We start from the raw sequence: 57,621 nt of genomic DNA on the forward strand, positions 1-57,621 counted from the left end.
CTGAAGTATTCAATTCGATTATTACTTCATTACTTGAAGTACGGGAAAATACCCGTGTTAACCTGATTCATCCCGCACTTATGCAACGCCGGAAATTTAAGTTAACCACTATTGGTAGAGCCTTCCACTGGATGGAACGCGAATTAGTACTTGAACGCCTTGATGAATTGCTTACTGATGATGGTGGACTAGCACTGCTTCAGACTGGTGATAATCCTTGGGAAAGCAATTTACCTTGGAAACAAGCTGCTGTTGGAGTAGTAAAGAAATGGTTAGGTGAAGAACGCCGAACTGGACAACGAGGACAAGGGACTCGTAAGCCAGTCGATCCTCCCCATGAAGTTGTAATTGCCAATTCGGCTTTTGCTCGTCAAGAAACCTATGAAGTACCATTTGAAAAATCTTGGACTGTCGATAGCTATCTTGGCTACTTATACACTACAGCCTTCTCTCTGAAAATTTTCTATGGCGATAACGCCCCAGCATTTGAAAAGGATCTTAGAGAAGCTCTACTAGCAGTTGAGCCGTCTGGACATTTTACAGAAGAACTCAAATCTACAATCCTAGTCGCTTGGAAGCACTAGCAAAATTGAACACGAACAAGACAGAGTTTTACTCCCAAGTTTTGATCTTCCACTAGCACAACATTGGAGTGGGTCTTTCTCACTCCACTTCCTACATTTTTGCCTCCTAACTATTAAATTCTCACTTCCTCGAGTCGTTTCAGGGTGGGTTCTACCCACTCTCTTTCTTAATTTCATAGATAAAGTTTAAAAATTACAAATAAAAAAATAGTTATTTTAATTTGTAAATAACTTAATAAAAAAGATTTTTTGTTTTTTGATATTGCAATTAATCATCACTGTTTTAACCACTTAGAGGAAAATCAATAAAACAACCCATGCCAGCTTTAAAAGGAAAGTTTGAATTCAGAAAAAGCCCGACGATAACAACACGTCGTTCTTTATTATTTGCTCTGGGCTACTGCTTAATGCTATCGACGACTCTATCGAGTTGTAGTGAAGCCAAAAATAATGCTCAACAGTCAACAGTTTCTCCTGAATCTGTAGTTTCATCTAGCACTACAGAGAAATCAACTGAGAAACAAGTAGTGCGGATTGTACGTTCAAAACAACTTACCGCTTTAGCAGCTTTAGAAAAACAGGGTTCCTTAGAAAAGCGATTAGAGCCTCTAGGTTTTAAAGTGCAGTGGGCTGAGTTTGCGGCTGGCCCACAACAGCTAGAAGTCGTAAATGCAAATGGACTGGATATCGCATCTACAGCCGAATCGCCTCCTGTATTTTCCCAAGCAGCAGGAGCACCTCTTGTTTATCTAGCTACTACACGTCCTAGTGGTAAATCTATTTCACTTTTAGTTCCTGTAAACTCTCCGATTAAAACTGTTAGGGATTTGAAGGGTAAAAAAGTGGCTTTTCAGAAAGCTTCTATTGGTCACTACCTATTAGTTAAAGCATTAGAAGATGCAGGATTGAAACTGAGCGATGTCAAATCAGTTTTTTTACCTCCAGCAGATGCAAATGCGGCATTCAGTCAGAATAAAGTGGATGCTTGGTATATTTGGGAGCCATTTGCTACTAGAAATGTACAAAATAAAATCGCTCGTGTTTTAGCAGATGGCGGGAAGTTGAGGGATACAGGCAACTTTTACTCAACCTCACGCCAATTTTATCAGGCTCATCCTGATGTAATCAAAGTGTTTTTAGAGGAGCTAGAAAAAACAGAAATCTGGACTAAGGATCATCCCAAAGAAGTAGCACAACTGCTTGCTCCTGTAACTCAGCTAGATCCGCCGACTTTAGAAATAATGCATAAGAAATATGATTATGGGCTAGTACCAATAACCGAGAAAACTATTATTAAGCAACAGCAAGTTGCAGATAAGTGGTACAACCTCGGACTTATCCCCAAAAAGGTAAATGTTAGAGATGGCTTTTTAACGCCTGAAGAATACACCAAAATTACTCCCTCTGACGTTCTAGCGAATAAGTAATTATCTGAAGAAGAAATTAAAGCATAGGAGAGTATTATGGCTACCTCGACTTTGACAAAGGTTAAAATTAGTGCTGTAGATGCCCCTTTGGGAGCTATAGTTACCGATTTTGATGCCAGTCAAGCGATCGCACCTGAAGTTATATTACAACTTAAGCAAGCACTGCGCGATCGCCACATCTTGATTTTCAAAGACCAAAAGCTCTCTGATGAACAGCTTTTGAACTTCGCTCTATACTTTGGTGCACTGTTTGTACCATCTGATGAAACTCCAGTCTTAGCTTCTAAACCCGGAGAAACCCCAGTGGTGATTCCGATTTCCAACGTCGATGGCGGCTATACCGGTACTGGAGAACTGACTTTCCATTCTGACCACAAATGGACTCCTACCCCATCTAGCGGTTCACTTCTTTATGCCTTAGAAATACCTTCTCAAGGTGGAGATACTTATTGGTTAAATACCAATTTAGCCTATGAGGCATTAGATGAAGCCACAAAAGAACGGATTGCAGATTTACAGTTAATTACTTACAACCCATTCTTACAAGACCGGAATGCACCGCGCCCTTTATATCGTTTGGATAAGAGTATTCCTTTAATCAGTCCTGTTTTTCCCCATCCTTTAGTTAGAACCCATCCAGAGAGTGGTAAAAAGCATCTTTACTTAGATGCTGCTACAGAAGTGGAAATTGTCGGGTTAGAGCCAGAAGAAGGATCTAAACTGATTGAACAGTTGAGGCAACATCTAAATCAACCAAAATTCTACTACCAACACAAATGGTCTGTAGGCGATATTGTCTACTGGGATAATCAAGCTACCTTACATTACCGCCAAGCATTTAATCCGAATGAGCGACGAGTATTAAAGCGGGTTAGCCTCGCAGGTAGTCGTCCCTTTTAGGATTTATAACTCAGAAGATTAAGCTAATGGGCGTTTAAATATACATTTTATTGGTCAATAGTCAAAAGTTATTCTGGACTATTGACCAATAAAACTTGTCTGAAAATAGTACTCTATGTTTGTAAATAAAAAATAGTAAAAAAATATTTTTTTCTTCAAAACAAGTGTTAATGAATACTTTATTTTCAGACTAAACTTGATACACTCTAAACTGAAATTGATAGTTGTTAGTACTCATTAAAAACGCTACCACAAAAATCATTAAATTTAACTATATTAAATATGTATTATGGAGCTTTTAAAATCTTTGCAAAGGCTAAATTTGTATAGCAATAAAACTCCGCAATCAAAAACTATAAATACCAAAATGGTAAATGAGTACAGCTTAAATATTAAACCTATAGAAGCCAAATATAAAATTGAGCCTAAACATATATCTTTATTAATGTTTGTGGTATGCACAAGGACTTCTACCAAAAAAAGTTAATGTCAAAGATGGAGTACTTACTCCAAAAGAATATACAGCATTCACACCTGATTCAATTAAATCTAATAAGTAAATTATTGTAATTAACTTTAAAAAATTGGATATTTTCATTTATTCAACGATGGTTTTATACCAGTATTCCATCAAAAATTGAGGTGCAAAAATGTTTAAAAGCTTCGTGAAATCTAAGACAACAGTCATCAGTAAACTTGCCTTGTTTACAATATCTGGTTTTCTAGTATCTACTACTTTAATCAGTTGTACGTCAACTATATCTAACACAAATACAGGAACTGAGCCGAAAGCAGAACCAGTAGGGGCTAAAACTATAACTTTTAAAACAAAGTTACTGCGAATAGGGTATCAAAGCTCTGGTGATTTAGTTAGAGTCAGAGGAGTTTTAGAAAAACGTTTGGAGCCTTTGGGCTTAAAAGTAGAGTGGTCACAATTTGCTCAAGGACCACAACTTATGGAAGCGATGAATGTGGGCAAAATTGATATTGGCTCAGTTGGAGAAACGCCTCCCATATTTGCTCAAGCTGCGGGTGCAAAAATTATCTATTTGGCTGGTAGAAGACTTGGTCCTAATTCTGGTAAAGGTAGTGCGATCGCAGTTCCAAAAGGTTCTCCAATTAAAACTTTAGCTCAAATTAAAGGTCAAAAAGTAGTCTTTCAAAAAGGTTCGGCTTCTCACTATTTTATTATCAAAGCTTTAGAAGAGGTGAATCTAAAATATAGTGATATCAAAGTTCTGAGTATGCCCAATGTTGAAGCACGTGGTGCATTTATTCAGGGAACTATTCCAGTTTGGGTAACTGGCGATCCTCATTTAGCTTTGGTAGAAAAACTCTATGGTGCGCGTGTACTGCGAGATGCTACAAATATTGGCACTCCAGGCGGGTATTACATAGGAACACGTGAGTTTACTAAAGAAAATCCCGAATTAGTTCGGATCATCCTAGAAGAAATTGATAAAAATGGTCAATGGGCAGAAGTGAATCGTAAAGAAGTAGCCAAACTCATAGCACCTGTACTTAAAATTGATTTACCTATTCAGGAAGTAATTTCTAGCCGTGCTAATTATCGACTCAGAGGAATCACTCCAGAACTAATGCAAGTTCAACAAAGAGTTGCTGATTTGTTTTATAACGAAAAAATATTACCTAAAAAGATTGATGTTCAGGAAGCATTGCTCACGCCTCAAGAATATGCAGCTATTACTCCACCAACACTGATAAGTGAAAAGTAGAGAATATTAGATATAAAGTTTGTTTTTTTAAACAAACTAGAATACCAATTTACTAAATGAAAAAGGAGATTTGTTAAATTAGCATAATCTCAAATTTTCATCATAACTTGGTGTTTTAGGAGGTTTAAATAGCAACTTCCTATTATCTTACTTGCTGAAATAAAGTAAGACTGACAACGTAAAAGTTAAAACTTACAAGGAAAATCACAACTGATGAACAAGTCATTTCAACCACAACGCCGTACAGTCTTAAAGCGTGTTGTCCAATATTCTGCATTGGGACTGTTTACTTTATTATCTCCCTTGGCTGGTAGTCTTATGCAAAGCACTCAAGCGGTGCCTGCCAAAGTAATTAATTTGGCGTATCAAAGTTCTGGTGATATTGTCAAGTCCAAAAAAACTGTTGAGCCACGTTTCCAAGCATTGGGTGTAACCGTGAATTGGGTTGGGCCATTTGCAGCAGGGCCGCAATTGATAAAAGCGCTGAATGAAGGTAAGGTGGATATCGGTAATGTGGGAGAGACACCTCCAATATTTGACCAAGCTGCACGCCCAGGCCTCATCCCTGAAGTTGTTTATCTTACTGGACGCACGCCCACTGATGGTACAAACCAAGGTATTGTGGTAAAAGCTAATTCTCCCATTAAGAAAGTAGCGGATCTTAAAGGTAAGAAAATTGCTTTTCAGGTAGGTTCCAATGCACAGTATTTACTAACAAAAGCGTTGAAAGAGGTAGGGTTAAAAATTAGCGATATTCAAATCGTTGCTTTGACTCCAACTGAGGCCCGCGATGCCTTTATTCAAAACAAGGCTGACGCCTGGGTGGGTGGCGATCCCCTTTTAGCTGCTGTGGAAAGTACTACCCCGATTCGGAATCTGAGAAATGCAGCCGGAATTAACACTCTCAACGGGTTTTATATTGGCAGGCGTGCATTTGTCACCCAAAATCCGCAATTGGTGCGAGTGTTTTTAGAGGAAGCAGAGAAGGTAGGAGAAGCGGCTGAAAAAAACCCAAGCGATTATGCCAAAATTTTAGTTGATGAACAGAAATTAACTCCAGCAGTTGCACTAAAGGTGGCAAGCCGTCGTACTTATAAATTGAGAAAAATTACACCTGCGATCATTGCTGAACAGCAGCGCGTTGCTGATTTTTATTTTGATGAAAAAGTCATCTCGCGTAAGATTGATATCAAACAAGGGATTCTTTCTGATCTAGAATATAAAGCGATCATACCTAGTAATATCAATTAACGGTAAACAGGTAGCAGGTTTATTCAGCTATTAACTTGGCTAGCTATTACACTGTAGCGGAAGTTTGCCTAACTTTAACAAGGGGCTTAACAAGTTGCTCAACTAACTTGTTAAGCCTATTGTCTGGTTAAGTAAAAACCGAGGAAGGAACAAGCGATCGCGAATCTTTTTACAGATATGATTTGAGATTGACAATTAGTTTTAACTAAAATGTTCTACTCAACGTATCAAGTAACGGTGAACAGGTAGCAGGTTTATTCAGCGATTAAGGTAGCGATCGCATCTACTAACTCGCTTGGCTCTACTGGTTTGGCAATATGCTTGTTAAATCCGGCTCTTAGCACCTGTTGAGCGTTCATTTCTCCAGCATAGGCGGTAAGTGCGATCGCTCGAATTTGCCCTCCCTGCTCTGGTGGCAGTGTTCTCAACTGTCGCATGAACATACATCCATCCACTTCTGGCATCCCAATATCGCTTAAAAGTATATCTGGCAAGGATTGGGCTAAAGTCACTAAAGCTTCATTGGCTGATGTTACTGCTGTCACATTTGCCCCATATTGCTCTAGTAAGAAGACAATAAATTCTCGCGTATCTGTATCATCATCTACTACTAAAATTTTCACACCATTTAAATTTGAGGATGGCTCAGAGTGACTACTGTCTTGTTTAATCTCTAATTGATTTTGGATTAACGGTAATCTGACAGTAAAAGTTGCCCCCTGATCTTCGCCCTCACTTTCTACCTGGACTGTGCCGCCATGCAGTTCGACTAAGTGACGGACAATCGCTAATCCTAACCCCAATCCACCAAATTTTCTAGTGGTGCTGCTGTTCTCTTGGCGAAAATATTCAAACACGTAAGGCAGAAAATTGGGGTCGATGCCTTTACCTGTGTCGCTGACTTGAATGATTGCTGAGTTGGAATTTGACTTAGAACATGATGATAGTCGAATATCAACCCGTCCGCCCTCTGGTGTAAACTTAACTGCATTTGAGAGCAGGTTCCAAACGATTTGCTGCAATCGGCTGGAGTCTCCCAAAACTTGTCCCAAATTTGGTTCCAGGCTGATGTGCATCTCAATTGACTTAGCTTCTGCCGATAGCCGTACTGTCTCCATCGCTGCGGAAATCACAGATGTCAGATCGACTGGATAGATATTCAAGCTGATTTTACCTTGTAAAATCCGCGAGATATCGAGTAAGTCTTCAATCAGTTGAGCCTGTAACTTCGCATTTCGCTCAATAGTCTTCAGCGCTTGAGGAATTGTTTTTTCATCAAGTTTTTTGGTTTGGAGTAGCTTTGACCAACCTAAAATTGGGTTGAGTGGCGATCGCAATTCATGAGAAAGTACTGCCAGAAACTCGTCTTTTATCCGGTTGGCGTTTTCTGCTGCTTTCCGGGCAGTTTGCTCTGCCTCGTATAGGCGGGCACGTTCCATCGCTTGAGCGCACTGCTGTGCTAGTGCCAGCATAAAGGCTCGATCGTCTTGATTAAACTTCTGAATCTCGGTAAAAGCTAGAGACATTCCCCCGATAGCTCGTCCCTCGATGATCAATGGAATCGAAATCCAAGCGCTATAGTTGTACTGGGCGTATTCCTGAGCCAGATTTGAGTAACGAGCCACCCTTGTTTCGGTTGGCCTTTGCCAAATAGGTTGCTTAGTTCTTACTGCTTCTGCGAGTGGCGCGGGTGCATTAATCGAGAATCGACGCGATGAATCGATTATTTCTTGTTGATCGCCAACAGTTCGGACAATTTCTAATTCAGTGCCGCTTTGAGTCAGTAGTGCGACAAAAACAAAGCTAGCTCCCAAAGCCGCTATACCTTGCTCTACAATTACTTCAGCGACTTGTGTCGGAGTTAGAGATTCCGAAAGGGCAGCGGTAATCGCTTGCAGACGGGTAATGCGAGATGCTACGTGTAAAGCCGCCTGTTGAGATTGCTGTGCTTCTCTGTAGAGTCGGGCATTATCAACTGCGATCGCCGCCCGGCCGGCCAACTCCTCAGCTAACATCAAGCTTTTGGTGTCGTAGCAACGACCTGAGGAAGATATCAAAGTCATAACTCCCAACACCCGTCCCCGAAGGATTAGCGGTACACTCATACCAGATGTCGGATTTAATTCTTGCAATATTTTCAAGTGACTGGCGTTGTAGGTTAACCCTTGGATCTGTTGATCAGAAATAAAATGAGTAATTTGTGATTTGCCTGTTTGTATTACCTCAGCAACACCTGCTGTTTGGGTCAAATCAGGCGGATAATTTTGTAACTGTTCTACCAATTCTTGTTTCTCTGGATTGGCATGGGCTGCTGCAACCCGATGCAGTAATTGATTGTCACTAATGATATCAACTAAGCACCAATCAGCGATTTCCGGCACAGCCAAACGCGCTAAACCTGCTAAGGTTGTCTCGTAGTCCAATGATGCAGCCAAAATCCCACTAGCCTCAGCCAGAAAACGCTGCTCCTCTTCCACCTGCTTGCGCTTAGTAATATCTCGCGAAGACGCTTGCATCTCTAAAATTTGTTGAGTTTGGCGATTGCGGATAGCTCGAACAGTTGTTTCCAACCAGATATAATGTCCTTCTTGGTGACGTGCACGGTGAGTAATGGTATAAATATCTGGTAAATCGCCTTTTACTGGGTAGTTTCTCGCAATCTCTACCAAATCGTCAGGGTGGACTAACTCATGGCTAGGATGATCGACTAATTCCTCTGGTTGATATCCCAGCACTGTGTAGCAAGCTGGTGAAACGTAGAGAAGAATTCCATCGACTGTATGGCGGGAAATAATATCAGTTGAATTCTCAGCCAGCAACCGAAAACGCGCTTCACTCTCACGTAGTTTGCTCTCAGCCTGCTTGCGTTCGGTAATATCGACGCACATTCCTACCCATTCGCGGATTTCGCCTGTTTCGTCGAGTATGGGCACACCGCGTATATTCATATAACGGTATTCGCCGTCATGCCGTAGAACACGATACTCAGCAACTGCAACACTGCGTGTAGGAAATGCCTGTTTCCAAATTTCCGCTATCGAGGTACGATCTTCTGGGTGCAGTGCCTCAACCCAACCCCATCCTTTATATTGTTCGGGACTTTGCCCTGTGAACGCCTGCCAAGTTGGAATATCATCAATAACGTTGCCCCAAGGTGCTGCCCTCCAGACAATTGATGCGCTTGCCTCTGCCAGTGAACGGTAACGTGCTTCACTATCGCGCAGTGCAGCTTGCTGTTCGCTCAAATATTGCTGCAATTCAATAACCTCTTGAGCTTTCAGGTTCTCACTCATTTTAAAAGTATTTGGCTAAAAGCGACTCATCGGGTTCTGCCATCTGCTGTAATAGTTCTTTAATTTGTTTCATCGCCAGTAGTGAAGGTTGTATCGTCTATTTTTCCATCGATTCTAGTGTGGAGCGGAACCCCTAATATCGTTGCCAGTTTTACCTGTGTAAATTTGAGCCACTGCCAAGTCTCACAAACCAATTGTGCAATCCTTGGTTGTTCTATCGTTGGCATAAGCTCAATTTAAATATCTTTTTATTTTTCTAATGCAATATAGCAGATGCTATAGCTCTAACTGCACCCATCTAAGGTTATAGAGGTTATCAAGAAGAGGCAGGGAAGCAGAGGAGAAAGAAGATTGCCTACAAGAGGCGGGGCTTGTACCGAAAATCATTTTCTCCTTTGTCCCTCTGCTTTCTTGTAAGTTGGTGATTATGTATTACATCAACTCTCATGCAAGCTATTTAAGCTAGTAATAGAATTGTTTCAATTTAGGGGATAAGAATATGAAAGTTTGGCTTGCCTGCTTTTTGGTGCTGTTTGCCTTGGCGGAACTGTTTGACTGGTTGCAAGAATTTAATCTGCCATTACCTATCTATATTTTGGGTGGCGCTTTTTTAGCTGTTGCTTCTAACTATGATAAAATTGTTGGCTCCTATTTAGCTGATTCAAGCATTGAAGCATCGCTTGAACAACCCCAGTTAGATTCACTAACTCCATCTACTAATCCGATTTCTTTCCCAATTACCAGTCCTGTTGAAGATGTTCAAACATCTCAAACAGATGATTAGTGCTTGTCTGATTCTATAGTTGACACTGGGCGTTAAAAGTAGGAATACGTCAAAGTCTCTAATTAGCAAGTAAATTGCTACATTAATAAAAGCTTTAGGTTAACTAGCTTTTAACCTAGATTCCGAAAATTGACTTCTGCGCCTGCAACATCTACCCAATTCAGGCTACCGCCTCAATGCCGTGATTAGTAGACTATTAGAAAAACTCCGTGTACCTTTTGTCAAAGTTCAGGATTCCCGTGAAACTTCTAAGAGTAAAAGCTGGATAAAAGTAATTTGTGTTACCAGTGTAGGAGTCACCGCCTTTATCTGGGGAGTTCGGGAACTCAAATGGTTACAGCCTTGGGAGTTGAGAGTTTATGACCAGATGTTGCGATCGCGTCCCGCACAAGCACCCGATCGGCGGATTTTGCTAGTAACAATCACTGATAAGGATCTTAAACAAGAGAAATGGCCTCTATCAGATCGGACAATCAATCAGCTATTGAAGAAAATAGAGTCTTATCAACCGCGAATTGTTGGTTTATATCTTTTCCGACCAGAAGACAGTAATTTGGCGGCTAATCTCCAAAATCAAGATAACATTGTCAGCACCTGTTTGTTCAGCAGCTTGGGTAGAGATGAAATTCCCCCACCGCCGAATACTCCTATAGATAATGTTGGGTTTAGCGATGTGGTTGCTGATAATGAAAACGACCAAATTCTCCGCCGCAGTTTGTTATTTGCTAACTCTACAGACAAGAAATGTACAACATCATTTGCATTTGGTGCATTAATTGCAATTAATTATCTGGAAAAACAAGGTATTGAATACGATTTCACTAAAAAAGGAGATTTTCTGTTAGGTAAAACCCTGTTTTCGCGTTTACAACCTAATTCTGGTGGCTACCAACATTTGGATGCACAGGGCTATCAAATATTATTAAATTACCATCATCCCAATAGCCTCGCCGACAAAGTAACCCTTACAGATGTACTTAGCGGCCAAGTTAACCCCAGTTTATTCAAAGACCGTCTGGTAATTATTGGCACTACGGCAGCTAATATCCCTCCAGGTGGGTTTTATACGCCCTACAGCGTTTTGCCAGATCAACCAGCCAGAATGCCTGCTCTATTTATTCATGCACAGATAGCAAGTCAACTGATCAGCACAGTATTGGATAGGCGACCTTTGATTTGGTATTGGCCCGACTGGGCAGAACTTATTTGGGTGTGGGGCTGGTCGCTATTAGGTAGTTTTTTAGCATGGCGGTGGCAAAATCCGTTGCTATTGCTAGTAGTGGGAACGACAACTCTACTTGGCTTAGTAGTAATCTGCATTGCTTTGTTTTTGCAAGCCGGATGGGTACCATTAATCCCTTCTGCTCTTACTTTGGTGATTAGTAGTATTTGTATAATTGCTTATACTAGCTATCAAAATCAACGGCAAACTCAGGTGATTGTTCTGCAAGTTGAAAAACAACAAGAAGCGATCGCTCAATTAAATGTACTCTTAGAAGATAAAACAGCACTTCCCGACTCGTCTATTGACTTTCTTCCCCCAATTGATTCACCAGAAACAAAATCAGGTGATTTGCTTTTGAGTGGACGCTATAAAATCTCTCAAACTCTCGGTGCGGGTGGATTTGGTCGCACTTATTTAGCACAGGATACTCAACGACCGGGTAATCCTACTTGTGTAGTTAAAAAGTTAATGCCAGCCCGTCAAGATACACGATTTTTGCAAGTGGCTCGCAGGTTGTTTCATAGTGAAGCTGAAATTTTAGAAACTTTGGGTAAACATCATCAGATTCCTGAACTACTTGCTTATTTTGAAGATAACCAAGAATTTTATTTAATTCAACAATATATCGAGGGGCATACCCTAAGCGAAGAATTACCACCTGTACAAAATGTGCAAAACGAATCATTTGTGATGGAAATGCTCAAACAAGTTTTAGAAGTTCTAGAATTTATTCATCAACATCGAGTGATTCATCGCGACCTCAAACCGACTAATATTATTAGATGCGTTCAAAATAATCGGCTGGTATTGATTGACTTTGGTGCTGTCAAATTGATGCAACCGTCGAGTAGCGAGCAAACAGAATTAGCCACAGTAGCCATTGGGACACGGGGTTATACACCTCCAGAACAATTTGCCGGTCATCCCCGCTTATGCAGTGACATTTATGCTTTAGGAATGATTGCGATTCAAGCCATAACTGGGATACTACCGCAAGAACTCCACCCAGATCCAGAAACAGGAAATGTGATGTGGCGACAAACGGTACAAGTGAGTGAAGAATTAGCGGCAATTTTAGATAAAATGGTTTGCTATCATTTTAGCGATCGCTATCAATCAGCCACCGCAGTTTTACAAGATTTAAAACGTTTTTAAACTAATTGAACTAGGAATTGGGGATAGGGACATGCATCAATCCACTTCTAGCGCTTCTAAAGTTTTTAAAGTTACTACCTCTGCTTCAGTCAACCCTGTCACCCTAGTAATAATCATGCCTTCATAAGTGCAGGCTGGTCTCAACGTTTGTTGACAATCTGGAGTGCACTGCAACTGCCCAAACATGGTTTGAGTCTGCCTTGTTACCGCCCCCTCTTATCTCCTTATCCCATTCCCCATACCTAAAAACTTCATCCCCTTGTGGATAGGGTTTTTCATTTTGGAGCTTTCTAACTAGTCTGCCAAGTTTATCCTCAAGCTGACCAGCAGAGCCAAGAGTTATTCGTAGTTGATTTAGGATAGGTCTTACAATCAGATGAATTTGACTATTGTGGATGTAGTCTTTTGCTTGGGCTTGCATCGAAGCATAAGTCAGCAGATATTGCGGTGATTCTGTTACGATTTCCTCACAGACTTGCTCAATCAAGCACTTTGTCACATATTCCATCACCACAGGTTGCTGTGTGAATCCTCCAGTATTGCTTTCTATCAAGCTACGCCAGCGTAAAGATTCTAGGACTGACATTAACTTAGGCTTAGGCAATATTGGTGTGAAAGCTGTTTGCAATTCTGTCGAGGAAAGCTTGCCCCGATTAATTGCCAGCCAGTACATCACTAGCTGCTCAGATGTGGAGAGTCTTTTGAATTGTTGTTCTAGAAGATTGCCAATGCCCTGAAATACGGTTGTGCCTTCGGCAAAGAAGCAGGCAATGTTACCTTCATGTAAGTCCCGAATGGAAGTGGCGGCAATTTTCAAAGCTAGGGGATTACCACCGTAACACTCAACCAGTTGGCGGGTTTCTTCCTCGGAGCCTGATAGCCCTTTGAGTTTCAGAATTGTTTGCCCGGCTGCGACTTCTAATCCTGATAAAGCAAGGGTACGGACTGGCAAACCATCACCTTCCAAGGCAGCGACTTCAGTAGGTTTTTGCTGGCTGGTGAGCAGGACAGAGCTTTGATGCCCAGTTTCTCCTAATCGCCACAGAAGTTCGCCGTAGGGTTCGTAGCCTTCACGGTAACAGCCTGTCCCTTTTCCTTGCTCCAATAATGTATCGAAATTATCCAGAATCAGCAAGCATCGATATTTGCGGAGATACTCGATTAAACAAGTAATTTGCTCATAAGGAGAAGTAGGCAATATGGTAACTTGTTGATCAGAAAGGATTTTGATCCACTCCGTCACCTTGTCGTGAAAAAAAGGTGCGTGTCGGAGCGATCGCCAAATCACATATTCAAATTCTCCTTGCAATTGTTCTGCTAACTTCACTGAGAGCGCGGTTTTGCCCATACCACCCATACCTAATAGTGTGACTACACGAGCGCGATCTCTCACAATCCATTGGCTGAGGGTTTCTAATTCTGTAGTACGTCCATAGAACTGGGAAACGTCGATTGCTTCCCCCCAATTTGTATAGTTTGTAAAAGGTTGAAAGTTTAAGGTTGAGGAAGTGTTTATGTCCGATTGTCGCTGTGCAGTTCGCTTCAGCACTCCTTGCAGGTTATTTTTGGTAACTTTTTCGCCCAAAGCTTGAGAGAGCGATCGCCATAATTCCGAGCCAACGTCTTTGATGTGACCGGGGTCATAAGTGACTGTTCGCGCCATTTCTAGATAAGTTTTCCCTTCCCAAGCGTAGCGAAATACAATCTCTTGCGCTCTCGTTAAGCATCCTCGTTCCAATAATCGCTCGACTATTGCGATCGCTTCTTCAACCGTCATTTCTCTCAGTAGTAATACAGGCTCACTACAATATTCACACTATAAACTTGATTTTTTGTCAAAAGTTTACGTAAATCTACGAAAAAGAACCCGACCTTTTCCCGACCTTTTCCGACCGACAAACCTGATACTAGTCCTTTAGTATCTATCTAAGATCAGAGCGATCAAGAATGTAACCAAATTATTGAGGGCAGAGACATGGCTTATTATTTCGGCACAAGTGGAAATGATTATCAGAACTACACTGGTTCAGAGAGTTATTATGCTTATGCTTATGAGGGAAATGATACCATCTATGGCAATACTAACAACGATTACCTCTATGGATATAGTGGCAATGACTACCTATATGGTTACACAGGTAACGACGTCTTATACGGAGACTCTGGTAGTGACACCTTATATGGCGGAGCTGGTAGTGACACCTTATATGGCGGAGATGATGGCGATACCTTATACGGTTCTAGCTCAACTGTCTACAACAGTTATGAATATGATGTCTTAAATGGTGGCAGTGGCTACGATAGGTTCGTTTTAGGTACATCCTATGATGGAAACTTTTATCAGGGAGGTGGCTACGCTACTATACAAGACTACAATCCTGCGAATGACTATATCCAACTGAAAGGAAGTGCAAGTTCTTTTTATCTTGGTACTGCAAATTATGAGGGAACTAGTGACCTTGATACACTCATATATCAGAATGATGGTGACTTGTTAGCAGTAGTTCAAGATCAGACTGGTATACAGTTAACCAACTATTATTTTAGCTTTGTCTAGTCCTACTACAGTTGGGAAATAACTCTACAGTTACAAATCTTTGATGACTTTAGAGCAACGTAATTTTAGCTTGCTCCTCAGCTTTATTTATCTGATTTTACACTCTTGCATCTACAACTAAGGAAGTTAAAAATCCACTTGCGGGGGAGCATTCCAATTGGGGAAAAAAGTCTGATCACTCTCATTCTCTAACCTAGTCTCCTAAGAGGTTGTTTGAAAAGTATTATTGCTCACATCTGAACCTCAAAAACCTAACCACCCTAGCCCCCATTCCCTACTAGTGAATGGGGGTTTCAAATTCAAAGCCTTTTGACCTTTAAACTGATAAAAAATGAGCAATAAAAAATTTGCGGGCAAGCAAGCACACATTTTTCTGGTTTTCAGCATGAAAAAATCGCCCCCTGAATTCAGGAGGCGCATCACCAAGGTAGCGTAGAGACGCGAAATTTCGCGTCTCTATTTTTAGCTAGCAATGTATTCTTTGACATTGGCACGACGGCGACGCAGATGAGCTAAAGCTTGATGCTCTAACTGACGGACGCGTTCGCGGCTAAGATTTAATCTCTCACCCACTTTTGCCAATGACATTTCATTACCATCTTCTAAACCAAAGCGTAAACCTACAACTTCTCGCTGTTGCGGGGTTAGTTCTGCTAGCAGGTTGTTCAAGTCTTGGCGTAAGAATTCCTGGTTGGTGTAATACTCTGGTGATGGGCCATCATCTTCGAGCATTTCTTGCAACTCAGTATCCTGGTTTTCACCAACTCGCACATCCAAAGACACAGGTTGACGAGCCATATTCAGATACTCGCGAATCTGAGTCGGTTCTAGTTCTAGTTCTTTGGCAATTTCAGCTGGAGTTGGCGATCGCCCCAAGGTTTGAGCCAACTCGCGCTGCACTTTTTTGATTTTGTTCAGTTTCTCGGTAATGTGGATTGGTAAGCGAATAGTACGTCCTTGTTGAGCGATCGCCCGAGTAATTGCTTGGCGAATCCACCAGTAAGCGTAAGTCGAGAACTTATAACCCCTCGTCGGGTCAAATTTCTCCACACCCCGCTCTAATCCTAGTGTTCCTTCCTGGATTAAATCCAGAAACTCCATATTTCGCTTTTGGTATTTTTTGGCAATAGCGACGACCAAGCGCAAATTCGCTTCGATCATTTTTTGTTTTGCCCGCTTACCTTGCGCCACCGTTTGTTGCACATCGGTTTCCGATTGTTCAACGTAGTCAGCCCACTCTGACATATCCGGTTCGCGTTGCAACTTCTTCGCTAAAACTTCCTTGGCGTCGATGAGCGTCATCATTTGTTGCACTTGCTTCCCAAAGACAATTTCTTGTTCACGGGTTAGCAGTGGTACACGACCAATTTCTCGCAGATAGGTTCGCACCATATCAGCCGTGAATTTGGTGTTGAGGTTTTCGGTTTGTGTATTGACAGTAGGCATTGGTGCGATGTCCTCTACTTCGTAAAGATAATGTATGTTTTATTACTAAATTGGATGAGAAAAAGTAGTACATCTATCACGAAATATCGGGAGCTACCAAAAGTAATTAATCAATTGATACAGCCGTTGTTAAGACGGTAAGCCCCCAATGATAGGTTCCCCTACTTCCCTAAATTTTCAATTTTTTATAAGCACGCTGGTTATTTTTGAGAATTCTTCTCTTGGACAGTTACTAACACCGAGCGGTAAATCCGAAGTCGGTATGAGTTCTACTTAATTTATGATACGATAAATCAGGCAAAGAGTAAACTATCTTAAGATAAAACCTATCATTATAATTTAAAAGCAGCCGTTATATAAAAAATTTTTAAAGTTCCTCGAAATTGCTGACTACTTCTATAGTGACGCCAAAAACCCCTCTTCTGTTGCCAAAACTAGCGGGATAACCGAACTTAATTTGCTGTGATAATGGAGGGATGTCACGAATTGGACATTAGTCATTGGTCGTTTGCAAAGGACATAGAACCACTAGCGACTTCCCGCAGGATAGGACAATTGACAAATGACAATCTAAAATCCAAGGTCAGCTTTGGCTAATTCCGCAGCTGCAAATACTTCTGCGTCAGGTTTTTCTTCCCAAGCTGGCTCACCAATTTCTGCATAAAAAGTTGCGTCATAAGGACGTGTACGCACTACTACAGGCATAGGAACAGCATGACCCAATATTAAAGCTTGTTGTTTCGAGTCTAGCTTTGCCAATACCGATCGCAGTCCGCCACCACCAGATACACCTGTAAAAATCGCCTCAATGTCTTTTTCATCATTCAGCAAAGCAGTAATGCGAGTCCCAATTTGCGACATAACTTCATTATCAATTCCTGATGGACGTTGATCGACTACCAAAAGTGTGACAAAATACTTCCGCAGTTCGCGGGCAATAGTCCCAAAGATAGTACTTTGTACTACTGCGGGGTCAAGGAAACGGTGCGCCTCTTCAATGGTAATCATCAATGGCGTTGGGCGATCGCTAGGATTTTTGCTTTGTAGAAATTTGTCTGCTTTCTTGACGTAATGCTCGTGAATACGTCGGGTGATCATATTCGTCACCAACATATAAGAGAGCATATTAGACTGGGAACCAAATTCTATCACAACATTCTTCCCAGATTCCAGGCATTGCACAATTTTACTAATGTAATTCTGTGGACAAACTGCTCGCATATACTTCAAGCTATCCATCCGCAAGAGTTTGCGCTGTAATGCCATAATCGAGCCTTTGTGTCCCCGCTTCTCCTCGCAGAACATCTCGATTTCTTCGTTAGTCATATTCAGCAACTGGACAATCCAAGACTTGCCAAATTCGCTATACAAAATATTGGCGTTATCTAAGGCTGCGTCAGAGAGTCCTAAATCTCGGCTACATAACTTAATATCTTCAACTTCTATTTGCTCGTAACTCAAATAAAGTTCTTGAGCATCACGCACACCCCGACGCTTTGTCGATTCCGGGTCGAGGGTATAAACTTCCACTTTACTAGGAAAAAGTTGCTTTAATCCTTTAACCGTATTGACGTTCTTCCCTTCTGCAACAGCTTCCCAGCCATACTCAGAGTGCATATCAAAAATCAAGTTTACTGCCGCATTTTTACGGATAACACCAGCTAAAAGTAGCCGCGTGAGAAAAGATTTACCAGTACCAGATTTCCCAAAGACCCCATTACTCCGTTCCACGAAGCGATTCAAATCGATACAAACGGGCACATCCATATCTAATGGTTTGCCGATAGAAAAATTGCGCCTTTGGGGGTCATCTTCCCAGCCAAATACCCGGCGAAAATCGTCAACACTTGCTTCGTAAACTTGACTAAAGTGACTAGGAATAGTTTTAACCGGCAACAATTCTATCGTCGTGCTGGTTTGTGGCATAAATGAAGCTAAACCCGTCACCGATGGCAGGAAAGGATTTGCCGATTTACCATTTGTTGGGAAGAAAGATTCTTCAGTTTCGGGAGTGAACATCAACATCGGCGCGAGGTTGATAGTACCATAAGTACCACTTCCGGCTAAAACATCTCGTAAAAAAGTGTCTTCCCAGCTGGGGGGATTAGCAATAATTCGGGCATTAGCAGCTCCCAATGCTACATCTGTCAGCATACAAAAAAAACGCGATCGCATCCCTTGCACAACAAGAAATTTACCCACCCGCATATCTTCCACAGAAATGTCAGGATGCAATCGTACTTCTAAACCTTCAGTTAGAGAACCTTGAATGACCGAACCTAATGGCTGTGCCGAATTCATCTGATTAGTCATTTGTCATTTGTCACTTGTACTGAGCGTAGTCGAAGTATTGGTCATTGGTCATTTGTCTTGAGTTATTCTCTCCCAGTCCCCAATCCCCAATCCCCAGTACCTAATCAATCTGAATCGAAGTTGGCGCACTTCCCGTTACTGGAGTGGTACTAATTAACGGTGTGCGGAATTGGGCGTAAAGGCGATCGCGCCAAGTGAAGAATGGTTCATAATCTATATTCTCGGCAAAGATTGGCAATCCTTTACCTCTGATAGAAGCTGGTAAATCCAGATAGGGCCCAGGAGGAAACTTGAGTAATATCGATAAGCCAGCCACCGCTAAGTCAGCTAAAGTCGGCTCATCTCCTGTTAAATAGGGACTATCTGCCAATAATAATGTTAAGGCTTCCAAGTCTTGTTTTAAAGATGCGATCGCTGACTTTATCACATCTGGGCTGTAACCGACGCCAAAACCCAAGACTGTCAGTACGTCACTAGGTACTCCTTGAACCAGACTTTTAAATATATCTGGTGTTGAGGTGGGTAATAAAGACTTACGGAAATTTTGATCTTCGCTTATGGCAGCAAATAGTGCTTTGCGACCTTTAATACCTATCGACTCATCCGCCCATTCTTCTATTAATAAAGTTAAACCCCGTTGTTTAGGATCTTGCGGTATTATGGGGCGATGGGGATACTCTAAGTCTAAATACTTAGCTATTTCTGTAGAATCTGCAATATACTTATTACGATCCTTTAATACTGGCACTTGTTTTTGACCAGTCAGCCGGAACAGTTCTACCTGTCCAATCCCAGGTGTAACCTCGATTTTGCGGTAATCGAGTCCTTTAAAATTTAGAATTAGGCGCACTTTCTCTGAGTATTGAGAGAGTTCCCATTGGTATAATTCCAGCATGTGTTCTATCTCTTATAACTGGTCAACTTATTAACTTTACAATTGTATCTTTAGTTTAAGTAATTTTTATTAGTATTAGTTAGTTAGCTGTCTATTTAATTGACATTAGAGTTTAACTGATGCCTAATTTTTGGCAAAATTGTCGATTTAAAAAATATTGTTTTCTGATTGATTAAAATCTTAAATAACTAAGTAATTTAATTCAGTATATATATGAATAGACCTAACCCCTCATTAGTAGGTTTTCAACAGTTACTTCAATTTTTATCAGCGTTACCCTACGTTAAAATATTTCGGTAATTAATTCTGTGCTTTTGCTGAATAATCAATGGTTAATTATGAGATAAGTAAATCTACGGATAAAGAAATATAAATTTGAAGTAGAGTGGGTTATGCCTTAGGCTAACGTACCTTGAATGTGTTAACAGTGCGTTGCACGACACACCATACATTTAAATTTCTTAATATAGTAGACGGAAATATTAATGTCAACTTACTTATAGCCTTCTTTTCTATGTAATTTAGGATTTATGAATCAACTATTAATTTACGTACAAGTTTGTATATAAATTTGCTTTTAAATATAATCTTTCTTGAAAGTCATTGTAACTCTTAATTTGTAGATGTGAGATTTTTACACTTTCTTAAAGTTTGCGTTATCCAAGTGGAGCTTTTTAACTCATTTTAGTGTAATGGAGAAAATTTGTTTAACTTACATGAAATATATGGTAGATATATTTCATACTTATCAGCAGGAGTAGAGGTTAAACATTTTACTTCAATAGCACGAATTATTCTAGAGAAAAATCTTACTTCCCTCTTGAGTTAGATTTTGTGCATAGCAAAATGTTATAAATCTTTATGTCATCTGTGAACAAAAAGAAAAACAAAATTTATGAAGGCAAATTACAGCAAATTACTGACCACGTTGGCAGGCATAGCGGGATTTACTAGTTTCAGCGTCCTCATTACTTTGCCATCTGATGCCAAAGAGGTACTAAATCCTAACCCCAGTATTTTCAACGAAGCCCCCTATAACCGAGGTCAACGCCTTCAAGCAAACACTCAATACACAACTGCTGAGGCTGTTTCTTCAATAGAAAAGGGCAATACCAAACGCAAATCAGTAGCGCAGAATAGTGGTGGAACGCTAAATCCCAAACCAAGTATTTTCAACGAGCCTCCATATAACCGTGGTGGTGGTAGTGTGACACCTAGTGAACCTACACCTCCTAGCGAATCTACACCTCCTAGTGAACCTACATCCCCTAGTAAACCTACACCCCGCACCCCACGTTCTATCCCACAAACTCAACCTACCACACCACCGACTCAGACACCAACTACAACTCCACCAGGACCAGGGGCAAGTGATAATCAAGGCAAAAATTTGTTAGCCTTGGCAGAGTCAAACGCTTCCTTTACTACGTTGACCAAGGCTTTGAAAGCAGCAGGATTGACCGGAACTTTGCAAGGCAAAGATAACTTAACTCTTTTTGCACCCACAGATGCAGCTTTTGCGAAGTTACCAGCAGATGCTTTGCAAGAATTGTTAAAGCCAGATAACAAAGAAGTATTGCTCAAGATTTTAACTTACCATGTGGTGACTGGTAAGTTATTGTCTACTGATTTGAAGTCTGGCGAAGTTAAAAGCCTTGAAGGCGGAACAATCAACGTAAAAGTTGATCCTGCTACTGGTGTTACCGTTAATGATGCTAAAGTCACACAGGCAGATATCACAGGTAGTAACGGCGTAATCCACGCAATTGATCAAGTGATTTTACCTCCTGACTTGTAGTTTTACGGTATCAGCACAACTGGTAATATAACTAGATTTGCATAAAGTATTAATAGGTTAAAATTCCGTTCAGATGTTAATTTTGGACGGTTTTTTGTTTGCAGTCAGCTTTTGATCTTTATCTTGCATTTCTAAAAGTTCAGGAATAGTAACAAATTTATAGCCCTGTTTCCGAAAGTTGGCAATAATTTCTGGTAAAGCTTGCACAGTTTTAGAGCGATTACCACCACCATCATGCATTAGCACAATTCCACCTGGCTTGGCCCTTTTAAACACATTATTAATTAATTTTGGTACAGCAGGACGTGAGTAGTCTACAGAGTCAGATGACCAGCGAATGATGGCATATTTGCTATTTCTAGCGTAACTAGCCACCCCATTGTGCATGAGTCCCCCTGGTGGTCGAAATAAATTTGTTTTAATCCCTGTCACTTGATAAATCAAGTCTGCTGTGTGGTCAATTTCATAGGCAGCTGCTTGTGGATTTAAGAATTGATACCAATGATGCCAAGTGTGATTACCAATTACTTGACCCTCAGCAATCTCCCGCTTCACTAAGCCTGGATAATTCTTCACGTTTTGCCCAATGAGAAAAAATGTCCCTTTTATCTGATTTTTTTTGAGAATATCCAGTACTTGCCCGGTACTCCCAGGCCATGGCCCATCGTCAAAGGTGAGCGCAATTACTTTCTGTTCGGGAGTCAATTTTGCCGCATCAACTATTGCCCCTTGAAAACGTAGTGGCACAGTATATGAAAAACCTTTTGTTTGTACTTGTTGCTGCCAACTTCTAAGCATCGTCGCTTTTAGTTCTTCAATCTGCTGCTGAATTCCAACTTTGCTTGTATTCTCTGTACTTTGAGCATTAGAGGAACTTGACTTAATAAGTATGATCGTACTAGCACTCACACTGCCACTCAAGACAAGCAACGTAACTAATATTTTTTGCAGACCAAAAAATGACTTATTGTCGTCCACTTCATAGCTCCTTCAAGGTCAAACCATCTTTTTTTCACAATGATTATGGCAGCTTTTTATACTCTGTAAGCCTTGCCATACAAGCTACAGTTATGATTGGTATATTTTTTTTAGTTAGCTCCAATCCTAACTTTGAAAAAATACCTTACTCAATGGATAATCTAATATCTATAAGCAAAACCCTCACTATGAAGTGAGAACCTTCTTAGGTATTAATTTTTGTAATCTATAGGGCATGAGAGGAATTTCGATAACCGTAAAAGGCAATTAAAATAATTCGTAATTTAGTTTTGTAACGAAGATAAAGACAAGAGCCACAAAACTTGCCACTTCTTAGTTGCAAAGGACTTAACTCCCTATAATTTGTTAATCCTGCCTGATTAACTGTGAATTTCAATGTAGGCTAAATATTGCATATCCTATTGACGAAGCCATTGCAAAATTATGACAAAGATGTGACCTTCCTTGAGTAATGACGCTAGAAAGGAAACTTGTTAAAAAATTTCTTTGATCCCCAACCGCATAAGACGATTGAATACCATTAACTGCTAAAAATTCTGCAAATAATGCTTGAGAGTGAGTCGGAAAATTCTGCACGCTTGTTTCTATCTCAAAAAAGGGACTTCTTATAAATCATCCATTTTGTGGGGCAAGATGCTCACCCCACAAGAAGTAACAGGATACTTTTTATTTAGAAATCCCTTAACAAACAGGTTACAAGCTTGACATTACATCGCGTGCAACTGCTAAAGTCTGCTCAATGTCTTCTTCAGTGTGAGCAAAAGACGTAAACCCAGCTTCAAATTGAGAGGGTGCTAAGTAAACACCGCGCTCTAACATCCCGCGATGGAAGCGTCCGAATTTGGCTGTATCAGACTTTTTCGCATCTTCGTAGTTATGAACTGGGCCAGAGGTAAAGAATAAGCCAAACATAGCGCTGATTTGACCGCCGCAAGCTGCATGACCAGTTTCTTTAGCAATTTGCAGCAAACCATCTGCTAGCTTTTTAGTAATCTGCTCAAGAGACTCGTAAGTACCTGGCTTTTGCAGCAATTCTAAAGTCTTAATACCAGCAGTCATTGCCAAAGGATTACCAGAAAGAGTCCCAGCTTGATATACGGGGCCAGCGGGCGCAACCATTGACATAATATCTCGGCGACCGCCATAAGCCCCTACTGGCAAACCACCACCAATCACCTTACCCAAGGTTGTTAAATCGGGAGTGACGCCAAATTTTTCTTGAGCGCCACCGTAAGCAATGCGGAAGCCTGTCATCACTTCATCAAATACCAATAAAGCTCCATACTCCTGAGTGAGTTCCCGTAATCCTTCTAGGAAGCCAGCGTCAGGCGCAATAAATCCAGCATTACCGACGACTGGCTCAAGAATCACACCAGCAATCTCATCGCGGTTTTCTTCAAATAAAGCTTTGACTGCTTCTAGGTCATTGAAAGGTGCAGTTAAAGTGCTGCTAGTTGCTGCTTTAGGTACTCCTGGTGAGTCTGGCAAGCCAAGTGTGGCAACACCAGAACCCGCCTTTACTAAAAACGTATCGGCGTGTCCGTGGTAGCAACCTTCAAATTTAATGATTTTGTCTCGGTTGGTGAAAGCCCGCATCAGCCGCAAAACTCCCATACAGGCTTCAGTTCCTGAATTAACAAATCTGACCATTTCGATACTAGGAACGGCATCGATGACCATTTCTGCCAAAACATTTTCTAGAACTGAGGGAGCGCCAAAACTGGTGCCTTTTTCTAAAGCTTCATGCAACGCTGCAATTACTTCTGGATGAGCATGACCGCAAATAGCTGGGCCCCAAGTGCCTACATAGTCTATGTATTTATTGCCATCTACATCCCAAATATACGCGCCTTTAACACGATCAAAAACGATGGGTTGTCCACCCACAGATTTAAAGGCACGAACTGGAGAACTGACTCCTCCGGGCATGAGGTTTTGAGCAGCGGCGAAGACTTCTTGTGATTTTGTTGTTTTAATTGTGGTATTTACCAAAGTTCTCTCCTAACAGTGGGCAATAAAACGCTCTATCTTAGGATAGGGTCAAACACTGCTTAGAATTTCTATCCTATAAAATTAGCTGAACCAAAAAAATAACAATATGTTATGCAAGTCCAATGAAGACTTGACTTTAGATATTTAATTCCAAAAAATATACCGGCTAGCCTATTTTGAATGGTATCGTGAATCCATAAATTATTCTCATGAGAGCAAACTAGCTAGTATGTCTTCTAACGATTCGCGATCGCTGCATTACACTATCCCGGTTGAGAAAATTCGCTACGATGAACGGGGTCTGGTGCCTGCAATTGTCCAAGACTATCTAGATGGTACTGTCCTGATGATGGCGTGGATGAATCAGGAGTCGTTACAAAAGACTTTAGAAACTGAAGAAACTTGGTTTTGGAGCCGTTCCCGGCAAGAGTTGTGGCACAAGGGGGCGACTTCTGGGCATATCCAAAAAGTGCAAAGTATCCGTTATGACTGTGATAGTGATGCGCTCCTGATTGGGGTAGAACAATTAGGAGATATTGCCTGCCATACTGGAGAACGTAGTTGTTTTCACCAAATAGAAGAAAAAATTGCTCCACCACCAGGGGATACATTGTCGCAATTGTTTCAAATAATATGCGATCGCCGCGATAATCCTACTGAAAGTTCTTACACTTGTAAACTATTTGCAGGTGGCGATAACAAGATTTTGAAAAAAATCGGTGAGGAAACCGCTGAGGTGGTAATGGCTTTTAAGGATGATCAAGAAGATGCGATCGCAGGTGAAGTGGCTGATTTATTATATCATACTTTGGTTGCCTTAGCTCACCATCAAGTTGATTTAAAATCTGTATATCGCAAGCTGCAAGAACGTCGTCAATAGAGTAAAGATAAGCGCATATCTGTGCGCTCCTACTCAGCCAAAATTCGATTCAGGTACTGTAAAATTGCCACAGCGATCGCTACACTGAAGATGAAGCCTAACCAGTAAGTATTAGTAATAATTTGTGGTTGATCTAATGCCCATCCACCCAAAGGTTGACCAATAAAATAGCCAACACCCCAACACAAAGCGTTGATAGAGAAATACACACCGCGTTGATTTTCTGGGGCTAACTCAGTCACTAAAGAAGCAGCAGATGGGGTATAGGAAACAATCGCCACAGCAAGTACTCCCAATGCTAATGTTACCCAAAGCAGATGATGAGATGAGACTGTACCGCTTACCCAAATCAGTCCAAAGCCAATTGCCCAGAAAATGGCAGAAACAGTGAGTGCAAGTGTATGAGAACAGCGTTTTAAGATGCTGGTGACAGGCAACTGACAAATAATTGCGAACACCAGATGCCAAGCAAATAGTCCGCTAATGGTAGTTTCAGTAAATCCTTCAGTAGTACTTTCGACAAGGACAAAATTTTTGAAGTAAAGCGGTAGGGTGCTGTGGATTTGAGAAATATAAATTGTAAAGAATATATTAACTACTATGTAGACTAGGAAACGCCAATCTCTTAATACTGCCATCCAAGCAGCAATAAGTTCTGTCTTTTCAGATGACTCTATCTGCTGTTGTTCAGTTTCACTAATCCCAACATAGATAACTCCAAAAAATAGCATGAAAGAGATGGCATCAATGATAAATAGCCATCGATAATTCCCAATTATGGCGATCAAAAATCCAGCTAGCACAATTCCAATCGCTAACCCAAGATTATCAGCTAGTCGAGCGATCGCAAAAGTTTCCCGACGATTGTCAATTTCGCTAGCGTCAGCAACCACAGCTTCAGCCGCTGGCCAATAGAAACCTATTCCTAAACCGCTAATCAAGCTACCGATTACTAGAGAAGTGAAATTATTGGTTGCAGCTAAAACTAGAGAAGCAATTGCTAAAATCGCCGTCGCTAGCAACAAAGTGCGGCGGCGTCCCCAGTATTCAGAATCAGCCAAAGAACCACCTGCAATCCGCCCTACAATGCCGGAAATCGAGGCGCTACCCAAGGCTACCCCAACACTGGTTGCAGATAAACCAAGTTGATTAACAAAAAAGATGGGGGCGTAAAACACGGTAAAGCCAGTACCAACTTCCGAGAGAAATCTACCAGTTGCGAAAATCCAAACCTGGGGATGTATCGAAGGCAACCACGATGATAACTGAGATTGAGAAGCTAATTTCATCAGCTTAAATGTCATAATTTGATGACATTTTTGTAATTCTTATCATTGGCTACTATTTTCCTCACTAATTCCACAGGGTTTCCACAGGCATTTTAGCAGTTTTCCACAGGTGCTATACGAGCTAATAGGCTTCTTGCTGTCTTGCTGGGGATTGTTGATTACAACTAGCAAAGAAGTTTAAAGACTGAGTTTTTATGAAGTAAAGTAACAAAAAATTGGCTTAAAGTCTGATTATTTCGTTCGTATTTATTTTTTATACAATCGTTTTTAACATTTCGCAGCATTGACAAACCCACCCCCTCTTGGCGCACAATGATGCGGCTTGCTTTTGTAATCCGTTCAACTGTTGGCATCAAATATGTAAAATATATTACTATTAGATGTAAGTGTAGATTGTCGGGATAGCAAAAGAGCGTGTGAAGCCCTAAACCGCTTTAACGCAAGCAACTTGTCCCTCTTGATTATCCTCATAGGAGGAAAATCTTATGAAAGCAACGGTTAGCATCTTTACAGAAATTCCTGAAACACTCCACGAATCCTTAAAAAACTACTTAGAAACCCATCCCGATTGGGATGAAAACAGAGTATTGACGGCAGCGCTATCATTGTTTTTACTCCAAAATGGAGATAGCGATCGCCGTGCTGCGCGAGTCTATCTGGAAACTTTGTTTCACCACTCCACAGTAGAAATACCCTGTACTGACTCACCAGCAACAGCTAATTTACTAGACACCCTATAGGTACTGGTATAAAGGGTATTATTCCACGATGAATGGGGCACGGTATGCCGTGCCCCATTCACGGGATTTTAAGCTCATAGCGATCGGCAATATTAGAATAAAAAAGATCGGTAGATTCCGATCCTTAAAAAAGTTCTAATAGTTTTTCTTATTGCCAAAAGTAGTTGGTAACAGGGCAGAATTTACCTTTGTTCTCAGTCTCTGACTGGGAATACCTATGTTGAGGCTGCTGGTTCCCTGACTTATAGTGGCAGCCCTATGAGTAGCATTTCCAGACAGAGGCTAGAAACGGGGTTTTAAGGGGATTTATAGCTTAAGTTGACGCTAATGCACAGCTATGTACCCTACAAACTCCCATTTAAACACCGTTATATCTACCAAAACAGTCACATACAAAGAAATATTTTCCAGTGGATTCTCTCCCCTGTCCACTATCTGAGATAGATAAATAAATATCTCAAATAACTGTTTGGTCTGTATTTGAAAAATATCTACCTATTTTGATTGTCTCAATTTATCTTTTACTAAAATCAAAGAAATTCACTAATGGCTCTCCCAAGAGTTAACAGTCTAAGAGTTAAAAAACTCTAGACTATAAACTCAAGACTTGCCTTCCAACTGCTGGGGGTGAGCAGCAGATTCAAACTTATAGCCTACGCCACGTACAGTTTGAATTAATGCTGGCTGACTAGCATCAATTTCAATCTTCTTGCGAATTTGGCCAATATGAACATCTACAACCCGCTGGTCACCGACATATTCATAATCCCACACCTCTTGGATTAGTTCTGCTCGCCGCCAAACTCGACCTGGATGACTAGCTAAAAAATGCAACAAGTCAAATTCCAGAGCAGTTAAGGGTACTGGCTGGTTATTAAGTGCTACCTCCCGTCGCACTGGATCAATCATAAGTTTTTCAAATACCAAGCGTTTCTGCTCGGCTGTAGTTATCACTCGCTGACGCCTCAAAATAGCTCCGACTCTGACTTCTAGCTCACCTAGTCCAAAAGGCTTGGTGAGATAGTCGTCGGCACCTTTAGCAAAACCGCGAATTTTGTCAGCTTCGTCAGCACGGCTAGTCAACATCAAAACAAAAACACCATTACGACCTTGCATCTCTTGGCAGAGGTTAAACCCTGTGACATCTGGTAAATTCACATCTAGAATCACCAAATCAGGGTTAAATTGCTCAAATAGATTTAGGGCTGTCTTTCCATCTTCGGCAGCCTCCACCTGATAGTTCTGCTTAATCAAAAAGCGTTGGATTAAATTCCGAACCGCAGGGTCGTCGTCAACTACAAGAATCTTGGCAGGAGCCATGACCATTACTTTGCACAAAAATTCGTAAGATTAACAAGAGAGTTGCGTAAAAACGCAGTTGCCACTTGGGGACTAATTAAGAATCTACATGGCTACGGTATAAGAATCCTGATCGTTCAAAAATAAATACTTTAATCAGGATTGTGGGCAATGAGAAGGCAAAACTTCTGTTAGCCAACAGTATATAAGCGCTCTGACTTTAACTGCAACCGTTTTTGATAGCAAGACACCTTCTCGATCCCAGTTAGGTGGTAACTTAAAACGTTTCAATTTTAAATCGATATGTGGATATATACCACAAGCGATTATTCAGTATAATTAAAAAAACTGTTTTAGGGCACAGTAAGTTGCCAAATTTGAAACAGTAAATTTGATTTTTTCATAAAAACGATGAATTTTAGGTACTCTCCGTTCAAATTCTAGATTAAAGCTAGAATTAGACAACGACATGAGGGTATACACGGAGTTATAGCGATATGTTAAAGTGACTATAGTTGAAATTACAAAGTCGATCAAACTAACCCGTGCTACTATCCTGGTAGGGCATATAAATAGGTCGAGACTTTAGTTTCGATCAAAATAAAACCTAAAGCTGTTTTTTATTCGATAAAAGACTGCGGCTTGACTGAGGCTGAAGTAACAAACTCCCATGAGCGATCAAAATCCCTACGAAAAACTTGGGGTATCAGAAGAGGCTAGCTTCGATGAAATTCAGGATGCTCGTAATCACCTATTCGAGCAACATAATGGCGATGCCAAGCATTTAGAAGTGATTGAAGCGGCTTACGATGCGATTTTAATGGATCGCTTACGGATGCGCCAGGAAGGTAAAATCAAAGTCCCTGAGCGGATACGGTTTCCAGAGTTGCGAGTGCAATCGCCTCCGAAAGAAAGTCCAACCCCTCGCGAGCAGTCACCCGCATGGCTGCAACGGATGCTGGATCAGCCAACGCCTGCGGATATACTCTTACCAGGAGCTTGGTTTCTCGGTTTGAGTTCTATTAGCCTGTTCTATCCAGAGGGAGGCGATCAGGTTTTGCAGTTAGCATTGGTGGTTGGCGTAGGCACTAGTATTTACTTTCTTAATCGCAAGGAAGGCAAATTTGGCCGAGCAGTTTTGTTTACCCTGGTCAGTTTAATAATTGGCCTCATCGTTGGGGGACTAGTTGCTAGCTTGCTCTTACCACAAATATCATTTATTAGTCTGGAAACGAATCAGTTCTCTACTGTAGTGACGTTTATATTGTTGTGGTTAGTTAGTAGTTTTCTACGTTAAGCCACTGCTGTAAGCAGGTTTGTATAAAGAAGACATGGTTTATATATGTTCTTCTAAGATCGAAAAAGTCAGGAGTCAGAATACCTATTCTGACTCCTATTTTAATATTTGAATTTGCAACACGAATGCTGATTAATTGAATCTGTTGCAGCTACAAAACCTTTTAAACAAAGTGTTAAGCTCTTAGAACTAAATCTACAGCAGCGCTAAAATCCTTAACGATTAAGTCGGGGTGGTAAAGTTCTAGTTGGGTGCGATCGCGAATTCCAGATTCCACAGCCATCACCTTAATCCCATAATTTTTAGCTGCGGTAATATCGGCTTCCGTATCCCCCACCATCCAGGTATCAGCAGACGGGGGCAGTTCTTTTAATGCCCTAGCCATTAACAAGGGCTTATCTTCAATATCGCGAGTTTTAACATAGTCGTTAGTCAAGCAAAAACAACGATTTTCTGGAAAAAATCTCCCTAAATCGTGTTTTTGGAAGGCATAATCTAGTTCCCGAAATCGGCGCATCGTCATCACTGCCAAATCAATTCCAGCTTGTTGAATTTTTAACAGTGCATCCACAGCACCAGGCGCAAGAGTGTCATAGTGAAAGTAAGGTTCTGTATGCACAGTTTGCCGCCGCAACTGGGCGAATTCTTGGGCTTGGGCTTCGTCTAACCCGGAATTTAAGGCGATTTGTTTTTCAGGAACACGCGATCGCTTGAACTGCCAAAATTTTGCTTTCGGAAGTTCTTGCACTACTTGATCTGGGCGACGGGTTTTATCCAAGCAGAATTGATAAACGTGGTAGTACCGTTCGGAAACATCAATAATTGGGCCGTCGAAGTCAGTAATCAGTCTTAGCATCGGCGGAAAATGTTAATTTTTATTAAAATTATCTCAGATGTATGGGTATTTTTAGAGACTATTAAGTTCAACTAATTGTTTATTGATATTTTGTACTTAAGCATCATTGCAAAGTACCGCGTTTGATTTGTTCGCTTTCAATAGCTTCAAATAAGGCGCGAAAGTTACCTTCGCCAAAACCTTGAGCTTGGAAACGGCGTTCAATAAACTCAAAGAAAAATGTCGGCTGTTCAAATATTGGCTGGGTGAAAATTTGTAGTAATAAAGGTGCGGTATTTCCTCCTTCTGCAGGAGCATCTTCTTGCCAGTCCACCAGAATTTCCTGTTGAGCGATCGCTTCTAGTTCTAGAGGTGATAGTGTAATTCCTGGACGCTGTTTTAGCTGTGAGTAATAGGTTTGGGGAACTGAGAGTAAAGATAAACCACTGGCACGAAATTTAGCGATCGCACTCACAAGATTAGTCGTCCGCAAGGCAATATGTTGAATTCCTGGCCCCCGATTAACATTTAGAAATTCCTGAATTTGAGAATTGCTGGTAGCCGGCTCATTGATGGGCAATTGAACGCTACCATTGCGCGAAACCATTACCTGGCTGTGTAAAGCAGAGCGATTAGTTTTAATTTTAAATGCCTGCTGGGGTTGAAAATCTAAGATTTTTTCGTACCAAGCCACAGCACGATCTAATTCACCAACTGCTACATTTAGCACTATGTGATCTATGGCGATAAAAGTGTTGTCATTAGTTATTTGTCCTTTGTCATTAGTCATTTGTCCTTTGTTAAAAACCAATGACAAATGACCATTGACCAATGACCTTTCTATCAATGTATGAGTCAGTCCACCCCAAGCGGCAATTTTGCCACATTTGATGAATGCCTTACCCTCCTGGCGTTCCTGGATGGGTTGTAGGATTGTAGCACCATGTTTTTGAGCTAGGGCGATCGTGCCTTCGACATCTTCGACAGCAAAAGCGACATCTGCCACACCAGGTGGATATTGACGCAGAAACTCAGCTACTGGACTTGTAGGCAACAGTGGTGAAGACAGAAAAAAGCAGACATCACCATTTTTTACCACTTCTGTACAAGTGTGAAATGAACTGATGCGATCGGTTACTGCTTGAAAACCAAGATGGCGTACAAACCAATCCCGCCACACTTTGGCGTCTTCTACATAGAAATGAACGTGATCAATTTTCATATATATTGAAAATCAAGCATAACAGTTTATATATCTGTAAATTTTGCCTTTTTTGCTAGATTTTCACTTCTTTCCTAAGCAAGAATTATGTAAGCGTACTCCCACTCTAAAATAATAAATGACTATCAGGTTGAATGTTAATTTCCATTGGTACAGCTTGCGGTTCAGCAGAAAGGGCAAAGAAAATTGCATTGGCAGCAATTTCAGAACTAAGCATTTTTTTCCGGTCTACTTTTAGGTTGACGTTATCCCAAAAAGAGAATCTACCCTACCAAAGTAGAATAGCGTGAACTTGATACCAAAACGCTTGAGTTCCTCTGCCATGCACTTGCTAAAACCGACAACACCAAACTTAGAAGCAGAATAAGCCGCTGCCATCCCCATCGAATGCTTGCCCAGAATTTCTATCACATTACAGATGTGTGACCAGACTTGCGCTTTTGCATCTCTTCAGCAGCCGCTTGAGTGGTGTAAAAGCTACCTTTTAAGTTGACATCTAACATCTTGTCTAAATCAGCAGGTTCCAGGCTGTTGTAAGGCTTGAGTATACCAGCACCAGCTGCATTCATTAAAAAATCGATTTGACCAAACTTAGCGATGGTCTTTTTAATCAAAGTATCTACCTGTAGGGAGTCAGTAATATCGGTGGGAACAGTCAAAACTTCTCCTGGTAAATCAGCAGCCAGTGTAGTTAAACGAACTGCATCTCTAGCAGCCAATACTAACCGGACTCCGGTAGACGCAAGTTTTTGTGTTAAAGCTGAACCAATACCACCAGTAGCACCGACAATAACAACAACTTTATCTTGCATCGTATATTTATATTTCTTTACATCTTTTTACATAATATAGAATTACAGGCTCAGGTTGGACGTAAACATCCAGAAAGTATCTATTCGGAAAGTAGCGGAATTACCTCAAATTCCTTGCCATTCATTTTTAATCTAAATATGGAAGATGATTCTAAATATTTGGTAAAATTGGAACCTAATTTTAATTTTTTAATAATTGAATTAGGAGACTCTCCAGTTATTTTCCGTAACTCGGAACCTAGTTTAGACACAGATAATTTAGTTTGGGGAGACTTTGTTTGTATATCTTGAATAATTTTTAATAGTAATTTATTTAATATTTTTTCATTATGAATTTCGATAGCAGCTTCTTTTTCTTGAATAGATTGTGCAGATGAATCATCTATAATAGAAATAATTTCTTCAATTTATGGTTGCTTATGATTAAATTTATTATTAATATTAGCTCTTTGTTGAAATAAATTTGTAATAATTGCTAAACTGTGTAATCGGGTATTAATAGAATCTTGTTCGTTTTTAATTAAGTCTTGAATTTGCTCAACCACTTTTTCCAAGGATGGAACTTCTGTTACCATTGCTAAAGAATAATGAGTTAATTTGCCAGTATTTCGGTTTTCTATATGTAAAGTTTGCGCTTGTCTACGTACCCAATAGACAATTAATCCTTGGTTTTTGAGTTCGTTACAGAGGTGAATTAAAATTCCATCGTTAGAACAGACTAATATTTCTTTAACTGTTGGATAAGAGCGTACAATACAAGCACCGAAAGTAATCATTTTTGCATCAGCACTATCCTTACCCTCTGGTACGTGGACAAGTTGATAGCCACGGTTATATAGTTCAATATCTTGCTTTCCAATACTTGGATTTTTCCAGTTAGCAAATGCTATTTTAAATTGGAGAGTATACTTGCAGACACTAGCTAAAAATAATTCTGAACTAGCATCTAATTTTAAGTTCTCTACATCCAAAAGTAAAAGAGAGATTCCTGTTTCTAATTGATGTTCTATTTCAGTTTTTTGTTGAAATTTTTGGATAAATTGGCTGAATGCAGCAGATTCTAACCAAGCAGGTGATAATATAATTTGCAGCAGTTGTTCAGCTAATGTCAAACTAAAAGAGCTAAGACTTTTCTGTATAATTTTTTCATCTGATAGATTTTTTACTAAAGAAATTTCTGTGGCTTCAGCCGTAGATACTTTAGTATGTCCGTTGCTGTTAGCAAGCAAGTCAGTTTCTAGGGAATGAGAGAATGCAGGCTCAAGGAATTGCTTACCACAATTTTTGCAGAGGTAATTCTGCTTGTCATTCCGACGACCATTTTTACGGTATGAAGTAGATTTGCACTGGGGACATTTCATATTATGATTCAGATGGTCTAGAGCAGATACTTGCTTTAAATATATAGTATAAAAAAATACTGTAAACATCAGATCGCATTGCCCAACACAAGGAAAACTTAAAGCAAGCGGAAATTCATTTAACCCCTCATTTCCACTTGCACCATATAGTAACGCTCTGAATGGCTAGAATTTAAGAAACACTTCAAATGATGCGAGCAAAAACATAGTCGCGGGTGCGAGAATCCACAGGGTTCGTAAAGATTTTATTTGTAGTACCAAATTCAACCATTTGAGTAATCCGATTTTCAGTACTATAAAAGAAAGCCGTAAAATCAGATAGGCGAGTAACTTGCTGGATATTGTGAGTAACTATTACAATTGTCAACTCAGAACGCAAGTTATGAATCAAATTCTCGATTTTCATACTACCCATAGGATCGAGACCTGAACAAGGCTCATCCATCAAAAGAACATTCGGCTTGACCGCTAAAGCACGGGCAATACATAATCTTTGTTGTTGACCGCCAGAAAGCTCTAAAGCAGATTTGTGCAGCTTATTTTTCACTTCATCCCAAAGCTCGGCAGCTTTAATGGCAGATTCAACAATTCCATCTAATTCTACTTTCGGATGCCATCCAATTAATTTCACCCCATAAGCAACATTATCGTAAACGCTCATGGGAAAAAGATTTGGTTTGGGAAAAACCATACTAACTTGGCGACGTAAACGATTGATGTTGACACGACGCTCATAAATACTCTGCCCAAAAAATTCTACTTTTCCTTCAACTCTCACATCTCCTTCTAATTCACTCATGCGATTTAACGATTTAAGAAAAGTAGACTTACCACAACCACTAGAACCAATAATTGCCGTGACTTGGTTTTGATAAATATCCATTGACACGCCTTCAACTATCTTTTTAGTTTCGTAATATAAGCTGAAGTTTTTGACTCTGATGGCTGGAATTAGTTTACTCATATTCCCAAAACGTCTGAAACAAAACTTGACAAACTAAAACAGTACAAATCAACAATGCTGTTTCACTATGTTACTCCCAAAAGGATATATTCATGGAACTTACGTAGCTATACAACACCAATACAGCAAATAAAGTGTTACTAGATACTTGTATCAAAACTGTGTTTCAAAATGTATCTTTTACAGACTTTTTATACCTACCTTTTGCACGTTGACCTATATACCATCCTTGCTTATAAAAAAGGATTAGGTCTAGTTCGATTTAAAATAGTGACGTATAAATAAAAATACGAGTATCCTACAGCAGATTTAAAGTTGGTAAGATAGACAAGCAAAGTCTGTAACCCAGATATAAAGGGTGTTTGACTCCTAAATTCTGAATTACCCTGTATATAACCCTTTTCTGTCACTCTCCAGGAGGGCGATCGCTAGAAGCTTGATGAAGCAATCAATACAAGCTATACTATTAGAAAAAAATTGGTCTTGGATTTGTTCTTAGAAAAGAATCGCGCGATGCCTGCGGTTTTTGCTAGCTTACGCTTGCTATACAAAAGCTCTAGAATTTAGAAATGGCAAATGTTTTCGGAGACTGACAGAAGAGGGTTATGTCATAGATAGTGAGGAACTAGTTTTTTATAAAGATAAATTAGTAACTTTTGTAAGCTACATTTTTTGAGTATCTTCTAGTACAAGCTATATCCACAAAAATCAGTAATTCACGCCTGAAAGTACCTTAACCGAAACGTCCTGAAATGTAGTCGCGGGTGCGAGGGTCTAGTGGGTTGTTAAAGATTTGCTCTGTAGCGCCAAATTCAACCATTTGACCAATCCGACTTTCATCGGTGCTAAAGAAAGCTGTAAAATCAGAAACGCGAGCGGCTTGCTGCATATTATGGGTAACGATCGCAATCGTCAACTCAGACTGCAAACTATGGAGCAGTTCCTCAACTTTCATGGTAGCGATGGGGTCAAGAGCCGAGCAAGGCTCATCCATCAGTAAAACTTTCGGCTTGACTGCTAAAGCACGGGCAATACATAATCTTTGTTGTTGACCACCAGAAAGCCCTAAAGCGGATTTATCCAGCTTATCTTTCACTTCATCCCAAAGAGCAGCGCTTTTAAGGGCAGATTCGACAATTTCATCTAATTCTAATTTTGAATATCTACCTGCTATTCTCATTCCGTAAGCAACATTTTCGTAAATGCTGATCCCAAAAGGATTTGGTTTTTGGAACACCATACCAATTTGGCGGCGTAATCGATTGATGTTGACACGAGGAGCATAAATATTCTGACCAAAAAATTCTACATCTCCTTCAACTTTTACAGGCCCTTCCAATTCACTAATGCGATTTAGAATTTTAATGAAGGTAGATTTACCACAACCACTAGGGCCAATAATTGCAGTTACTTTGTTCTGATAAATATTTATTGACACCTTTTCAATAGCTTTTGTTGTGCCATAGTAAAAGCTGACATTTTTCACTTTGATAGCTGGAATTAGGTTACTCATACTTACTAAAGTGCGAAATAAAAATTTATCAAAATAGAATTCAGAAGTTAGGATGAATATTATAGAATTCTCATTTTAATAACTAAGCGAGAGAGAATACTGACAGATAAAATTAAACCGAGTAGAACTATAGAAGTAGTCCATACTAATTGACTTTTTTGTGGATCGGGGTCGTTGTAGAGGTTAAAAATCAATACTGGTAAGGAAGCTGTTGGACTTAACAATCCTTCTGACCAATCTAGACTAAATAAGGCAGTAAAAATTAAGGGTGCTGTTTCACCAGCAGCACGAGCTACAGCTAACAAAATGCCTGTGGTAATTCCGGGGATTGCAGTAGTCACAACTATGCGAAAAGTCGTTTGAGAGCGAGTTCCACCTAAAGCAGCAGAGGCGAGGCGTTGAGATATAGGAATAAGTTTTAAGGATTCTTCTGTTGTCAATATAATTACAGGTAGCATAATCACAGCTAAAGCAAAACCACCTGCGATCGCACTAAATCCTTTAGTTACTAAAACTATCACACCATAAGCAAACACGCCTACAACAATTGAAGGCACGCCTGTAAGAATACTAGTGACAAAACGAACAATACTAATAACTGGATTAATTTGGCTAAATTCTGCTAAGAAAATTCCTGTCACGATTCCTGTGGGAATGCTTAAAATAGCACCAATTATCACCATAATTATGGTTCCCAAGATGGCATTGCCAAAGCCATTATCAATAACTGCTTTGACAAACATTTCTGATTTGAGTCCAGAGATTCCCCGGATGAAAATTTCCCACAAAATTGATAATAAAGGAATGAGTACTAGACCTGTAAGACCAAAGGCGATCGCATTCATTGCATAGGTAAATATTACTCGTTCTGTTGGTAGAGGCGTGCATAATTCTACCGCCAGAGATTTATCCGTTTCTGACTGAATATAATCACTCATAATTTTGAAAGTTTTTGATTGATAAATGTTTGACTACACTGAGTCTTTATAGTTATTTCAATGTGAAATAATATTATTTATTTTTTCTGCTAACCCATTTCACTAAGATTACAGCGCCAAGATTTACAGTTAGAGTCAATCCAAATAAAATTAATGCCAAATAGCTTAAAGCTCCTATGTGCAAACCTGGTTCAGCTTCGGCAAATTCATTAGCTAATACAGAGGGAATTGTATAACCTGGATCGAGTAAAGAAACGCTGATTTGAGCAGAGTTACCAATTACCATAGTTACAGCCATTGTTTCACCCAAAGCACGTCCTAAAGCAAGCATTGCTGCACTCACTATTCCAGAAAATCCAGATGGTAGCAAGACTCGAAAAATTGTTTCCCAACGGGTTCCACCTAAAGCCATAGATGCACTACGTAATTCTTTAGGGATAGCCATTAAAACATCACGACTAATTGCCGCCATTGTAGGCAAAATCATGATGGCGAGAATAACTCCAGCAGTCAACATATTAGTCCCAGAAGGATCTTCTGTATTAAATAGTGGTATCCATTTAAAAGTGCTGGCTAACCACTTTTGTAAAGGTTCTAGAACTGGAATAAAGACAAAAATCGCCCACAAACCAATAATTACACTGGGAATTGCGGCAATTAATTCAACAACAAATGCTAGGGTAGTTCGCAGTGATATAGGTAAAAAATTTTCACTTGTGACCAAGGCTACCGCTATTCCCACTGGGACAGCGAATAAAATAGCGATCGCACTACTTACCAAAGTTCCATAAATATAGGGTAATGCACCAAAAATCTGATTACCTGTATCCCAATCTTGTCCCCACAAAAACCCCATTCCAAACTGCTTAATGGCTGGTAGAGCTTCGTGTAAAATTACCCAACTCATTAACAATAGTACTGCAATAGTAATCACAGCAAAAAAGTATACTAGCCATGTAAAGCCTTGGTCAAACCAGAAATTTGTGCCGCTGGTAGTAGTTAGATTGAAATTTTCATCGCCTAGATTTGAATCATCTGATAAATTTGCCATTATAAATCAATAAAATAGTTTTTTCTTACTGCAAGTTATTAACTCAGTCTATTAGGGGAGGAAAATAGTAAAATAATCCCCCTAAACCTTTTAAAAGGGGGATATATTCAAAGCATTCTTCCCTTTTTAAGGGGATAGAGGGATCTCTTGTGTGTAAGTCTTAAAAATTGTAAATCACGGCTTGACAGAGCTATTCACTGTCTGAAGCACTCGATTTGCTACATTAGATGGAATTTTAGTGTAGTTAAGGTCATCGTTATACTGTTGACCGTCTTTTAATACCCAATTAATCCATTTTTTGATTGCATTAGCTTTAGCAGCATTAGCATACTGTTTGTAAACCATCATCCAAGTAAGACCGACAATGGGATAACCTTGTCCTGGATCTCCTACAAAAACGCGGTAGTTGTCTGGGAAAGTGACGGTTGATAAAGCTGCATTTGCAGATTCTAAAGAAGGAGCAACAAATTCTCCGTTCTTATTTTGTACCAATGCTGATTTCAGATTGTTTTTGACAGCGTAGCTATATTCTACATAACCTATAGAACCAGGAGTCCGAGCTACTATAGCAGCTACACCTGGATTCCCTTTGCCTTTGAGGACATTTGGCAGATTCCATTTTGGAGCAGTGTTAGTTCCAACTCTGCCTTTGAAATAACCGCTGATGGCACTCAAGTGATTTGTAAAAATGAAAGTTGTACCGCTACCATCGGCACGAACAGCAAATTTAATTGTTTGATTTGGTAGATTAGCACCTGGATTATCAGCTTTAATTTTTGCGTCATTCCATTTGGTAATTTGACCTGAATAAATTGCTGGTAGTGTAGCGCGGGATAATTTGAGATTGTTAACGCCTGGAAGATTGTAAACAACAGAAACAGCACCGCCTGCTGTCGGTACTAAGATTGCACCATTCTTGACTTTAGCGATTTCATCATCTTTCATTGCAGCATCACTACCACCAAAGTCAACAGTTCCGGCGATGACTTGACGAATACCGCCACCACTACCAATTGCTTGGTAGTTAATTTTCAAATCTGGATATTTCTTCTTTACTTCACGAGCATAGCGTTCGTAAAGCGGAGCCGGGAAAGTTGCTCCTGCACCATTGAGAGTTTCAGCTTGTGCGATCGCACCATAAAATGGACTAAGTGCAATAGAAGTTGTCACCATTGAAGTAGCAATGACACGATTCAATATGGCGCTCGAAAAAATCATATTACCTCTGATTTAAGGAATATTTTACTGCTGTTATTCCAGTCTTAAATAAGCTACATTTTTTATGGTTAAAGCTGATTTAACAATTGATAAGTAAGACATTAAGATATGTTTAAACTTTAATTTTTAAGCATTTTTTATAAAATTTGATTAAATTAGTTAGTTAAAATATACTATTAAAAGTTTTAAATATAATTTAAAGAATTAAAATATAGTAAACAATAAAATTTAAGTAACTATTAACTAAAATGTAAATAACTAGTTTTTATTAATAGTTATTTTTAACTATCCAAAAATATCAACCACTGTCAATTATAACCTCTAAAAAAATTTTGTTTCTGGCAAAATAGGCTCATTATCCTCAAAAAACAAATGATTTTTTTAGCTAGTTAGTATTTACTTTTTTAAATTTGTCAGTTAGCTACTCTTTAAATTATTTCATGTTTGCTTGCGACTACAATACAGTACCAAAAGTATAAATAATCCTATTCCTGCCAGATATTTAATCGGCTCAGGTATGCTGGGATTAGGGGAGAAAAAACCTTCGATTGCACCAGCAATAATCAACATTGGTACAATCCCAAATACTAGCTGCACCGCCTGATAACCATAAAATTTCAGTGCATCCCCACGGCGATATTTACCAGGAAATAAAATTGCTCTTGCTAATAAAAATCCCGCCCCCCCAGCAAAAAAGATCGCCGGTAATTCCAAAGAACCATGCGGAAACACAAAGGCCCAAAAAGGATAAGCCAGATTATTTTGGGCAACTAAAGTACCAACAGCACCAATTAATAAACCATTAAATATCATCAAATAGACTGTGTATACTCCAGCCGTCATACCACCGGCGACGGCCCCAAAAGACACTGACAAATTATTGATCGCGATCCCACTGGATGCCAGAGGTTCAATACCGACAATTGAACCCATCCACAATTTATGCTCATCTCGCACTTTGGTAATCAAGCTTTCAGGTACAATCAAAGGCATAAAGCTGGGGTTTTGCCAGGAATACCACCAAGCCACCAGTGCACCTAGTAAAAACAGCGAAGTCGACGTAGTAATATACATAAGTACTTGCTGGACTACTGATGGTAATCCCCAACGATAAAATTCTAGGATTGCCTGCCATTCCTGCCGCCGCGAACCTTGGTAAATCTGCGTGTAAGCACGAGTTGTTAAAGATTGTAAACTTTGGATCGAGGTATTGCCGATTTGCTGAGTGCGGGCACGTGCCAAATCTGCCGCTACTGAACGATACAAACTCGCTAACTCTCTAATTTCTGCTGCCCGTAAGGACTTTAACCCTTTTTTTTCTATCTGCCTTAATAGGGCATCCAAACGCTGCCAATTCGGTTCTCGTCGTGCAATCCAACGTTGAATATTCATGAATTTTAGGAACACTGAGTTTAATTTAGCTTAAGATAGCCTCAAATTCATCTCCGTAATTTCAAGGCAAATTTAGCATTATGTCTGAAAACTTTGGATCTTCCGGTCAGATACAACCACTGAGTATTGGTAACGTTGTCAGTGCTGCGGTAAAGTTGTATCGTTCTCATCTCAAAACTTATCTTAAACTGGCTGCGATCGCTCACTTGTGGGTTCTAGTTCCTGTGTATGGTTGGGCAAAATATGCAGCCATTTCTGGACTAATTTCACGCTTGGCTTTTGGAGAATTGATTTACCAGCCTGAAGGTGTTCAAACTGCCAGCAGCCATGTTAATCCGCGTCTGTGGTCATTTTTAAGAGTTGGTTTTCAGGTAGGAATATCAATGCTTTTAATTTATTTTGGACTGGCGTTCGCAGCCGGTGTCTTGGCTACCTTGTTGGCAGTAGCATTAGGACAGATATTCGGTCGTAGTATAGGCGTTATAGTCGCAACTACATCGATAATAATTTTTACAGTAATTGTGCTGTTGGAACTAACCCGGTTCTACTCTCGTTGGGTAGTAGCTGAAGTACCACTAGCAGTTGAGGAAAATATTAATGGTGGCGAAAGTGTTGCCAGAAGTTGGGAGCTAACTAAAGCCTCAGTATTTCGCATTCAAGGCATTGTTTTAGTTGCTTTTATCGTTACATTGCCGTTGGTGTTTGTATTAAACTATATACCTAGCTTATTTTTAATCAGGCTTGAGCCTGGTACTGCTATTTACTCAATTGTGTATATTATTTCTTTGATTGGAAGCTTGATCGGTGGAGTTTTAGTCATGCCATTCTGGCAAGCACTAAAAGCTGTTTTATACTTGGACTTGCGTAGTCGGCGTGAAGGTCTAGGTTTGCAATTACGAGAACCTCCCTCACAAGATTTTCGTTAACCCAACACCTTAATCCAACTCTATTAATTTTGAATTATTTAAAATATGCGCTTTTTTAATCGCATCACATTCCAGACTCCAGAAAGTGTAGAGTTGGAATTCACTCTAGCGGGAATCGGTAATCGAGCTTTGGCACTCCTGATTGACTATACAGTATTGGGTATAACTTTGCTTCTGTTTGTCCTTACCTGGAGTGTCTTTTCGACACAGCTGTTAAATTTTGTTGAATACTTTTTTACAAATTTACCAAGTTTAGACATTTGGTTGTTAGCAATTTTCTTCATTATCGCCTTTGCAATTTACATCGGCTATTTTGTATTTTTTGAAACCTTATGGTTTGGGCAAACTCCTGGTAAACGAGTTGCTAAAATTCGCGTAGTTCGAGATGATGGTAGACTCATTGGGCTACAACATGCAACGTTACGTGCTTTACTGCGACCCTTTGATGAAACTTTGTTTATTGGCGCTTTTTTCATTATGTTGGGTAGCCGCGAAAAGCGCTTAGGTGATTTAGCTGCTGGCACAATTGTAATTCAAGCCCAAACACCCACTGCATCTGCAAGATTGACAATCTCAGAACAGGCAAAAAGACTTCATGAACAGTTAATCGAAATTGCTGATTTATCGCAATTGATGCCAGATGATTTTGCTGTGATTCGCGAGTATTTACAGCGACGTGGTGCAATGTCGTTAAAGGCAAGAGCATCACTATCTCTGAAGCTAGCCGAGCAAGTTAAAGCTATTATTAATTTAGAAAAATTGCCGGAAGCTGTTACGCCTGATGTATTTTTAGAAGCTATTTATCTTGTTTATCAACAACCGGAATTTTAGGCTGGAGATTTTATTTAGAGTATTGGCAAAAAGCTAGGTTTATCTAAAAGACAAAATTATAGCATTTCAGGAAGACATAATTAATAATTAGTAGTCAGTGGTCAGTAAGTGGAAACTACTGACTACTAACTACTAACTAAGTACTTAAAAATCTAAAATCGGCCAGTCTGGCTCACGATAATAGCGTGTCATGTTGTCAAACTTTCGTAATTCAACACGATCAATCAAAAATTCTGGCAAATTTAACAGCCATTGTTCATTCAATTGAGAAAGCATAGTGCTAAAGCTTATGCGGTCTAGGTCAGATGGAACCTCCCCAAAATAGGCTAATGTAATATGGGCCGTGAAGTGATAATGCTGCTCAATACCCAAGGCAATTAACTTGGGATTTTGATAAATTGTTCGGCGAAATTGAATAATTTCCTCGTAACAGCGTTCATCTTGAGGGACTAAACAAATGGCTATAGCTCTTGGCATCAGTATTAGTCCTAACATTTGCCATTTAATTGGATGACTCCTGTTTGTCATCAATTGTTGATATTTTTGAAATATTTCAGCTAAACAAGAGTGTAACTCCTCGTCAAATTTAGAATTTTTTTCGTAGGCATCAAGGTAAGCATTGTCCCAAATTAAATCCGCTAAAGTTAGATGGAAGCTAGCAGGAGGTACAGGTACAATCAAATTACGGTTTACAGGCAACTGCAAAAGTTCCTGTTGATAAGTCTGTAATTTGGCATAGAAAGCAGAGTTGTGTGATTCTTCTTCTGCCGGTGGGGTAGTTAGCGTATAGCCAGGAAAGGATGCTGCTTGTCTCAACCCAGAATGTGGCTGAAACTTAGAAGATTCCTGAATATGCTGGGCTTGGGATCTGTAGGCTTCAAGCAGCGTCAGTCTTGCTAACCGATTTAAGTAAGTTTGATAGTTGTCGTCCAATCTTCATAGCCTCACGCTCTCACTTGATAGATTTTAGGGAAAATTATCTTGATTAACAGAATGATTTCAAAAGTATTTAATTTTTAGGAGGGGGGAGCAGGGGAGACAAGGGGGACAAGCGTGAATTATTGAAGTTTCTCCCTTATCTCCCCTCTCTCCTTGTTTACCTTGTCTCTTCTCAATGCCCATCTACTACAAAGTTTATCTATGCCAATCTATGTTTACTGGGGTGAAGATGATTTTGCGATGGAAAAAGCGATCGCTCTTTTGCGCAATCGCGTCCTCGATCCCCAATGGACAAGTTTTAATTACACTGCATTTTCCCCAGATCGAGCTGATGCTGCTATCCAGGGGTTAAATCAGGTGATGACGCCCACTTTTGGTGCTGGTGGGCGCTTGGTATGGCTGATAAATACTACTCTGTGTCAGCACTGTCCAGAGAATCTGTTGGCAGAATTGGAGCGATCCCTAAGAGTCATTCCGGAAAACTCATTTTTATTGCTCACCAGCCGCAACAAGCCAGATGAACGCCTCAAATCCACGAAATTGTTAAAACAGTTTGCTACCGAATTCCGAGAATTTCCTCTGATTCCCCCTTGGAAAACAGAATTACTAGTGCAATCTGTTAATCAAGCAGCCCAGACTGTGGGCGTGAAACTGACTGCCAATACTGCTCATCTGTTAGCAGAAGCCGTAGGAAATGATACACGGCTTCTCTACAAAGAGCTAGAGAAATTGCGGCTATATACCCAAGGTAGTAATAAGCCTTTAGATACAGATACCGTTACGAAGTTAGTAAGAAATACTACTCAAAATAGCTTACAATTAGCAGCAGCAATCAGAACAGGAGATACAGCTAAAGCTTTGACAACCTTGGCAGATTTGAGCAACGCTTCCGAGCCAGGATTACGGATAGTTGCCACATTGATTGGACAATTTCGCACCTGGCTGTGGGTCAAGATTATGATAGAAAGTGGGGAACAGAATCAACAAGCGATCGCTATTGCCGCTGATATCGGTAATCCCAAACGGATTTACTTCTTACAGCAAGAAATCAAGCTGCTTTCTGTGCAACAGTTAATCTCTTGCTTACCCCTACTATTGGAGTTAGAAGTTAGCCTCAAACAAGGGGCATCAGAAATGTCAACACTCCAGACTAAAGTCATCGAACTTTGTCAAGTATGCCGAGGAAATTGACAATCAAATATAAAAGCTTAATGTATTGAGCAGTTTCTGGAACTTCCAACTCCGAAAATAATTCAAAGTTCTTATAATATCCCTGATCTAGTTCTGTATCACACACTATATGAAGAAAATTTCCGATTTATTTTCTCGAACTAGCCGAAAGCGAACCCTTTCGCAATCATTTTTTTTTGGTGCGATCGCTACTGTGGGTGTGATTTGCAACGCTTTTTCATTGAGTTCTAAAACTGAGGCTCAAACTCCAGCACCAATAGTTAACAATACTGAAATCGACAGTTACGCTCAAGCCGTGCTAGCAATGGAGCCAGCCCGTCAAAATGCCTTTGAAGAAATTAAAAAACTTATTGGCAATGGAGAAATCCCCAATATTGTTTGCAACGATTCTAATAGCATAAATGGTCTTCCAAAGAAGGCTCAAGATATTGCAGTGAACTACTGTACCCACGCTCAAAAAATTGTTGAAGATAATGGTTTGAGATTTGAACAGTTCAATAAAATTACTATAGAACTACAAAATAATACTATTTTAAAAAGACAGGTTTATAATACTCTATTACGCCTGCAACAACCTCCCGAATCTCGGTAACTAGAAGGGCTACTTAAATCCAAACACGTGTTAAGTAAGTGGTTAATTATTATGGGAATCATAACTAATTATTCGGAAATTATAGTAGTCCTATTTGATTCATGAAAAATGAGAAAGCGTGTTTTATTCCTGAATTCTGTATTCTGAATTTGGAATTATACTGTATAAATTTTGATATTACAAAAAAAGCAAATCAGGCATTGGGCAGAATTTAATTTATAGCTGTAGCCACATAGGTTAGGACAATGTTGATTGCTAAAAGCCTTGATTTCACGCTTGTTTATACTCAGCACGAGCTAAACGCCCCGCTACCGCTAACAGCACTTAGCACGGGCTAAACGCCCCGCTACCGCTAACAGCACTTTGCTATATATTCTCCAAAACCCCATTTTTAAGTCCGTCCAACAAGGCTAGCGATTACTGTAGCTAACTCAGCGGCTTTAATAGGTTTAGGTAAATGCAGCTGATAACCTTCTTGTATAGCTCGCAGCCAATCCTCTTCCCTAATTTCAGCTGTCAAGGCTGCGGCTGGAATATTTCCCCCTAGTTCTGGTGGTTGCGATCGTACTTTACGGATCAAAGAGTAAGCATCTTCCTGGGGCATACTGATATCGCTGACTAAAGCATTTGGTTTCCACTGTGTAATTAACTGCAATGCTTCTGGAACTGATGTTACAGCTTTAACTTCGGCTTGGTACTGTTCGAGGACTGTGGTGATGAATTCACGGGTATCGGCTTGCTCGTCTACAACCAGCACGCGCACACCAAGTAGGGAGAGAAGGGGAGAAGCAGAGGAGCGGAGGGAAGAATTTTTCAGAAGTGGTAGTTTGACTGTAAACGTTGCTCCTTGCTGTTCACCTGGACTATTTACATGGACAGTACCGCCATGTAATTCTACTAAATGACGGACGATCGCTAATCCTAATCCTAATCCACCATAGATTCTAGTGTTAGAACTATCAGCTTGACGAAAGCGATCAAAGACGTAAGGAAGAAAATTAGGGCTGATACCAATGCCTGTATCAATTACCTGAATTTGGGCATATTTATCTGTTGTCTGTTGTTTTTCCTGTCCACTGATTACTGACAATTGCACCTCTACCCTTCCTCCAACGGGTGTAAATTTGATGGCATTGGATAGCAGATTCCAGATGATTTGTTGCAAGCGCTCGAAATCCCCGGAAACTAAGAATTGAGAATTTTCGCCCAGTTTGCTGTCCTCTGAATGTTGATTGGTTTGGGATTGTGCTGCTGAAAATTCGAGATTTTCGCGATTAACTCCTAATCTCCAATCTGAATTTGCCGTTTCTTTTGAAGGAATGAGAGAAAATCTCAAATCGATTTCCTTGGATTGGGCGGCTAAACTAACAGTCTCGATGGCTGACTCAATTATGAGAACCAAATTACAAGTACGGACATCGAGGCGTAACTTACCTCTACTCATCCGCGATATATCCAGCAAGTCTTCAATTAACTGGGTTTGCGCTTTGGCGTTGCGCTCAATTGTCTCCGTAGCCTTAGCTATTTGGCTATCACTGAGCTTGCTTCGTTGCAGTAATTGCGCCCAGCCAAGGATGGCATTGAGAGGCGATCGCAATTCGTGGGATAATATTCCTAGAAACTCATCCTTCATCCGGTTGGCTTCTTGCAACTGTTCAGTTTGTTGTTGCAAAAAAGCAATTAAACTAGCCCGTTCCATTGCGATCGCTATTTGGTCGCATACTGCTTGCATCATCCCTTTTTGATTGTCGGTGAAGCTCAACCGAGTGCGGCTGCCAAAAGAAAGAGTACCCAACAACCGTCCTTGGGCAATCAATGGGTATGCATAATAAGCAGTAATACCTAAAGAACGAATTAATTCTGTTTTCGGGTCAATTGATTGCTGCACATTCTCTAGAGCAATTGCACAACCCTCCTGGGCTACAGTCCCACAAACTGCTTTACCAAATCCTAAAAACTCGATTTGGTTTGCTAGTTCAAGGGAAATGCCACTGTAAGACTCTAGCCGCATTACCTGAGAGTTATCCTCAACCAAATAGTTTAAATAAACATCTAAATCAATTTGCTCCCTTAGTTTTCGGTAGACGCTATCGATTAGTAGTATTGGTTCCTGACTCAATAGTAAATCGTTGGCTGTGTCAAATAGTAGGTTTAGCCTTTTGTAACCTAACGAGAGTGCTTTTTCTACCCGTTTGAGGTTGCTGATTTCTTGGAACACTAAGATACAAGTAGCCGGATGACCGTGCATTGCTGGCAAGGTATCAGCAAATACTAGTAGAGAGCGCACGCCAGCCGGAGTGTGCCAGTCCACCTCCAATCCATTCAGGCGTTCGCCACGAGCAACCTGCACTCCTGGCATAAGTTCATTGGGGATGCGATCGCCAGCGGCATCTGTATAGTGGTAAACTGTGTGATAATCTTCAGCAGGTATACCTTTGGGAAATTCGCCCCCAGCTAATTCGTTAGCAGAGCGATTGGCAAAAGTTACCCGTGCCGTTCCTGGTTCGATAAACAGCAATGGTCTTGGCATCAGATTTAACACATCTTCTAGCCATTTTTGCTGTTTTAGCAGTACTTCCTCTGCCTGTTTGCGCTCCGTAATATCTAAAAATGCACCAACGCTTCCTCTGGTTTTACCCTCTTCGTCAAACAGAGGTGCAACGTACTCCAATAGGTTGACGATTTTGCCATTTTCATGGACGACATCAAGTTCAGAATTCAGAACTTCGACACCATGAGCAGCAGAGTACTGCATTGGCAGTTCTTCTGTTGACAGTTCCTTTCCCTGGCGATAGATTTTAAAGCTTGTTGGTCTTTCGTCCAAGTCAGCACTGAGGGAGGCATTTGTATCTGACGATATCCCCAACTGCTTGGCAAAAGCAGGGTTGACCTTGATATTTTGGCATTTTGGATCTTCGGCAATGCCAATTCCAATGGGAATTACTTCCAACAAAGTTTGTAATTCAGTAATGCGGCGCTGTAGATCCCTGTTTAGCTGTAATATTTGTTTCTGAGTCTGCTTTTGCTTGCTGATGTCGCGAGTCACAGTTGCTAAGGCAATTGGCTGACCTGTTTTGTTATCTGTAACAGTGAAGACGTTGTAATCAACTGGTATCGGTTGACCTGTTTGAAGATGCCGAAAGCAAAATTCTCCCTGCCAACGCCCTTCTAATAGCACAGTCGGCAGTATATATTTTTGGAAATAGGCTTTGTCTTTGGGCATGAAGTAATCTAATAATGCTTTTTGCCTTACTTCATTCAGGTTGGCAAACCCTACCAAATTTTGACCTGCATCGTTTATGTAGAGTAATTGACCCTCAAGCGTGGCAATGCTGATAAAGTCAGAGCTATTTTCTACCAGCGATGCTAATTTTTGTTGCTCTGCTTGTGCTTGCTTGCGTTCGCTCAAGTCGAGGATAAAAGCTACTGACTCGTCGCGGTTTTCTCCTAGCAGCACGTAACCAACTAAAACCGGGATACGGCTACCATCCTTGCGAATATATTCTTTCTCGTAGGGCGTACAAGCAGCGTTGGTATTTCCTTGGGCTTCGGCAACACCTTGCTCATCCAAGTATAGATACTCTGGTGGTGTGATATTGCTCCAACTTAACTTACCTGCTGACAAATCCTCCCGTGTGTAACCAATCATCCTCAGAAATTCGTCGTTTGCCTGCTGGATACCGCCATACACGTTGCCAAACAGAATGCCGATGACGTTAGAATCTACAAAGCTTCCCAGTTTAACTTCGTAGGTTTTCAGTACTTTCTCGGCAAGGTCGCGTTGATCGCTGAGGCGTTCAATAACCCTGGCACTTTGCCAAATCAAAATAGTAAAAATTATAATCACAATGCTCGCAAACACCGATACTGCAAATGCCGGATCGTATTGTTCTGCGCGTTGACCTTCGACAATTACCCATCCCAATATAAAAGGTACTGCGATCGCAGCAACTAATAAACGACGTGCAAGTAAGCCGCCATAACTATCACTTGTAACTACCCTCATTAACCCATGTTCTGCTCGCACCCATAGAATGCCCATACTTAGTAAGAAGAACAACACCGCTGTGTGTAATGCCATTGATGTTGTATAAGGGGCAAGTCCATAGAGAACTTTCACTTTGTAGGCATAGCCCATCAGCGCTTGAAAGGAAATTAAAGTAGCAATCAGAGCGATAATTTGGGCATACCAATAACTGCGGTGGTTTTTTGGATGAATCAAAATCTGTAGGGCGACGCTGACCAGTATAAAGTTCAGTGCTGTGTTCACCCCCATTCGCCCCGGATGCAATGTCGCTATACTAGTTCGCGAATCACGGAACACCAGTTCATCAATGCCGAGATTCCAGCCGAACAGATATTCACAAAGGGTAAGTGCCACAATTGTGGTGACAGCTATTGCACAGGCCTGAGAGATTAGAAGAATAAGTACAGGTAAGGGGGCTGTGGAACTGTACGGGTAATTTTGAATTGTTTTTTCCCCTTTGCTCCTCTGCTCCCCTGCTCCTCGGTCACTGAGCGTAGCCGAAGTGCTGCTCCCCGGATCTGCTAAAAATAGCCAAAATGACACACCACACAACACAAAACAAAGCGCTGTATTGACTTTCATTGTGGCAGGACTACCAAGGAAGCCACGCTTAAGAACTTCAATGTCAAGCCACCAGCCAACTAGTACCAAGCTGCCAATAAAAACAGCGATCGCACTTGCGACTCCTGCCACAAGTGCATTTGTAGAGACTTTAAATCTATCTTGCAGGCGCAAGCGGTTAATATTTAACATTGAGTGTTCTCTAACCGCATCTATCTAGCATAGTAAACTTACGTATTTCTTACGGTTTAATCATTTATGTCTTTTGTATTGTATGTTACGCCTTGACTTGGTTTTCATCCACCCCTATACATATTTTTTTTTGCACAATTTAAAGTAAGAAATAATGGTGGTTGGACTGGAGACTGGGGACTAGAGAAAAGTTTTTCAATGTCCAATCCTTAGTCAGTACCCAATCCCCAATCCCGAATTTGTAATTTCAAAATTGCAGAGTATGACGCTTACCATCGTCTTGGAAACGTTGCTCTCCAACACCAACAAGTTCTACAATCACTTGACGCGGTGGAGGTGTCCATTCCCCAACTCTTGCTCCAATTTCCACTACTGTTTGATTAGACTCAGTGAATACGCTGATGTTTGTTAGTGAAAAATTTTTGTCTTGATACTCGTTTGTCTGTCCATCATCTTCAAATAGCTGATATTCGTTATTACCACGCCAAATCCGTAATCGGATCTCGTCGAGTGGGGCTTGATCGACGTATTGCCTGACAGGTTGCATAGGGACGATCGCACCGCTACGAACATACAGTGGCATTCTTTCTAGTGGTGCATGGGCAAGAATGTGCATCGGGCCTTCGTAGCGATCGCCACTCCACCAATCATACCAAGTGCCGACGGGTAAGTAGACAGCTCGATGCTCAACTCCAGGGCGGTAAATTGGTGCAGCCATCAGCGATGCACCTAGCAATACTTGATCGTAGAGGCTATAGGTTTTCGGATCGTTAGGGAAATGGTACAATAATGGTCTTAAAATCGGTGCGCCCGTTGTTGCCGCTTCCCAGAAAAGACTGTAAATATAAGGAAGTAGTTGGTAACGTAGATTAATGTATTCTCGACAGATATTTTCAACGCGATCGCCAAATACCCAAGGTTCATGACGAGCAGTAGACATTGCTGAGTGACCGCGCATCAATGGGTAAAGCATTCCTACTTGCATCCACCGAGCGAATAATTCAGCAGTGGCGTTACCAGCAAACCCGCCAATATCGCAACCTACAAACCCTACACCCGAAAGTCCCATGTTACAAAGCATCGGCAGAGATATTTCTAAATGCTCCCACAACGATTGGTTATCTCCCATCCACACAGAAGACCAGCGTTGCACACCAGCATAACCCGATCGCGTTAACACAAAAGATCGCTGTGAACCTCGATGCCGTTCCAACCCTTCATAAGAAGCTTTAGCCATCATCAACCCATATAAGTTATGCACTTCTAGATGAGTGGACGTAGATAAATTCTCCCCTGCCCCTCTGCTCCCCTGCTCCTCTGCTCCCCTACCACCCTGCGGTGCATCTAGGGGAAACCAAATCTTTTCACCTTCATCGCCGAAAGGGCGATCGTTTATGGCAGGTTCATTCATATCATTCCAAATTCCTGCCACACCAATATCAGTTAGGCTTTTGTGTAAATCAGCCCACCAGTTACTCACATCAGGACGTAAAAAGTCAGGAAAAACAGCTTTCTCAGGCCAAACGTAGCCGTGGAACAACGTACCATCAGCTTTACGCACAAAATAGTCGTTTTCTATGCCTTGGTCAAAAACGTGATAATTACCTTCTGGTTCATACTTCACACCAGGATCGATAATTGTAACTGTTTTGAAACCATCCTCTGCTAAATCACTAATGAGTTTTGCCGCGTTAGCAAAGCGTTGAGGACTCCAAGTAAACACTCGAAAGCCCTGCATATAGTCAATATCCAAGTGAATAACATCGCAGGGAATGCGGCGTTGGCGAAATTCCTTTGCTAGTTCGCGCACAACGGTTTCTGACTCGTAACTCCAACGGCATTGATGATAACCTAGCGCCCATTTCGGTGGTAATGGCATTCTCCCAGTCAGCTGAGTATAAGTCTCCAGGATTTGGGCTGGTTCGGGGCCGTAGATAATGTAATAATCCAATTCACCGCCACGAGTTTCCATCTTCCAAATACCTGGTTGTTCAGCGCCGATATCGAACTGACTCCAAAAAGTGGTATTGAAAAAGATGCCATAGCTTACCTGCGGGCGCAAAGCCATAAAAAATGGAATTGCCTGGTACATTTCATCGGTAAGTGAATCATAATCTAAAGCATCCGTTGTCCAGTTGGTTTTTACTTCGCTGAGTTTATCCAGAAAACCTGTGCGTTCACCAAAGCCATAGAAATGCTCATCGGCTGCAATTTCTTTCCACCCTGCAACTGCACCCATCCGCCAACCTATTGCCATCTCTGCATCTTGAGCAAAGGGACGATTAGCTTTGTCAAAATAGGCGATGCGACATTTTTCCCGCTGGACGCATATACGAATCTGTTCTGTTTCAATTTCTATCGTTGCTTCAGTTTCCTGCACTGCAAAAGGTGTTATTGCCCATTCTGCATCATCCAGCGTCACTGCCCAAGAGCGGCGAGGCATAAATTCCCCAGTTGGTGCGAAACGTACGCGGATTAAATTCGGAGCAAGTACGCTGACGGTAAGGCGTGAGTCACTACAGTCAAAATTAATAATATTATTGTCGCAGGTTACAGCTTTTACATTGCCGATACTTGTCCAAGGTTGGTTGGTAGTGGGTAGTTTTCCGAAATATTGCGGCATATCAGTTATTTAGCAGATTAATACTTGTCCGCATTTCATGATTACAGAGATACTTAGTCTCAAACTCTTTCTTTTGCTATAAGTTGGGTGAAAGATTAGCAGATATTTTTTAGCAACAGTGGTTTTCTCTAATGCACAAGTTTGTGTCGTTACCACAGTAAAGACCAATACGCTTGGATTAGGGAAATTTATCTGTTGAGGCAGGCAGGGGAAGCAGGACAAACAAGAGGCTACAAATTTATGATTAACTGTACTAAGTAATTATGGTTGCAGGAGCTAATAAAATTATGAGATTTTTCAACTTTTGTTATATCAGCCTCCCACTAATAAGCTTTGCATTAGTAGGGTGGATAGTGCCAAGAGCTGATGCAGCACTTTTAGTAGGGAGTTTTAATAATAACTCCATTCTGCGCTACGACGAAAAAACGGGAGAATTCATTGATGACTTTGTTCCTTCAGGTAGTGGCGGACTACAGGGAACAACTGGTTTAACTATTGGGCCCGATAAAAATCTCTATGTTAGTAGTATTTTGAGCGGTAGCATCAAACGTTACGACGGCAAAACAGGGAATTTTATTAGTAGCTTCGTTCCTTCAAACAGTGGTGGACTAGATTCACCTGAAGACTTGGTTTTCGGACCTGACAGCAACCTCTACGTTACCAGTATTAACACTCGCACTAGTAATAGTGTTCTACGCTACAATGGACAAACAGGAGCATTTATCAATGCCTTTGTCCCCTCAGGTAGCGGTGGACTCAGTGCACCTCTTGGTTTGAGCTTCGGTTCAGACGGGAACCTTTACGTCGGTAGTAGTCTGACTGATAGTATTTTAAGGTACAACGGACAAACAGGAGCTTTTATCGATACTTTTGCTACAGAGGAAAAAGGATCGGAACCTAGTGGCTTGAGCTTTGGACCAGACGGTAATCTCTATATTGCTAACTTTCGGGCTAATAATATCTTGCGCTATAACGGTAAGACAGGAGCTTTTATCGACACTTTTGTCCCATCTGGCAGTGGCGGACTTAACGGTCCTGTAAAGCCAATTTTTGGTAGTGACGGCAACCTCTACGTTAGTGGTTTAAATAGTAACAATGTATTGCGTTACGACGGCAAGACAGGAGCTTTTATTGACACCTTTGTCCCTGCCGGTAGAGGTGGGTTGAATGGGGCTGGCTTTTTGGCTTTCACTGAAGACAGCACTGTTGTTCCTGAACCTAGAATGAATGTAGCTGTATTGGCGGTTGGTGCTTTGCTAGGAGCAGGTAAGGTAGTTAGCCGTCGTAAGCAGAAAGCCACATCATAAACATCCAGCAATTAAGCTTTCTCCTTAATCAATCCATCGTACTTCCTCAATGCGTCCGATAGCTTTAGCAGTTGAGTCTAATACTGGTTTATTTAGCAGGGCGTTGCATAATAGCGGTATGAATCATTGAGGAATTGGAACATCCCAAAATTTCAGATAGTAAAGTAATAATCGAACCGAGTATCTCAGCATTTGTGCTGACTTGGAATAACATAGCGTCTTGCGATGTAATCGAGCCAGATAGTGACGCAAGCGCGTATTTTCCCCCTCAACCCGCGTCATATAAGTCTTGCTCACAATTTGGTCGCCCTCTGGAATAAAGCTAGGATAGACCAACCATCCATCTGTAACATAGAAATAGCACTGCCAAGTACTGACGATATCCCATAAGGGTTTGAAAGTTTCGCTGCTATGAGCGCCCAAAACCCACGCTAAAATACCTTGTGTGAAGTGGTTCACTGCTGTCCAAAGCCAAAGAGTGTTTTTTTTGAGCCGAGGAACGTTTCTAATTCATCGAGTTCACCAACTTCTGGTATTGCCTGTGGATGGCAGGCATCAGGCAGCAGTTCGCCCATAAGTTTTACCCAAGTAATCAATGTCGTGTGATGCACACCTTTGACCCGTTCGATGCCACGAAATCCCATGCCATTGAGGTACATTTTCAGGCATTCTCATTTCACTTGATCACTGTATCCTTGAGGTGGTTCATAGCAATCAATGAATTGGCGTTAGCGGAGCGGGGCGGAACGCACTTCGCAATCACAGCAAATGTGATTCTGTTTACCTCTTTTGTTTCCGTTTTTACGGATATGAGACGACCCACAACGCGGACATTCCATCTAGTTTCACCTCAATTCATACCGCCATTATGCAACGCCGATTTTCTCAGTCACTTGACATTAGCAAAATCAGAAAAGTTGTAGTGACCATTTAAGAGTGGATTGCAATTTGGTTGGTTGTGTGGTTCAAGGAACAAATCTGCGTTCATTTGAATTCCTGCTGCAACCACTCTTGAGGCTTGAACAACCATTTGGGATTGGTTACAACAATTGATAATGCTGAAGTCATAGTTTTAAAGGCTTCATTATTAGGAGATTAAATTTTTCTATCTCTTAAGCCATCGCTTCGTGGGTAAATATGTTCTGATTTTAACTATTTTTGCCAGGGTGCGATGTCTAGCGACAAGCCGCTAGGCGTCTACCCCAATAGGCTCTACTTCTCTACGACGCCAAGGGTGAATATTTCACATCAAGCTTACGACTCATCAACTAAATTATTGTAGGAAACACAACCATGACTGACGAAAAGATTAGACAAATAGCTTTCTATGGTAAAGGCAGTATTGGTAAATCTACCACTTCTCAAAATACCCTTGCAGCAATGGCTGAAATGGGTCAACGCATTCTAATTGTTGGTTGCGACCCCAAAGCTGACTCCACCTGTTTGATGCTGCACAGCAAAGCTCAAACAACCGTTCTTCACCTCGCTGCTGAACGTGGCGCAGTAGAAGATATCGAACTCGAAGAAGTGATGCTGAAGGGTTTCCGTGACGTTCGTTGCGTAGAATCTGGTGGTCCAGAACCCGGTGTAGGTTGCGCCGGTCGTGGTATTATCACCGCCATCAACTTCTTAGAAGAAAACGGTGCTTACCAAGACCTAGACTTCGTATCTTATGACGTATTAGGTGACGTTGTGTGCGGTGGTTTTGCTATGCCTATCCGTGAAGGTAAGGCGCAAGAAATCTACATCGTTACATCCGGTGAAATGATGGCGATGTACGCTGCTAACAACATTGCTCGTGGTGTTCTTAAGTATGCTCACACTGGTGGTGTGCGCTTGGGTGGTCTGATTTGTAATAGCCGTAACACTGACCGGGAAATCGACCTAATCCAAACCCTGGCAAAACGGTTGAACACCCACATGATTCACTACGTACCTCGTGATAACATTGTACAACATGCAGAATTGCGCCGGATGACTGTTAACGAGTACGCACCTGACAGCAACCAAGCTAACGAATATCGGACATTGGCTAAAAAGATCGTCGACAACAATAACCTTACTATCCCCACCCCCATTGAGATGGAAGAGTTAGAAGAATTGTTGATTGAATTCGGTATTCTTGAAAGCGAGGAAAATGCTGCCAAGTTGGTTGGCAAAACTGCTACTGAAGCATCTGTTTAAAGTATTGCTAAGTAAATAATGGTTTAGGGTGGACAACAGCCCACCTTTTTCCCAATTTTTGCATTTCTTTGTTTGAATCCTTAATAGAAATATATAGCGATCGCTCGTACTATGCAAAAAGCCGCTACACGTCTATGTAGAAGAGATGTTTCGAGATTTCAAAAGTGGTGGTTACAAATTAAAAGATACAAATGTTTCTGGCAATCGCTTGACATCTCTAATTTTAATAATTTTCAACCAGAAGCTGGTACAGGGTTTGTTAACAACAATGACAGCTATACATCCCTACTCCCAAGTGGAAACATCTCGCAGCAAACTAGGAATTTCTCCTTGAGATAAGGGAAACTCTAGCAAAGTTTCTCTAATACCCAAATATCCTGATTCAGCAAAGGATAAAAGCATTCGCGAAAGCGCTAGCCAAACTTCTGGTTCGTATTCCCAATCACGATAACGCGAAGCTCGACCAGCAATTGAACGTAGCGCCCAGAAATAAGAATTTCTCACTACTGAACCACCCTTCTTAAACTCTGGTAAATCTTCGTGGTGGATAAAAAGTATTTTATTTTCGATTTTGGCTCTCATAGCAATTTTAGATTTCAGATTTTAGATTAAAAGTAAATTTTAAGTAGGGTCATTATGGCTTTAGCTTAACGCACTATATTGTACGTCGGTACGTCATATTTACTAAAAAAATGCTGTGAAACCTAACATCCTATCCTCGTAGGAAAGTGAGGTTTTCCAAATCATGTGAAAAGATATAATAATGTAGAGACTTTGCAATGATAAAATCTCTACATTGAATACCTAAAAATTGGCGCTTAAACCCACACGAAAAGTAAATCCAGGGCTATATATGCGATTAACTCGCTCATATTGCTCACCGAGTAGATTTTCTAAGTAAACTGTCAGCCCTAAATTACTAGTTAGAGGTATACGCCCACTCAAATCTAAATTCACGAAAGACGGTGCAAAATCTGTAGGCTTGTCATACCAATTCTTTATGAAGCTGCGCTAAATAAAGCTTCAAGAATAAAGTCGTAAGAGGTGAGAGAAACAATCACCTCTGGTGTAATATTTTCTAG

General features: G+C 40.7%; 39 protein-coding genes and 5 pseudogenes. 18 read left to right on the forward strand and 26 right to left on the reverse strand.

The window, feature by feature from the left end; translation table 11 throughout:
* The 5 genes and pseudogenes from V7K89_RS34105 to V7K89_RS34125 form a co-directional block, all read left to right on the forward strand.
* Nucleotides 1–584: pseudogene (locus V7K89_RS34105) on the forward strand (hypothetical protein); the annotation flags it as partial.
* Nucleotides 585–901: 317 nt separating this feature from the next.
* The gene (locus V7K89_RS34110; protein ID WP_335195303.1) at nucleotides 902–2,011 is read left to right on the forward strand and encodes an aliphatic sulfonate ABC transporter substrate-binding protein; all 1,110 of its coding nucleotides are present in this window, start codon (nucleotides 902–904) and stop codon (nucleotides 2,009–2,011) included.
* 36 nt (nucleotides 2,012–2,047) lie between these two features.
* On the forward strand, nucleotides 2,048–2,911 hold the full coding sequence (locus tag V7K89_RS34115) for a TauD/TfdA dioxygenase family protein (RefSeq protein WP_335195304.1): 864 nt from the start codon (nucleotides 2,048–2,050) through the stop codon (nucleotides 2,909–2,911).
* Nucleotides 2,912–3,561: 650 nt separating this feature from the next.
* On the forward strand, nucleotides 3,562–4,647 hold the full coding sequence (locus V7K89_RS34120; protein ID WP_335195305.1) for a sulfonate ABC transporter substrate-binding protein: 1,086 nt from the start codon (nucleotides 3,562–3,564) through the stop codon (nucleotides 4,645–4,647).
* A 213-nt stretch (nucleotides 4,648–4,860) separates the two neighbouring features.
* The gene (locus V7K89_RS34125) at nucleotides 4,861–5,898 is read left to right on the forward strand and encodes an aliphatic sulfonate ABC transporter substrate-binding protein (protein WP_335195306.1); all 1,038 of its coding nucleotides are present in this window, start codon (nucleotides 4,861–4,863) and stop codon (nucleotides 5,896–5,898) included.
* A 254-nt stretch (nucleotides 5,899–6,152) separates the two neighbouring features.
* Here V7K89_RS34125 and V7K89_RS34130 read toward each other — a convergent pair whose 3' ends face one another.
* Complete coding sequence (locus tag V7K89_RS34130) at nucleotides 6,153–9,191, reverse strand: hybrid sensor histidine kinase/response regulator (protein ID WP_335195307.1); 3,039 nt, start codon at nucleotides 9,189–9,191, stop codon at nucleotides 6,153–6,155.
* Between the two features lie 59 nt (nucleotides 9,192–9,250).
* Complete coding sequence (locus V7K89_RS34135; RefSeq protein ID WP_335195308.1) at nucleotides 9,251–9,418, reverse strand: hypothetical protein; 168 nt, start codon at nucleotides 9,416–9,418, stop codon at nucleotides 9,251–9,253.
* A 272-nt stretch (nucleotides 9,419–9,690) separates the two neighbouring features.
* On the opposite strand from V7K89_RS34135, the gene V7K89_RS34140 reads away from it, so the two are divergent.
* Both V7K89_RS34140 and V7K89_RS34145 read left to right on the forward strand, forming a co-directional pair.
* Nucleotides 9,691–9,975 (forward strand): hypothetical protein, encoded by a 285-nt coding sequence (locus tag V7K89_RS34140; RefSeq protein ID WP_334913970.1) that lies wholly within the window; start codon nucleotides 9,691–9,693, stop codon nucleotides 9,973–9,975.
* Nucleotides 9,976–10,156: 181 nt separating this feature from the next.
* Entirely contained in the window at nucleotides 10,157–12,355 is a 2,199-nt protein-coding gene (locus V7K89_RS34145) for a CHASE2 domain-containing protein (RefSeq protein WP_335195309.1), read from the forward strand.
* 121 nt (nucleotides 12,356–12,476) lie between these two features.
* Here the strand turns inward: V7K89_RS34145 and V7K89_RS34150 are convergent, their stop codons facing one another.
* The gene (locus V7K89_RS34150) at nucleotides 12,477–14,132 is read right to left on the reverse strand and encodes an NB-ARC domain-containing protein (RefSeq protein WP_335195310.1); all 1,656 of its coding nucleotides are present in this window, start codon (nucleotides 14,130–14,132) and stop codon (nucleotides 12,477–12,479) included.
* 198 nt (nucleotides 14,133–14,330) lie between these two features.
* Here V7K89_RS34150 and V7K89_RS34155 point away from each other — a divergent pair, with 198 nt between their 5' ends.
* Nucleotides 14,331–14,912, forward strand: coding sequence for a calcium-binding protein (locus V7K89_RS34155; protein WP_335195311.1), 582 nt, complete (start codon nucleotides 14,331–14,333; stop codon nucleotides 14,910–14,912).
* A 462-nt stretch (nucleotides 14,913–15,374) separates the two neighbouring features.
* On the opposite strand, the gene V7K89_RS34160 is transcribed toward V7K89_RS34155, so the two are convergent.
* From V7K89_RS34160 to V7K89_RS34170, 3 genes are all read right to left on the reverse strand, one after another.
* The gene (locus V7K89_RS34160) at nucleotides 15,375–16,358 is read right to left on the reverse strand and encodes an RNA polymerase sigma factor, RpoD/SigA family (RefSeq protein WP_335195312.1); all 984 of its coding nucleotides are present in this window, start codon (nucleotides 16,356–16,358) and stop codon (nucleotides 15,375–15,377) included.
* 570 nt (nucleotides 16,359–16,928) lie between these two features.
* On the reverse strand, nucleotides 16,929–18,659 hold the full coding sequence (locus V7K89_RS34165; RefSeq protein WP_335195341.1) for an ATP-binding protein: 1,731 nt from the start codon (nucleotides 18,657–18,659) through the stop codon (nucleotides 16,929–16,931).
* 112 nt (nucleotides 18,660–18,771) lie between these two features.
* Nucleotides 18,772–19,566, reverse strand: a complete 795-nt coding sequence (locus tag V7K89_RS34170) for a glutathione S-transferase (RefSeq protein ID WP_335195313.1) — start codon at nucleotides 19,564–19,566, stop codon at nucleotides 18,772–18,774.
* Between the two features lie 895 nt (nucleotides 19,567–20,461).
* Here V7K89_RS34170 and V7K89_RS34175 point away from each other — a divergent pair.
* Nucleotides 20,462–21,364 (forward strand): fasciclin domain-containing protein, encoded by a 903-nt coding sequence (locus V7K89_RS34175; protein WP_335195314.1) that lies wholly within the window; start codon nucleotides 20,462–20,464, stop codon nucleotides 21,362–21,364.
* A 69-nt stretch (nucleotides 21,365–21,433) separates the two neighbouring features.
* Here V7K89_RS34175 and V7K89_RS34180 read toward each other — a convergent pair whose 3' ends face one another.
* The gene (locus V7K89_RS34180; RefSeq protein WP_335195315.1) at nucleotides 21,434–22,342 is read right to left on the reverse strand and encodes a polysaccharide deacetylase family protein; all 909 of its coding nucleotides are present in this window, start codon (nucleotides 22,340–22,342) and stop codon (nucleotides 21,434–21,436) included.
* A 714-nt stretch (nucleotides 22,343–23,056) separates the two neighbouring features.
* Nucleotides 23,057–24,355, reverse strand: coding sequence for a glutamate-1-semialdehyde 2,1-aminomutase (gene hemL, locus V7K89_RS34185; protein WP_335195316.1), 1,299 nt, complete (start codon nucleotides 24,353–24,355; stop codon nucleotides 23,057–23,059).
* 229 nt (nucleotides 24,356–24,584) lie between these two features.
* Between hemL and hisIE the strand changes: the two genes are divergently transcribed.
* Entirely contained in the window at nucleotides 24,585–25,235 is a 651-nt protein-coding gene (gene hisIE, locus V7K89_RS34190) for a bifunctional phosphoribosyl-AMP cyclohydrolase/phosphoribosyl-ATP diphosphatase HisIE (RefSeq protein ID WP_335195317.1), read from the forward strand.
* A gap of 29 nt (nucleotides 25,236–25,264) precedes the next feature.
* On the opposite strand, the gene V7K89_RS34195 is transcribed toward hisIE, so the two are convergent.
* Nucleotides 25,265–26,524 (reverse strand): MFS transporter, encoded by a 1,260-nt coding sequence (locus V7K89_RS34195; RefSeq protein WP_335195318.1) that lies wholly within the window; start codon nucleotides 26,522–26,524, stop codon nucleotides 25,265–25,267.
* A gap of 485 nt (nucleotides 26,525–27,009) precedes the next feature.
* On the opposite strand from V7K89_RS34195, the pseudogene V7K89_RS34200 reads away from it, so the two are divergent.
* Nucleotides 27,010–27,201, forward strand: a pseudogene (locus tag V7K89_RS34200) (DUF2811 domain-containing protein); the annotation flags it as partial.
* A gap of 663 nt (nucleotides 27,202–27,864) precedes the next feature.
* Here the strand turns inward: V7K89_RS34200 and V7K89_RS34205 are convergent.
* The gene (locus V7K89_RS34205; RefSeq protein WP_335195319.1) at nucleotides 27,865–28,584 is read right to left on the reverse strand and encodes a response regulator transcription factor; all 720 of its coding nucleotides are present in this window, start codon (nucleotides 28,582–28,584) and stop codon (nucleotides 27,865–27,867) included.
* Between the two features lie 649 nt (nucleotides 28,585–29,233).
* Between V7K89_RS34205 and V7K89_RS34210 the strand changes: the two genes are divergently transcribed.
* Complete coding sequence (locus V7K89_RS34210) at nucleotides 29,234–29,860, forward strand: CPP1-like family protein (RefSeq protein ID WP_335195320.1); 627 nt, start codon at nucleotides 29,234–29,236, stop codon at nucleotides 29,858–29,860.
* A 175-nt stretch (nucleotides 29,861–30,035) separates the two neighbouring features.
* Here V7K89_RS34210 and V7K89_RS34215 read toward each other — a convergent pair whose 3' ends face one another.
* The 10 genes and pseudogenes from V7K89_RS34215 to V7K89_RS34260 form a co-directional block, all read right to left on the reverse strand.
* Entirely contained in the window at nucleotides 30,036–30,716 is a 681-nt protein-coding gene (locus tag V7K89_RS34215; RefSeq protein ID WP_335195321.1) for an HAD family hydrolase, read from the reverse strand.
* A 103-nt stretch (nucleotides 30,717–30,819) separates the two neighbouring features.
* The gene (gene hppD, locus V7K89_RS34220) at nucleotides 30,820–31,917 is read right to left on the reverse strand and encodes a 4-hydroxyphenylpyruvate dioxygenase (RefSeq protein ID WP_335195322.1); all 1,098 of its coding nucleotides are present in this window, start codon (nucleotides 31,915–31,917) and stop codon (nucleotides 30,820–30,822) included.
* A 106-nt stretch (nucleotides 31,918–32,023) separates the two neighbouring features.
* A pseudogene (locus V7K89_RS34225) lies at nucleotides 32,024–32,729 on the reverse strand (SDR family oxidoreductase).
* 407 nt (nucleotides 32,730–33,136) lie between these two features.
* Nucleotides 33,137–34,159 (reverse strand): IS1/IS1595 family N-terminal zinc-binding domain-containing protein, encoded by a 1,023-nt coding sequence (locus V7K89_RS34230; protein WP_335195323.1) that lies wholly within the window; start codon nucleotides 34,157–34,159, stop codon nucleotides 33,137–33,139.
* 115 nt (nucleotides 34,160–34,274) lie between these two features.
* Complete coding sequence (locus V7K89_RS34235; protein ID WP_335195324.1) at nucleotides 34,275–35,054, reverse strand: phosphate ABC transporter ATP-binding protein; 780 nt, start codon at nucleotides 35,052–35,054, stop codon at nucleotides 34,275–34,277.
* Nucleotides 35,055–35,787: 733 nt separating this feature from the next.
* Nucleotides 35,788–36,567 (reverse strand): phosphate ABC transporter ATP-binding protein PstB, encoded by a 780-nt coding sequence (pstB, locus tag V7K89_RS34240; RefSeq protein WP_335195325.1) that lies wholly within the window; start codon nucleotides 36,565–36,567, stop codon nucleotides 35,788–35,790.
* Between the two features lie 59 nt (nucleotides 36,568–36,626).
* Nucleotides 36,627–37,505, reverse strand: coding sequence for a phosphate ABC transporter permease PstA (pstA, locus tag V7K89_RS34245; RefSeq protein ID WP_335195326.1), 879 nt, complete (start codon nucleotides 37,503–37,505; stop codon nucleotides 36,627–36,629).
* 73 nt (nucleotides 37,506–37,578) lie between these two features.
* Nucleotides 37,579–38,556: a phosphate ABC transporter permease subunit PstC gene (gene pstC, locus V7K89_RS34250; protein WP_335195327.1), complete on the reverse strand. Its 978-nt coding sequence runs from the start codon at nucleotides 38,554–38,556 to the stop codon at nucleotides 37,579–37,581.
* Nucleotides 38,557–38,730: 174 nt separating this feature from the next.
* On the reverse strand, nucleotides 38,731–39,774 hold the full coding sequence (pstS, locus tag V7K89_RS34255) for a phosphate ABC transporter substrate-binding protein PstS (protein ID WP_335195328.1): 1,044 nt from the start codon (nucleotides 39,772–39,774) through the stop codon (nucleotides 38,731–38,733).
* A gap of 438 nt (nucleotides 39,775–40,212) precedes the next feature.
* Entirely contained in the window at nucleotides 40,213–41,166 is a 954-nt protein-coding gene (locus tag V7K89_RS34260; protein WP_335195329.1) for a stage II sporulation protein M, read from the reverse strand.
* 80 nt (nucleotides 41,167–41,246) lie between these two features.
* Here V7K89_RS34260 and V7K89_RS34265 point away from each other — a divergent pair, with 80 nt between their 5' ends.
* Both V7K89_RS34265 and V7K89_RS34270 read left to right on the forward strand, forming a co-directional pair.
* Nucleotides 41,247–42,092: a hypothetical protein gene (locus V7K89_RS34265; protein WP_335195330.1), complete on the forward strand. Its 846-nt coding sequence runs from the start codon at nucleotides 41,247–41,249 to the stop codon at nucleotides 42,090–42,092.
* A 45-nt stretch (nucleotides 42,093–42,137) separates the two neighbouring features.
* The gene (locus V7K89_RS34270; protein ID WP_335195331.1) at nucleotides 42,138–42,923 is read left to right on the forward strand and encodes an RDD family protein; all 786 of its coding nucleotides are present in this window, start codon (nucleotides 42,138–42,140) and stop codon (nucleotides 42,921–42,923) included.
* A gap of 144 nt (nucleotides 42,924–43,067) precedes the next feature.
* On the opposite strand, the gene V7K89_RS34275 is transcribed toward V7K89_RS34270, so the two are convergent.
* Nucleotides 43,068–43,856: a DUF1868 domain-containing protein gene (locus V7K89_RS34275; RefSeq protein ID WP_335195332.1), complete on the reverse strand. Its 789-nt coding sequence runs from the start codon at nucleotides 43,854–43,856 to the stop codon at nucleotides 43,068–43,070.
* Between the two features lie 207 nt (nucleotides 43,857–44,063).
* Between V7K89_RS34275 and holA the strand changes: the two genes are divergently transcribed.
* Both holA and V7K89_RS34285 read left to right on the forward strand, forming a co-directional pair.
* The gene (holA, locus tag V7K89_RS34280) at nucleotides 44,064–45,053 is read left to right on the forward strand and encodes a DNA polymerase III subunit delta (protein ID WP_335195333.1); all 990 of its coding nucleotides are present in this window, start codon (nucleotides 44,064–44,066) and stop codon (nucleotides 45,051–45,053) included.
* 109 nt (nucleotides 45,054–45,162) lie between these two features.
* On the forward strand, nucleotides 45,163–45,645 hold the full coding sequence (locus V7K89_RS34285) for a DUF4168 domain-containing protein (protein WP_335195334.1): 483 nt from the start codon (nucleotides 45,163–45,165) through the stop codon (nucleotides 45,643–45,645).
* A 391-nt stretch (nucleotides 45,646–46,036) separates the two neighbouring features.
* Here the strand turns inward: V7K89_RS34285 and V7K89_RS34290 are convergent, their stop codons facing one another.
* Complete coding sequence (locus V7K89_RS34290) at nucleotides 46,037–50,425, reverse strand: PAS domain S-box protein (RefSeq protein WP_335195335.1); 4,389 nt, start codon at nucleotides 50,423–50,425, stop codon at nucleotides 46,037–46,039.
* 247 nt (nucleotides 50,426–50,672) lie between these two features.
* On the reverse strand, nucleotides 50,673–53,048 hold the full coding sequence (locus V7K89_RS34295; RefSeq protein WP_335195336.1) for a glycoside hydrolase family 31 protein: 2,376 nt from the start codon (nucleotides 53,046–53,048) through the stop codon (nucleotides 50,673–50,675).
* A gap of 353 nt (nucleotides 53,049–53,401) precedes the next feature.
* Between V7K89_RS34295 and V7K89_RS34300 the strand changes: the two genes are divergently transcribed.
* Complete coding sequence (locus tag V7K89_RS34300) at nucleotides 53,402–54,355, forward strand: Vgb family protein (RefSeq protein ID WP_335195337.1); 954 nt, start codon at nucleotides 53,402–53,404, stop codon at nucleotides 54,353–54,355.
* Between the two features lie 123 nt (nucleotides 54,356–54,478).
* Here the strand turns inward: V7K89_RS34300 and V7K89_RS34305 are convergent.
* Nucleotides 54,479–55,194 (reverse strand): annotated as a pseudogene (locus V7K89_RS34305) (IS1 family transposase).
* Between the two features lie 454 nt (nucleotides 55,195–55,648).
* Here V7K89_RS34305 and nifH point away from each other — a divergent pair.
* Nucleotides 55,649–56,539: a nitrogenase iron protein gene (nifH, locus tag V7K89_RS34310; protein WP_335195338.1), complete on the forward strand. Its 891-nt coding sequence runs from the start codon at nucleotides 55,649–55,651 to the stop codon at nucleotides 56,537–56,539.
* A gap of 285 nt (nucleotides 56,540–56,824) precedes the next feature.
* Here nifH and V7K89_RS34315 read toward each other — a convergent pair whose 3' ends face one another.
* Both V7K89_RS34315 and V7K89_RS34320 read right to left on the reverse strand, forming a co-directional pair.
* Nucleotides 56,825–57,121, reverse strand: a complete 297-nt coding sequence (locus tag V7K89_RS34315; RefSeq protein ID WP_335195339.1) for a hypothetical protein — start codon at nucleotides 57,119–57,121, stop codon at nucleotides 56,825–56,827.
* A 222-nt stretch (nucleotides 57,122–57,343) separates the two neighbouring features.
* Nucleotides 57,344–57,526 (reverse strand): annotated as a pseudogene (locus tag V7K89_RS34320) (hypothetical protein); the annotation flags it as partial.
* Nucleotides 57,527–57,621: the final 95 nt, after the last annotated feature.

The sequence above is a fragment of the Nostoc sp. genome, from assembly GCF_036917515.1.
Classification (GTDB): Bacteria; Cyanobacteriota; Cyanobacteriia; order Cyanobacteriales; family Nostocaceae; genus Nostoc.

Coding starts and splice junctions, on each gene's coding strand:
- V7K89_RS34110 (WP_335195303.1), top strand. CDS start 902: ATGCCAGCTTTAAAAGGAAAGTTTGAATTCAGAAAAAGCCCGACGATA.
- V7K89_RS34115 (WP_335195304.1), top strand. CDS start 2,048: ATGGCTACCTCGACTTTGACAAAGGTTAAAATTAGTGCTGTAGATGCC.
- V7K89_RS34120 (WP_335195305.1), top strand. CDS start 3,562: ATGTTTAAAAGCTTCGTGAAATCTAAGACAACAGTCATCAGTAAACTT.
- V7K89_RS34125 (WP_335195306.1), top strand. CDS start 4,861: ATGAACAAGTCATTTCAACCACAACGCCGTACAGTCTTAAAGCGTGTT.
- V7K89_RS34130 (WP_335195307.1), bottom strand. CDS start 9,191: ATGAGTGAGAACCTGAAAGCTCAAGAGGTTATTGAATTGCAGCAATAT.
- V7K89_RS34135 (WP_335195308.1), bottom strand. CDS start 9,418: ATGCCAACGATAGAACAACCAAGGATTGCACAATTGGTTTGTGAGACT.
- V7K89_RS34140 (WP_334913970.1), top strand. CDS start 9,691: ATGAAAGTTTGGCTTGCCTGCTTTTTGGTGCTGTTTGCCTTGGCGGAA.
- V7K89_RS34150 (WP_335195310.1), bottom strand. CDS start 14,132: ATGACGGTTGAAGAAGCGATCGCAATAGTCGAGCGATTATTGGAACGA.
- V7K89_RS34155 (WP_335195311.1), top strand. CDS start 14,331: ATGGCTTATTATTTCGGCACAAGTGGAAATGATTATCAGAACTACACT.
- V7K89_RS34160 (WP_335195312.1), bottom strand. CDS start 16,358: ATGCCTACTGTCAATACACAAACCGAAAACCTCAACACCAAATTCACG.
- V7K89_RS34165 (WP_335195341.1), bottom strand. CDS start 18,659: ATGAATTCGGCACAGCCATTAGGTTCGGTCATTCAAGGTTCTCTAACT.
- V7K89_RS34170 (WP_335195313.1), bottom strand. CDS start 19,566: ATGCTGGAATTATACCAATGGGAACTCTCTCAATACTCAGAGAAAGTG.
- V7K89_RS34175 (WP_335195314.1), top strand. CDS start 20,462: ATGAAGGCAAATTACAGCAAATTACTGACCACGTTGGCAGGCATAGCG.
- hisIE (WP_335195317.1), top strand. CDS start 24,585: ATGTCTTCTAACGATTCGCGATCGCTGCATTACACTATCCCGGTTGAG.
- V7K89_RS34195 (WP_335195318.1), bottom strand. CDS start 26,524: ATGAAATTAGCTTCTCAATCTCAGTTATCATCGTGGTTGCCTTCGATA.
- V7K89_RS34205 (WP_335195319.1), bottom strand. CDS start 28,584: ATGGCTCCTGCCAAGATTCTTGTAGTTGACGACGACCCTGCGGTTCGG.
- V7K89_RS34210 (WP_335195320.1), top strand. CDS start 29,234: ATGAGCGATCAAAATCCCTACGAAAAACTTGGGGTATCAGAAGAGGCT.
- V7K89_RS34215 (WP_335195321.1), bottom strand. CDS start 30,716: ATGCTAAGACTGATTACTGACTTCGACGGCCCAATTATTGATGTTTCC.
- hppD (WP_335195322.1), bottom strand. CDS start 31,917: ATGAAAATTGATCACGTTCATTTCTATGTAGAAGACGCCAAAGTGTGG.
- V7K89_RS34230 (WP_335195323.1), bottom strand. CDS start 34,159: ATGTTTACAGTATTTTTTTATACTATATATTTAAAGCAAGTATCTGCT.
- V7K89_RS34235 (WP_335195324.1), bottom strand. CDS start 35,054: ATGAGTAAACTAATTCCAGCCATCAGAGTCAAAAACTTCAGCTTATAT.
- pstB (WP_335195325.1), bottom strand. CDS start 36,567: ATGAGTAACCTAATTCCAGCTATCAAAGTGAAAAATGTCAGCTTTTAC.
- pstA (WP_335195326.1), bottom strand. CDS start 37,505: ATGAGTGATTATATTCAGTCAGAAACGGATAAATCTCTGGCGGTAGAA.
- pstC (WP_335195327.1), bottom strand. CDS start 38,556: ATGGCAAATTTATCAGATGATTCAAATCTAGGCGATGAAAATTTCAAT.
- pstS (WP_335195328.1), bottom strand. CDS start 39,774: ATGATTTTTTCGAGCGCCATATTGAATCGTGTCATTGCTACTTCAATG.
- V7K89_RS34260 (WP_335195329.1), bottom strand. CDS start 41,166: ATGAATATTCAACGTTGGATTGCACGACGAGAACCGAATTGGCAGCGT.
- V7K89_RS34265 (WP_335195330.1), top strand. CDS start 41,247: ATGTCTGAAAACTTTGGATCTTCCGGTCAGATACAACCACTGAGTATT.
- V7K89_RS34270 (WP_335195331.1), top strand. CDS start 42,138: ATGCGCTTTTTTAATCGCATCACATTCCAGACTCCAGAAAGTGTAGAG.
- holA (WP_335195333.1), top strand. CDS start 44,064: ATGCCAATCTATGTTTACTGGGGTGAAGATGATTTTGCGATGGAAAAA.
- V7K89_RS34285 (WP_335195334.1), top strand. CDS start 45,163: ATGAAGAAAATTTCCGATTTATTTTCTCGAACTAGCCGAAAGCGAACC.
- V7K89_RS34290 (WP_335195335.1), bottom strand. CDS start 50,425: ATGTTAAATATTAACCGCTTGCGCCTGCAAGATAGATTTAAAGTCTCT.
- V7K89_RS34295 (WP_335195336.1), bottom strand. CDS start 53,048: ATGCCGCAATATTTCGGAAAACTACCCACTACCAACCAACCTTGGACA.
- nifH (WP_335195338.1), top strand. CDS start 55,649: ATGACTGACGAAAAGATTAGACAAATAGCTTTCTATGGTAAAGGCAGT.
- V7K89_RS34315 (WP_335195339.1), bottom strand. CDS start 57,121: ATGAGAGCCAAAATCGAAAATAAAATACTTTTTATCCACCACGAAGAT.